54 protein-coding genes, 1 tRNA gene, 2 pseudogenes and 1 riboswitch (1 of these 58 cut by a window edge) are annotated in these 55,147 nt (G+C 63.2%); of the genes and pseudogenes, 28 read left to right on the top strand and 29 right to left on the bottom strand.

All coding sequences use genetic code 11. The features are described from left to right. Positions 1 to 55: 55 nt before the first annotated feature. Positions 56 to 666: pseudogene (locus ACKLNI_RS16750) on the bottom strand (tyrosine-type recombinase/integrase). 271 nt (positions 667 to 937) lie between these two features. On the opposite strand from ACKLNI_RS16750, the gene ACKLNI_RS16745 reads away from it, so the two are divergent. The 9 genes and pseudogenes from ACKLNI_RS16745 to ACKLNI_RS16705 all read left to right on the top strand — a co-directional run bounded on the left by ACKLNI_RS16745 (position 938) and on the right by ACKLNI_RS16705 (position 7,513). Beyond that, positions 938 to 1,936 (top strand): AraC family transcriptional regulator, encoded by a 999-nt coding sequence (locus tag ACKLNI_RS16745; protein ID WP_413720234.1) that lies wholly within the window; start codon positions 938 to 940, stop codon positions 1,934 to 1,936. A gap of 117 nt (positions 1,937 to 2,053) precedes the next feature. Beyond that, positions 2,054 to 2,341 carry a DUF1330 domain-containing protein gene (locus ACKLNI_RS16740; protein WP_306044749.1) on the top strand — a complete coding sequence of 96 codons (288 nt, stop codon included), beginning with the start codon at positions 2,054 to 2,056 and terminating at the stop codon, positions 2,339 to 2,341. 187 nt (positions 2,342 to 2,528) lie between these two features. Next, positions 2,529 to 3,356 carry an NmrA family NAD(P)-binding protein gene (locus ACKLNI_RS16735; protein WP_413720233.1) on the top strand — a complete coding sequence of 276 codons (828 nt, stop codon included), beginning with the start codon at positions 2,529 to 2,531 and terminating at the stop codon, positions 3,354 to 3,356. Between the two features lie 65 nt (positions 3,357 to 3,421). Then, on the top strand, positions 3,422 to 3,931 hold the full coding sequence (locus ACKLNI_RS16730) for an anthrone oxygenase family protein (protein ID WP_413720232.1): 510 nt from the start codon (positions 3,422 to 3,424) through the stop codon (positions 3,929 to 3,931). A gap of 92 nt (positions 3,932 to 4,023) precedes the next feature. Then, positions 4,024 to 4,713 carry a hypothetical protein gene (locus tag ACKLNI_RS16725; RefSeq protein ID WP_413720231.1) on the top strand — a complete coding sequence of 230 codons (690 nt, stop codon included), beginning with the start codon at positions 4,024 to 4,026 and terminating at the stop codon, positions 4,711 to 4,713. 348 nt (positions 4,714 to 5,061) lie between these two features. Further along, on the top strand, positions 5,062 to 5,352 hold the full coding sequence (locus tag ACKLNI_RS16720; protein ID WP_413720230.1) for a DUF3489 domain-containing protein: 291 nt from the start codon (positions 5,062 to 5,064) through the stop codon (positions 5,350 to 5,352). A 210-nt stretch (positions 5,353 to 5,562) separates the two neighbouring features. Then, positions 5,563 to 5,823, top strand: a pseudogene (locus ACKLNI_RS16715) (DUF2924 domain-containing protein); the annotation flags it as partial. Beyond that, a complete protein-coding gene (locus tag ACKLNI_RS16710; protein WP_413720229.1) occupies positions 5,820 to 6,620 on the top strand; it encodes a recombinase family protein in 801 nt (266 codons plus the stop codon). The pseudogene ACKLNI_RS16715 and the gene ACKLNI_RS16710, both read left to right, overlap by 4 nt. Continuing rightward, positions 6,572 to 7,513, top strand: coding sequence for a hypothetical protein (locus ACKLNI_RS16705; protein ID WP_413720228.1), 942 nt, complete (start codon positions 6,572 to 6,574; stop codon positions 7,511 to 7,513). The genes ACKLNI_RS16710 and ACKLNI_RS16705 overlap by 49 nt, the downstream gene beginning before the upstream one ends. 187 nt (positions 7,514 to 7,700) lie before the next feature. On the opposite strand, the gene ACKLNI_RS16700 is transcribed toward ACKLNI_RS16705, so the two are convergent. After that, positions 7,701 to 7,784: transfer RNA gene (locus ACKLNI_RS16700), tRNA-Tyr, on the bottom strand. Positions 7,785 to 7,912: 128 nt separating this feature from the next. On the opposite strand from ACKLNI_RS16700, the gene rlmB reads away from it, so the two are divergent. From rlmB to ACKLNI_RS16680, 4 genes are all read left to right on the top strand, one after another. Next, positions 7,913 to 8,695, top strand: a complete 783-nt coding sequence (gene rlmB / locus ACKLNI_RS16695; RefSeq protein ID WP_413720227.1) for a 23S rRNA (guanosine(2251)-2'-O)-methyltransferase RlmB — start codon at positions 7,913 to 7,915, stop codon at positions 8,693 to 8,695. A 6-nt stretch (positions 8,696 to 8,701) separates the two neighbouring features. Continuing rightward, on the top strand, positions 8,702 to 9,010 hold the full coding sequence (locus tag ACKLNI_RS16690) for a hypothetical protein (RefSeq protein WP_413720226.1): 309 nt from the start codon (positions 8,702 to 8,704) through the stop codon (positions 9,008 to 9,010). 123 nt (positions 9,011 to 9,133) lie between these two features. Beyond that, a complete protein-coding gene (locus ACKLNI_RS16685) occupies positions 9,134 to 9,592 on the top strand; it encodes a YHS domain-containing (seleno)protein (RefSeq protein WP_413720225.1) in 459 nt (152 codons plus the stop codon). 356 nt (positions 9,593 to 9,948) lie between these two features. Further along, positions 9,949 to 11,007 (top strand): YeeE/YedE family protein, encoded by a 1,059-nt coding sequence (locus ACKLNI_RS16680; protein WP_413720224.1) that lies wholly within the window; start codon positions 9,949 to 9,951, stop codon positions 11,005 to 11,007. Here ACKLNI_RS16680 and ACKLNI_RS16675 read toward each other — a convergent pair whose 3' ends face one another. After that, positions 11,008 to 11,586, bottom strand: coding sequence for a thioredoxin family protein (locus tag ACKLNI_RS16675; protein WP_413720223.1), 579 nt, complete (start codon positions 11,584 to 11,586; stop codon positions 11,008 to 11,010). Positions 11,587 to 11,707: 121 nt separating this feature from the next. Between ACKLNI_RS16675 and ACKLNI_RS16670 the strand changes: the two genes are divergently transcribed. Beyond that, a complete protein-coding gene (locus tag ACKLNI_RS16670; RefSeq protein WP_413720222.1) occupies positions 11,708 to 12,895 on the top strand; it encodes a Gfo/Idh/MocA family protein in 1,188 nt (395 codons plus the stop codon). A 21-nt stretch (positions 12,896 to 12,916) separates the two neighbouring features. Next, positions 12,917 to 13,609 carry a 2-C-methyl-D-erythritol 4-phosphate cytidylyltransferase gene (gene ispD / locus ACKLNI_RS16665; RefSeq protein ID WP_413720221.1) on the top strand — a complete coding sequence of 231 codons (693 nt, stop codon included), beginning with the start codon at positions 12,917 to 12,919 and terminating at the stop codon, positions 13,607 to 13,609. Positions 13,610 to 13,811: 202 nt separating this feature from the next. On the opposite strand, the gene ACKLNI_RS16660 is transcribed toward ispD, so the two are convergent. The 17 genes from ACKLNI_RS16660 to ACKLNI_RS16580 all read right to left on the bottom strand — a co-directional run bounded on the left by ACKLNI_RS16660 (position 13,812) and on the right by ACKLNI_RS16580 (position 31,870). Continuing rightward, a complete protein-coding gene (locus ACKLNI_RS16660; protein WP_413720220.1) occupies positions 13,812 to 15,326 on the bottom strand; it encodes a phospholipase D-like domain-containing protein in 1,515 nt (504 codons plus the stop codon). Between the two features lie 35 nt (positions 15,327 to 15,361). After that, positions 15,362 to 16,258, bottom strand: a complete 897-nt coding sequence (locus ACKLNI_RS16655) for an NAD(P)-dependent oxidoreductase (protein ID WP_413720219.1) — start codon at positions 16,256 to 16,258, stop codon at positions 15,362 to 15,364. Positions 16,259 to 16,331: 73 nt separating this feature from the next. Next, positions 16,332 to 17,498 carry a pyridoxal phosphate-dependent aminotransferase gene (locus tag ACKLNI_RS16650; protein ID WP_413720218.1) on the bottom strand — a complete coding sequence of 389 codons (1,167 nt, stop codon included), beginning with the start codon at positions 17,496 to 17,498 and terminating at the stop codon, positions 16,332 to 16,334. 63 nt (positions 17,499 to 17,561) lie between these two features. After that, positions 17,562 to 18,158, bottom strand: coding sequence for a hypothetical protein (locus ACKLNI_RS16645; protein WP_413720217.1), 597 nt, complete (start codon positions 18,156 to 18,158; stop codon positions 17,562 to 17,564). A gap of 140 nt (positions 18,159 to 18,298) precedes the next feature. After that, positions 18,299 to 19,045 (bottom strand): SDR family NAD(P)-dependent oxidoreductase, encoded by a 747-nt coding sequence (locus tag ACKLNI_RS16640; RefSeq protein ID WP_413720216.1) that lies wholly within the window; start codon positions 19,043 to 19,045, stop codon positions 18,299 to 18,301. Then, positions 19,042 to 19,959 carry a sugar kinase gene (locus ACKLNI_RS16635; protein ID WP_413720215.1) on the bottom strand — a complete coding sequence of 306 codons (918 nt, stop codon included), beginning with the start codon at positions 19,957 to 19,959 and terminating at the stop codon, positions 19,042 to 19,044. The genes ACKLNI_RS16640 and ACKLNI_RS16635 overlap by 4 nt, the downstream gene beginning before the upstream one ends. Beyond that, complete coding sequence (locus ACKLNI_RS16630; protein WP_413720214.1) at positions 19,949 to 20,854, bottom strand: DMT family transporter; 906 nt, start codon at positions 20,852 to 20,854, stop codon at positions 19,949 to 19,951. Before ACKLNI_RS16630 ends, ACKLNI_RS16635 begins: the two co-directional genes overlap by 11 nt. Position 20,855: 1 nt before the next feature. Then, positions 20,856 to 21,743, bottom strand: coding sequence for an NAD(P)-dependent oxidoreductase (locus ACKLNI_RS16625; RefSeq protein WP_413720213.1), 888 nt, complete (start codon positions 21,741 to 21,743; stop codon positions 20,856 to 20,858). After that, a complete protein-coding gene (locus ACKLNI_RS16620; protein ID WP_413720212.1) occupies positions 21,740 to 22,840 on the bottom strand; it encodes an NAD(P)/FAD-dependent oxidoreductase in 1,101 nt (366 codons plus the stop codon). The genes ACKLNI_RS16625 and ACKLNI_RS16620 overlap by 4 nt, the downstream gene beginning before the upstream one ends. Then, the gene (locus ACKLNI_RS16615; RefSeq protein ID WP_413720211.1) at positions 22,837 to 23,724 is read right to left on the bottom strand and encodes a phytanoyl-CoA dioxygenase family protein; all 888 of its coding nucleotides are present in this window, start codon (positions 23,722 to 23,724) and stop codon (positions 22,837 to 22,839) included. Before ACKLNI_RS16615 ends, ACKLNI_RS16620 begins: the two co-directional genes overlap by 4 nt. A gap of 3 nt (positions 23,725 to 23,727) precedes the next feature. Further along, complete coding sequence (locus tag ACKLNI_RS16610; protein ID WP_413720210.1) at positions 23,728 to 24,570, bottom strand: shikimate dehydrogenase family protein; 843 nt, start codon at positions 24,568 to 24,570, stop codon at positions 23,728 to 23,730. After that, positions 24,567 to 25,568, bottom strand: coding sequence for a Gfo/Idh/MocA family protein (locus ACKLNI_RS16605; protein WP_413720209.1), 1,002 nt, complete (start codon positions 25,566 to 25,568; stop codon positions 24,567 to 24,569). Before ACKLNI_RS16605 ends, ACKLNI_RS16610 begins: the two co-directional genes overlap by 4 nt. 112 nt (positions 25,569 to 25,680) lie before the next feature. Further along, on the bottom strand, positions 25,681 to 27,201 hold the full coding sequence (locus tag ACKLNI_RS16600; protein ID WP_413720208.1) for a UxaA family hydrolase: 1,521 nt from the start codon (positions 27,199 to 27,201) through the stop codon (positions 25,681 to 25,683). A 123-nt stretch (positions 27,202 to 27,324) separates the two neighbouring features. Then, positions 27,325 to 28,248, bottom strand: a complete 924-nt coding sequence (locus ACKLNI_RS16595) for a phytanoyl-CoA dioxygenase family protein (protein ID WP_413720207.1) — start codon at positions 28,246 to 28,248, stop codon at positions 27,325 to 27,327. Between the two features lie 9 nt (positions 28,249 to 28,257). After that, entirely contained in the window at positions 28,258 to 29,886 is a 1,629-nt protein-coding gene (locus ACKLNI_RS16590; protein WP_413720206.1) for a TRAP transporter large permease, read from the bottom strand. Beyond that, entirely contained in the window at positions 29,886 to 30,767 is an 882-nt protein-coding gene (locus tag ACKLNI_RS16585; RefSeq protein ID WP_413720205.1) for a TRAP transporter small permease subunit, read from the bottom strand. The genes ACKLNI_RS16590 and ACKLNI_RS16585 overlap by 1 nt, the downstream gene beginning before the upstream one ends. A gap of 86 nt (positions 30,768 to 30,853) precedes the next feature. After that, on the bottom strand, positions 30,854 to 31,870 hold the full coding sequence (locus ACKLNI_RS16580) for a TRAP transporter substrate-binding protein (protein WP_413720204.1): 1,017 nt from the start codon (positions 31,868 to 31,870) through the stop codon (positions 30,854 to 30,856). 181 nt (positions 31,871 to 32,051) lie between these two features. Here ACKLNI_RS16580 and ACKLNI_RS16575 point away from each other — a divergent pair, with 181 nt between their 5' ends. Next, positions 32,052 to 32,699, top strand: coding sequence for a GntR family transcriptional regulator (locus tag ACKLNI_RS16575; protein ID WP_413720203.1), 648 nt, complete (start codon positions 32,052 to 32,054; stop codon positions 32,697 to 32,699). Between the two features lie 8 nt (positions 32,700 to 32,707). Here the strand turns inward: ACKLNI_RS16575 and denD are convergent, their stop codons facing one another. Next, complete coding sequence (gene denD, locus ACKLNI_RS16570; RefSeq protein ID WP_413720202.1) at positions 32,708 to 33,679, bottom strand: D-erythronate dehydrogenase; 972 nt, start codon at positions 33,677 to 33,679, stop codon at positions 32,708 to 32,710. Positions 33,680 to 33,822: 143 nt separating this feature from the next. Here denD and ACKLNI_RS16565 point away from each other — a divergent pair, with 143 nt between their 5' ends. The 4 genes from ACKLNI_RS16565 to ACKLNI_RS16550 are packed head-to-tail and all read left to right on the top strand — an operon-like array spanning position 33,823 to position 37,797. After that, a complete protein-coding gene (locus tag ACKLNI_RS16565) occupies positions 33,823 to 34,566 on the top strand; it encodes an SDR family oxidoreductase (protein ID WP_413720201.1) in 744 nt (247 codons plus the stop codon). Positions 34,567 to 34,612: 46 nt separating this feature from the next. Then, a complete protein-coding gene (locus ACKLNI_RS16560; RefSeq protein WP_413720200.1) occupies positions 34,613 to 35,461 on the top strand; it encodes a fumarylacetoacetate hydrolase family protein in 849 nt (282 codons plus the stop codon). After that, a complete protein-coding gene (locus ACKLNI_RS16555; RefSeq protein ID WP_413720199.1) occupies positions 35,454 to 36,419 on the top strand; it encodes a 2-hydroxyacid dehydrogenase in 966 nt (321 codons plus the stop codon). The genes ACKLNI_RS16560 and ACKLNI_RS16555 overlap by 8 nt, the downstream gene beginning before the upstream one ends. A 10-nt stretch (positions 36,420 to 36,429) precedes the next feature. Then, positions 36,430 to 37,797 (top strand): phosphohexomutase domain-containing protein, encoded by a 1,368-nt coding sequence (locus tag ACKLNI_RS16550; RefSeq protein ID WP_413720198.1) that lies wholly within the window; start codon positions 36,430 to 36,432, stop codon positions 37,795 to 37,797. An 81-nt stretch (positions 37,798 to 37,878) separates the two neighbouring features. On the opposite strand, the gene ACKLNI_RS16545 is transcribed toward ACKLNI_RS16550, so the two are convergent. The 5 genes from ACKLNI_RS16545 to ACKLNI_RS16525 form a co-directional block, all read right to left on the bottom strand. After that, complete coding sequence (locus ACKLNI_RS16545; RefSeq protein WP_413720197.1) at positions 37,879 to 38,787, bottom strand: hypothetical protein; 909 nt, start codon at positions 38,785 to 38,787, stop codon at positions 37,879 to 37,881. Between the two features lie 7 nt (positions 38,788 to 38,794). Beyond that, positions 38,795 to 40,102: a TRAP transporter large permease gene (locus tag ACKLNI_RS16540; RefSeq protein WP_413720196.1), complete on the bottom strand. Its 1,308-nt coding sequence runs from the start codon at positions 40,100 to 40,102 to the stop codon at positions 38,795 to 38,797. A gap of 6 nt (positions 40,103 to 40,108) precedes the next feature. Continuing rightward, the gene (locus tag ACKLNI_RS16535; protein ID WP_413720195.1) at positions 40,109 to 40,639 is read right to left on the bottom strand and encodes a TRAP transporter small permease; all 531 of its coding nucleotides are present in this window, start codon (positions 40,637 to 40,639) and stop codon (positions 40,109 to 40,111) included. Between the two features lie 64 nt (positions 40,640 to 40,703). Then, a complete protein-coding gene (locus tag ACKLNI_RS16530; RefSeq protein ID WP_413720194.1) occupies positions 40,704 to 41,678 on the bottom strand; it encodes a TRAP transporter substrate-binding protein in 975 nt (324 codons plus the stop codon). 34 nt (positions 41,679 to 41,712) lie between these two features. Then, entirely contained in the window at positions 41,713 to 42,984 is a 1,272-nt protein-coding gene (locus ACKLNI_RS16525; protein ID WP_413720193.1) for an NAD(P)/FAD-dependent oxidoreductase, read from the bottom strand. Between the two features lie 103 nt (positions 42,985 to 43,087). On the opposite strand from ACKLNI_RS16525, the gene ACKLNI_RS16520 reads away from it, so the two are divergent. Next, positions 43,088 to 43,603, top strand: coding sequence for a winged helix DNA-binding protein (locus ACKLNI_RS16520; RefSeq protein WP_413720192.1), 516 nt, complete (start codon positions 43,088 to 43,090; stop codon positions 43,601 to 43,603). A gap of 8 nt (positions 43,604 to 43,611) precedes the next feature. On the opposite strand, the gene ACKLNI_RS16515 is transcribed toward ACKLNI_RS16520, so the two are convergent. Beyond that, positions 43,612 to 44,727 (bottom strand): enolase C-terminal domain-like protein, encoded by a 1,116-nt coding sequence (locus tag ACKLNI_RS16515; protein WP_413720191.1) that lies wholly within the window; start codon positions 44,725 to 44,727, stop codon positions 43,612 to 43,614. Positions 44,728 to 44,834: 107 nt separating this feature from the next. On the opposite strand from ACKLNI_RS16515, the gene ACKLNI_RS16510 reads away from it, so the two are divergent. From ACKLNI_RS16510 to ACKLNI_RS16490, 5 genes are all read left to right on the top strand, one after another. Continuing rightward, the gene (locus ACKLNI_RS16510; RefSeq protein ID WP_413720190.1) at positions 44,835 to 45,737 is read left to right on the top strand and encodes a LysR family transcriptional regulator; all 903 of its coding nucleotides are present in this window, start codon (positions 44,835 to 44,837) and stop codon (positions 45,735 to 45,737) included. A gap of 34 nt (positions 45,738 to 45,771) precedes the next feature. Beyond that, on the top strand, positions 45,772 to 46,494 hold the full coding sequence (locus tag ACKLNI_RS16505) for an aspartate/glutamate racemase family protein (protein ID WP_413720189.1): 723 nt from the start codon (positions 45,772 to 45,774) through the stop codon (positions 46,492 to 46,494). 82 nt (positions 46,495 to 46,576) lie between these two features. Further along, a complete protein-coding gene (locus tag ACKLNI_RS16500; protein WP_413720188.1) occupies positions 46,577 to 47,785 on the top strand; it encodes a hypothetical protein in 1,209 nt (402 codons plus the stop codon). A 29-nt stretch (positions 47,786 to 47,814) separates the two neighbouring features. Further along, a riboswitch (cobalamin riboswitch) is annotated at positions 47,815 to 48,017 on the top strand. Positions 48,018 to 48,149: 132 nt separating this feature from the next. After that, complete coding sequence (locus tag ACKLNI_RS16495; RefSeq protein ID WP_413720187.1) at positions 48,150 to 49,934, top strand: TonB-dependent receptor plug domain-containing protein; 1,785 nt, start codon at positions 48,150 to 48,152, stop codon at positions 49,932 to 49,934. Further along, positions 49,921 to 50,733, top strand: a complete 813-nt coding sequence (locus ACKLNI_RS16490; RefSeq protein ID WP_413720186.1) for an ABC transporter substrate-binding protein — start codon at positions 49,921 to 49,923, stop codon at positions 50,731 to 50,733. The genes ACKLNI_RS16495 and ACKLNI_RS16490 overlap by 14 nt, the downstream gene beginning before the upstream one ends. 98 nt (positions 50,734 to 50,831) lie before the next feature. Here the strand turns inward: ACKLNI_RS16490 and ACKLNI_RS16485 are convergent, their stop codons facing one another. Then, complete coding sequence (locus ACKLNI_RS16485) at positions 50,832 to 52,229, bottom strand: aspartate aminotransferase family protein (RefSeq protein ID WP_413720366.1); 1,398 nt, start codon at positions 52,227 to 52,229, stop codon at positions 50,832 to 50,834. A 72-nt stretch (positions 52,230 to 52,301) separates the two neighbouring features. Then, complete coding sequence (locus tag ACKLNI_RS16480; protein ID WP_413720185.1) at positions 52,302 to 52,952, bottom strand: GntR family transcriptional regulator; 651 nt, start codon at positions 52,950 to 52,952, stop codon at positions 52,302 to 52,304. A gap of 125 nt (positions 52,953 to 53,077) precedes the next feature. Here ACKLNI_RS16480 and ACKLNI_RS16475 point away from each other — a divergent pair, with 125 nt between their 5' ends. Both ACKLNI_RS16475 and ACKLNI_RS16470 read left to right on the top strand, forming a co-directional pair. Then, a complete protein-coding gene (locus ACKLNI_RS16475) occupies positions 53,078 to 54,163 on the top strand; it encodes a polyamine ABC transporter substrate-binding protein (protein ID WP_413720184.1) in 1,086 nt (361 codons plus the stop codon). 66 nt (positions 54,164 to 54,229) lie between these two features. Further along, positions 54,230 to 55,147: the 5' portion of an ABC transporter ATP-binding protein gene (locus ACKLNI_RS16470; RefSeq protein ID WP_413720183.1), read on the top strand. The gene runs 216 nt beyond the window's last position; the window shows 918 of its 1,134 coding nt (coding positions 1-918); the start codon lies at positions 54,230 to 54,232; its stop codon lies off the right edge, out of view.

Here is a 55,147-nt window from a genome sequence, read left to right as displayed (position 1 = left end):
TCTGACATCCATTTTAAGATGGAAAGGCGGACGGCTTCTGCCGTCCGCCAAACTCTCAAATGTCGATCTTCTTGGCGATGCTAAGCGCATCGTCGAGTTCTACTCCAAGGTACCTGACGGCGCTGTCTACCTTAGTGTGTCCGAGCAGAAGTTGGACTGCTCGAAGATTGCCAGTCTTTTGGTAGATCAGCGCTGCCTTCCGTCCCCGCTCGGTTCTAGACCGATGACCGACTCCCAGTTTCGAACGAGACGCGCGTATTGCCGTGTCGAAAGGTGGGACGAGTCGTGGAACCTGCTTGGAAAAAGGAACGGGCAACCGCGCATGGCTGGCGCTGCGACCCACTCAAGCAACGATCGCCGTGTATTCTCGGAGACCTCGAATTGAACTGGTCGGTCTGTCTTTCGCTGGATGACCGACACGCGGTCTCGGACGGCTCCGGCAACGACGAGATCGGCCACTTTTAATCGAACAAGATCGCACCCGCGAAGTTTGCTGTCGATCGCGAGGTTGAACAACACGAGGTTGCGCTGGTTCCCAGCGAGTTCGAGCCGCGCACGAATTGCCCAGACCTGTCTTGGCTTTAAAGGGCGTTTCTGACCAATCAGTCGGCCCTTGTTCCACGGCGGCCGAGACGTCCTGACTATGGGAAGTTGGATACTCGACATGGTGAAGTCTCCATCCAGCCATCCCACACCAGGCATCGGCACCATGCCGACCTGCGTACTTTACTGTTTTTACACTTTCAGGAACCGAGCGCATGCACCGTACGCCGCACTTTGAGACCTTCAACGACCGCTTTCGATAAGATCGGACATCCGACGAAATGGGGCCAACGACGGAAATGCGGACGAAGCGGCCGTCCTTCATGGCAAAGCGAATGACCGTTTTGATAACGCGAGGCTTGGATGGTGTTTTCGACTGAACTAGCTTTGCCTTATGGGTCAGGTCACGTCTCTCTTTGCTCGAAAGGTTGTTGGGGTTGCGGGCAACGCCATTGATGCAAGCGCCGTGCTGGCATCCGTTGGCGTTGATGCGAACGGTGCATGGGACCCAAAGCACATGCTCGATGAAGATGATTACTACAGCATGATTGAGTTGATGGCCGAGCAGATGGACATAACGTCTTTGCCATTGATCGTTGGTGAGGCGATGCGGCCGGATGAATACGGCGCCCTCGGTCTGGCCTGGAAATCCGCGCCCAATCTGCTTGGGTCCTACTCTCGCGTCGCACGATACTGGCGCCTCTGGACCAGTTTTACGCAATACGTAATCGAAGAGACCAATGACGGCATGTTGTTTGTTGAACATCGAGACGGCATTCGTCGGCTCGGGATGCGCATCTCGATTGAGGCCGACCTAGCAAGTGGCGTTTCACTCAGTCGGCAGGTGTCGCCGAGACCGTTTGCTCCAATCGAGGTCTATTTTAAGCATTCTGCGCCCAAGACCATCAAACATCACGAAGCCTATTTCGGCTGTCCCGTTCATTTCGGCGCGGACAAGGATGCGATGCTCCTCTCGCGTCATTCTCTTCTTGAACCCAACGTTCTGGGGGATGAAGGGATCACAAGGTTTCTTGTCTCGCATCTTGATCAGGAACTTGCACAGATCGACGACACGCCGGCTTTGCAGGCGCAAACGAAAGGCGAGATTGCCTGCGCTCTCAGTGACGGTCTTCCAAAGATGGCCGATATCGCGCGAAGAATGGGCCTGAGCGCAAGGTCCTTTCACCGACGCCTTGCCGAACATGGTCTCAGCTTTCAGACCCTGACCGAAGAAACCCGGCGCGAGATCGCCACAGCCATGCTGGAAGAAGAACGCTATTCGCTGTCTGATATCGCGTTCCTCACCGGGTATTCCGAGCAAAGTGCCTTCAACCGCGCCTTCAAGCGATGGATGGGGGTGACACCGGCGGCCTATCGGAAATCTCTTCGGTAAGGACCCCGCGACACGCCGCATTGGCAGCGGATGTCAAAACCCTGGCCACTGCGGTCAATACCGGCGCCTCTGGCTTTTCTAAACCTTGGGCATCAACTTGAACCAAGGAGACAGAACATGACCGCACTTATCGTTGCACGTTTCGACGTTAAGAATGCCGACAAAATGGACGCATATGCCACCGCGGCGGGCCCAACCGTGCTTGCCCATGGGGGTGAGTTTGTCGCCATTGGCGACAAGGTCAGCGCGCTGGTTGGGGACGAAGAAAAGCACTCCATCGCCATTGTAAGCTTCCCTGACGCCGCTACGGCCAAGACATGGTTTGCCTCGCCTGAGTACACCGCCTGCAAGCCTCTTCGTGAAGAAGCCGCAGATATGCAATTCACACTCTACGAAACAGAGTAACCGCACCAGTTGACTGTGGCGGAGAAAGGCGGCGTTGGGCATTCCAGCGCCGCTCTTCGCTTTGCGGCAGGGCCCGATGCAAAACTGTTTTGGCAGCGGATGTCAAAACCTTGGCAAGCACGGTCAATACCGGCAACCCCTGGTCTTTCTAAACCTTGGCTATCAACTTGAACCAAGGAGAACGAAAATGACTGACCAACCCATCCTCGTTATTGGCGCCACCGGCAAAACAGGCTCGCGCGTCGCCGTCAAACTCGAATCAAAAGGCTTCGCGGTGCGGCGTGGTGCGCGGCGTGCCGAGACCCCTTTTGATTGGGAAGACCCGGCAACCTGGGCACCTGCTTTGAGCGGCGTCTCCAAGGCCTACGTGACCTACTTTCCTGATCTCGCCTTCCCGGGCGCGGTCGAGAAGTTGGAGGCTTTCACTAAGGTCGCAGGCGAAACCGGACTTCATCACATAGTCCTCCTCTCCGGCCGCGGAGAGCATTTCGCCAGCATGGGCGAGGACGTCGTGCACAACTCTGGTCTGCCGTTCACAATCGTACGTGCAGCGTGGTTTGCGCAGAATTTCAGCGAGGGTTACCTGCGCGATCCGATCCTGGGTGGCGTGCTGCCGATGCCCGGCGGGGACATGCCCGAGCCGATCATCGATATTGACGACATCGCCGACGTGGTGGTCGCTGCCCTGACCGAAGACGGTCATATCGGCGAACGATATGAAGTCACCGGTCCGCGTCTGATGACATTTGCCGAGATGGCTAATGTCCTGTCCACGACGCTGGGTCGCCACATCCAGTATATCCCTATCACCTTTGAGGACTTTCACGCCAATGTCGCGGCCTCCGGCGGTGACTTCGTAGCGGAGGTCTTCACACAAATTGCACGCGAAACGCTGGATGGCCGCAACGCCTACACGGCGGATGGTGTCGAGCGGGCCTTGGGGCGCAAACCGCGCGACTTTGCGGAGTTCGCCCAGACCGCGATGGCCGCCGGCGCCTGGCCCGCAGCCGCCTGAACCGCACAACGCGCGGCAGGAGGCATCGTTTTCCTGCCGCATCATCCCAATCAGGAGTCCCGACAATGTCGACTGCTTTCTTCTTTCTCTTCCAATTTGCAATCCTCGCCTATGCCCTCGTCGGTGGCGTGTTCCTTGCCTTTTCCGACTTCATCATGCGGTCTCTAACGCTGACAGGAGGCCATGGCGGTATAGAAGCCATGCAGGTCATCAACCGCGAGGTCTTTCGCTGGGTGTTCATGGCGCTCTTTCTGGGCATGGCGGCGGTTTCGCTGATCGTAGCCGGTTATGGCGCATTTGGCCTCTCCGGTCCCGCGGGAACTCTGATCATGATCGCCGGGCTGGTCTATCTCATCGGATGTTTCGGCGTCACCGTCTTCTTTAACGTGCCCATGAACGAAGCCCTTGCGGGCATGGAGATGTCATCGGGCAACACACGCGACTTCTGGCTTCAGACCTATGTCCCACGTTGGACGTTCTGGAACTCCGTACGGACGGTCGCCTGCGTAGTGTCTGCCGCGCTGCTTCTCTTCGGGCTGCTCTTGATGACTCAGACTCAAACACAGTCGTTCTAATGCGCGCTCCTAACCCGGCGGTGCGTGTCGTTCACGCACCGCCCTCAGCACCGGGCGACATTTCGCGCGATCATTAGAGGGACACTAAGACCATGACGATCCTGGAAAAGGTGAACATCCTCATTCTGCTGATCACGATCTCCTATATCATGGCGCTTAGCAATCTGCTCGCGAACATCGATGACATCCAACCGCAAGTCGGATGGCTCATCACGTTCTTCACAAGCGTCGGATTGTTCAGGCTCCTAATCTTGCTGGTCTACTGGCTGATCCGTCGCTCCGACGCCCTACTCGCGCTCTACCACCGCAACAGGTTCGTGAAAGGCCTGTGGACCTACGGCTACGAAGTAAATGGCAAAAGACACTTTGGCATCTGGCGCATCTCTCAGGACGTCGCATCGCTGTCCATCACGGGATACGGCGTTGATGCTAACGGCAACATGGACTCTTTCTTTCGCAGCATCAGCCAGCCTTTTGAGCATCAAGGGGTGGACGAGATCATGTTCGCCCGAACAGACATCGAAAGCGGAGACGAACACTATTCCAAGACAACGCTCTACATCGATCCGATGAGCCGCCGCTCATGGTTGTCCGGGCCCACCGATATCAGAGCTCAGTCCGTTCTCTATGGTTATGATGAAGATGGCGTGCGGCACGCGGAGCTTGTTCTGCAACGCGCGGAGAATAGCTTGAGCGAACGCGAAATAATAGAGAGGCTTAGAACCGAAGCTCAGAGTCAAAGGATTGTCACTGAAAGATCGGCAGGCGTTGAAGAGCGCTGATGCCAGAGGGGTGTGCAAGCCGCCCCGTGCATCGCGTACGCCAATCGCACATTCCGAAGAGCGGTCGTTCGCCGCGAGGTGACGAATGAGAGAGTTGGGCTCCCATGGGTCATCTGAGTGAAGTGGTCGGATGTCTGGCTTTCTGTGCTTAGCCGTCGTTCGAGGGTTAGCACGACTCCACGCTATTGTGCGTTTTACAGGCATTCCCCTAACGGACTTCGCACGGCGTTCGAGCGTCAGTGTGGCTGTCGCGACGCAGGCGTGTCGCAGGTGTCCGCCCGGGTTTCCGGGCTCTCGGCGGTATAGGCGCGTGTATGGTCCGGCGCCGTTACCTCGAGGAGAGCCGATATGAGCGACACGACGCAGATTGAACGACCACGCCAGCAGTCCGGGCGGAGAAGCTGCAAGGGCGGCGGGAAGCAGGCACAGGCAGCGTCCAGCAAGGCCATAGCCACCAAGAAAGCAAAGCTTGAGGCGCTACTGGCCCGCGCACGAGGCGCGACGCTGGCGCAGCTGCAAAAGGAGCTCGGCTGCCAGCCTTACACGGTGAGGGCAGCGATCTCAGGTCTTCGCAAAGCGGGTGGCACGATAGACCTTGAGGTTACGAACGGGCGGAAAGCCTACCGGCTGGCGGTCTGATCCGGTGCCGTCGGACAGGAGGCAAGGCCTGGCCCTCGTCCCGCCATCGAGACGCTGGCCCAATCGCCCGCGGCGGAGTTGCGTGCGATCTGGCGGGAGCGGCGGGGTGCGCCGCCCCCACCGACACTGTCGGCAAGGCTGATGCGGCTTGCGCTGGCATGGGATCGGTAAGTCGAGGAGCAGGGTGGTGAGACCCCAGCGCTTCGTCGGCAATGGCAGGCGATCATGAAGCGGCGCGCAGAGGGTGCGAACGCCGAGGCGGCGGTCAGCGGGCTCGCGCCAGTGGCCGTACCCGACGGCACGCGTCTTCTGAATTCGTGGGCCGGGGAGACCCACGAAGTGATCCTTGAGGCCGATGGTGTCGTGTGGAATGGCGAGACCTATTCCTCGCTCTCTGCTGTGGCCCGCGCGATGAAGGGGACGCCGCGCAACGGCCCGAAGTTCTTCGGGCTTCGGGAGACGGCGTCATGATCCGCGAGCGATGTGCGATCTATACCCGGAAGTCCACGGAGGAGGGGCTGGAACAGAGCTTCAACTCGCTCGATGCGCAGCGTGATGCCTGTGCGGCTTACATCCTCAGCCAACGTCATGAGGGATGGACCGAGCTTTCGGATCGTTACGACGATGGGGGCTTCTCTGGTGGGGCCATGGAGCGGCCGGGCCTGCAGCGGTTGCTTGCGGATGTACGCGCCGGCCTCATCGACGTCATCGTCGTCTACAAAGTCGATCGCTTAACGAGAGCGCTTTCCGACTTTGCGACGATGGTGGAGATCTTCGATGGGGCACGGGTCAGCTTCGTCTCGGTCACCCAGGCCTTCAATACGACCTCGTCGAAGGGCCGGCTGACGCTGAACGTGCTGTTGTCGTTTGCGCAGTTCGAACGAGAGGTCACGGCCGAGCGCATTCGAGACAAAGTAGCAGCCTCCAAGAAGAAAGAGATGTGGATGGGCGGGGCTGTGCCCTTCGGCTACGACGCGGAAGACAAGACACTCTTGGTGAACCACGAAGAGGCCGACGCGGTCCGCACGATCTTCCGCGAGTACCTTGCGCTTGGGTCTGTACCCATTTTGCGACGCAGGTTGTCTGAGCTCGGGGTCGTCAGCAAGCGCCGCACAGATCGCCCCATGGCCGTGTCTCGGGAGGGCGGCCGTTCTCCACCGGTGCTCTCTACCACCTGCTTCGCAGTGCGACCTATGTCGGCAAGATCCGTCACAGGGGCGTGCTGCATGACGGGCAGCACGAAGCAATCATCGACGAGATCACATTGATACAGGTTCAGGCGCAGTTGGACGGGAACGGAGGTGGCTCGATCGCGGGGCGTCGTAAGCCCGCCCGCCGCATGTTGGATCGAGTGCTCTTCGACCAGCATGGTCGGTCGATGAAGAGCAGCTACGCGATGCGCACGTTGCGCTCAGATACTGTCCGGCACTCAAAGCGATATTGGTACTATGTCTCGAAGAAGGATGGTCCAGAGGATGATCGTGCAGTGGATCGGTTGCCGGCTGCTGCTCTTGAGGCAATCGTATCGGATGCAGTCGCTATCCGTCTCGGCGACCGCGAATGGCCGGCCTTGGGGCTGAACAGTTTTGGTGCAAATCCAGAACCAATCGCTGCTGCACTCGATCGCGCAGGGGAGATTGCGAGGCACGCTGCTGTAGGACCTTTGGATAAAGAGGATCGGGTGAACCCGGCAAGCTTCCTTCATCGCATAGACTTCGAAGGTGCAGTTTTACGCATTCAGATGAACCTAGAGCCGCTCCTCGACAAACCGGAAATACCCGAGGTCCTGATGCCTCCCTTCGAGCTGCCCATTGCTCTGCGACGGTCCGGGCGCAACCGTCCGATCGTCTTGCGCGCTGACACCGGCGCGCCGCAGCGCGACCCGGATTTGATCGCGCTCGTCGCCGATGCACGGCGCTGGATGGACGACCTGATCGAAGGCAAGGTCGCGACCGTTGCAGAGATCACCAAACGGGCGCAGCTGCGGCCGGGCCATGTCAGCCGTGTCCTGCCGCTCGCCTGGCTTGCCCCAGACATCTCAGGCGCGATTCTTGAAGGGCACCAACCAGCCGACCTGACAGCCAAAAAGCTGCGCGCGCTTTCCGATCTTCCCCTTGATTGGGCGGAACAGCGCCGCGTTCTCGGCTTTCCTGCCGCCTGAATCGCCGCACTTCCCTCAAGAGATATCACGCGGCACTCGCCCGCAGAGACTTCTGGCGAAATGGCCCCGATACGGCCGCTTGCAGAGACCAGATTGTGGCTTTGCCGCCTTGCAATGCCCTGCAACCTGCGGAAAACACGACATTATCTCCGAGGCGCAAATATCCATCTGTTCGGGGAAAGGTGAGTGGTGGGCGACCCTGGAATCGAACCAGGCGTGCGTCTCCGCGAGGGAGTTACAGTCCCCTGCCACACCTTGCGGCCTGTCGCCCACTTCGTGCGGGTCGAAACCTGCACGGGGGGTCAGATAACTATGGGCAGGAGGGCGGTCAAGCGGAAATCGGTGCGAAAATGATCGCTCCTGCTTGGCAAGACTGGCTTTCACGGATAGGCGGTGTCCATGGCTAAAAAACCGAAATGGATAGTCGAAAAGGAGCAGGCGAGGCGTCAGGCGGCGTCAGAGACTGTTTGGCTTTTTGGCATTCACGCAGTCCGTGATGCCTTGTTGAATCCGCGGCGAGAGAAACTGCGTCTGATACTGACAAAGAACGCGGCTGACCGGTTGGGCGATGCCTTGATCGCATGTGATCTGGAGCCCGAGATTGCGGATCCTCGCAAGTTCCCTGCGCCGATTGATCCCGGTTCGGTACACCAGGGTGCCGCTCTCGAGGTGAAGGCGCTGGATTGGGGTGCCCTTGAAGACCTTGTCGTCGGAGGTGAAGACCGCCCTGTTGTTGTCTGTCTTGATCGTGTTACCGATCCCCACAATGTCGGCGCCGTGCTGCGTTCAGCCGAAGTATTCGGTGCTCGCGCGGTCATCGCTCCGGCACGGCATTCCGCACCCGAGACCGGCGCGTTGGCCAAGACGGCATCTGGTGCGCTGGAGCGTCAGGCATATTTGAGGGTAGGAAACCTTGCAAACGCAATGGAACGTTTGCGCCATATGGGCTTCGTTCTGATCGGTCTGGATGGCGAGGCGGAAATCTCGCTGGATGCTGCGCTCACCGCTGCCGAGGACAGGCCGGTGGCTCTGGTTCTGGGGGCAGAGGGGCCGGGATTGCGCGAAAAGACCAAGGAAACTTGCGATTTTCTTGCAAGGATCCCCTATGCCGGATCATTTGGCTCCTTGAACGTCTCGAACGCAGCGGCGGTGTCCCTATATGCTGTGCGACAGTTACGTTAGAGACCAATGCCGCATTCTTCGAAAATAGTCACATGCTGCTACTGTGGATCGCGCGCCGCGCTCGTTTTGCGGGGCAAAGAGCGGCATGAACTTGCCTGCTCGAATTGCGGCGCGCCTCTGCACGAACTCAAAATGCTCCGAAGCGATGCGCATGGTGATCGGGAACTGGTCCGGCCTTCGCCGGTTCGCGTGCCGGAACAGAAGCTGAAAAAGTACCGGAAAAAGCGTGGGATGAGTTTGTCTCAGCGCTTCATGGCTGAGTTGAAGGATGCTGCGGAAGACATCCTCGACGACGTTTTTGACATCTTCGACTGACTTTACTGTAACATATCTCACGAAGACCATCCTCCCGATCAAATCGACGCCAAGAGGCTTTCGGACCGCGAGCCTGGGCGTCATCTTGCGTTCACAGAAGATGGTTGTCCAAGGACTGATCCAATGCAGACACGTCGTGAATTCCTTAAAGTTGCCGTTGCATTTCCGGCAGTCGTGGTTGTCGCTCAGCCGGTGGCGGCGGCCACGCCGCCGGTGTTCGCCGATGACGGCATTGCAATCAACGGATACGACCCCGTCGCCTATTTCACCGAGGGAAAGCCGGTGCGCGGGGACAAGGCCATAACGTCGGATTGGAATGGTGCCGTTCTGCGCTTTGCCAGCGTGGAGAACAAGGCGCGCTTCGATGCCGATCCGGAAGTCCATGCACCCAAGTACGGTGGGTATTGCGCCTATGCCGTGAGCCAGGGCTATACGGCTTCAACTGATCCTGACGCCTGGACCATCCACAACGGACGTCTGTACCTGAACTATTCCAAACGCGTCCGCCGGACATGGTTGGAAAATGTCGACGGATATATCGCCAGGGCCGACGAGAATTGGCCAGGCGTTCTGAGTGCATGACGCATTTAATGATCTGTTCACATTTTTGCGACAACCTCTAACCAAAACGCGTTTCCGACCCCATTTTACCTATTGGACCGGGTACGGAACACCCGATCCGATCACTGTCCCTCGTTCCGTGACTGACGCCCGTTTTTCGAAGCGGGCGTCTTTTTTTGGCAAGTTGGATTTTCTCCAATTTAGGGGTGTTTGCTCGGAGTTTGGAACATACAGAGTTTTTTCTTCTCTTTCTTTCGTTGAATGAGTGACTTTGTTCCGGTTTGCATGCGGCACAGGAAACGCTTTCCTTTCGGCTCCACTTGGCAGTCGCGTTCGATTTCTGTACGGCGCTGCGGTCTGGAAAAGGGGAGCAAGACATGCTGTTCGAGATCTTCGAAACCGAGATTTCACCGATTTTCGCTTCGGTGCTTTTCGGAGCACTTCTGGGCCTCCTTTTCGGTGCGGCAGCTCAGGTGTCGCGTTTTTGTCTGCGTCGTGGACTTGTCGGCGGGCGGGTTGAACGCTCTGCGGCGCTCGGCGTTTGGCTCACGGCTCTCTTGGCTGCAATCGTCGGAACGCAAGCCATCGCAGGTCTTGGAATTGTCGATTTCTCAGACCACCGCTTTGCCACGTCGGACGTGCCGGTACTGGCAATTCTCCTTGGCGGACTTCTGTTTGGCGTCGGCATGGTCCTGACTCGAGGCTGCGTTTCGCGCCTGACCGTACTGAGCGCGACAGGCAACCTACGTGCGGTTTTTGTTATCGCGACCTTCGCAATCGTGGCGCACGCTACCCTGAAAGGCGTTCTGTCGCCTGTGCGCGTGGCGATTGGCGCGGTAACTGTCGAAACGGGCGACGCTGCCCTCCTGAGCGGCTTGCCGGGCGGAATTTGGGTCTGGGGTGGCCTGTTGGTTGCCCTGATCGCGACCGTTGTGCTGCGTTCTGGTGCTCGGCCTCGCGACATGATGCTTGCCGCGCTTATTGGCGCTCTTGTGCCGCTGGGCTGGGTCGGAACTGGCTTCCTGCTCTACGACGAGTTCGACCCCATCGCGCTCGAGTCCCTGTCATTCACGGCGCCCTGGTCGGAAACCCTGTTCTGGACCATAGCTTCGACGTCGATCCCCGCCGGGTTCGGTACCGGCCTGGTGGCCGGCGTGATTGCCGGCAGCTTTCTGGCCGCGGCGGCTCGGGGGGATTTGAAGCTGGTCAGCTTTTCTGCGCCGGACGAGACACTTCGCTACCTGGCCGGCGGCGCGCTGATGGGCTTTGGCGGCGTGCTGGCCGGTGGCTGCACGGTTGGTGCAGGCTTGTCTGGCGTCGGAATGCTGAGTGTCGCCGCACTGCTGGCTCTCGGCGCAATCATGGTTGGCGGCCGCGTCACTGACCGCCTGCTCGATCGCCGTCCCACCAGTCCCGTTGGCGTGCCTGCGGAGTGATCAGCGGGTATCGCCGTCATTGCGCTCCTGGATCATCCGGGCGTGATATCGCTGAAAATCTTCTTCCGACTGATCGAGATAGCGCTCTTCCTTGACCCAAGTCAGCAGATCGAGGGTCGTTCCGGGGGAGAATGCCCCCGGCATCACGGCGACCGCTTGCTGAGTGGCTGATTTCGACGTGTCGAGTTCGGTCGGCATCAGGATCATCGTCGGCGTGAAAAGGACGCCCCATTTCCGCGTGGCTCCCTTCTCCGTCAGCTCCTCGCCGTCCGTATCGATGATTTCTATGTCTCCGTGCAGATTGATCTGGATTGGGAAATAGTCGTTTTCAAGCAGCGCTTTGACGCGCTCGTCGGGAAACGTCTTTTCGTGCATTTCCTTGCAATAGGAGCACCCGCGCTGCTCGACGATAATCAACACGCGTTTGCCCTCGGCTTCGGCCTCGGCAAAGTCCTCCTGCAAGTCTTTGAACGTGTCGCGGAACCACTCCGGTTTGTGCAGTCCGTCATCTCCCATTTCAACGGCGGCAGCGGGTAGTGCGAGAAGAAGTGCTGTTGCGAGTGCGAGCAAGCGATGCATGAGAATCCTCCCTTATGAATGCACGAATTCTAATACGTTTCTCGCACGCCGCCAATTCCCTCTTGCGCTGGACCCTGTCGTTCGCGCTGCTAGGGTGCTGACAGGAGGAAGGTGGTGCATCATGGCGGTGAAAAAAAGCGGATATCCCGCAGCGTCCCGGCGACTAAGGCTTGGCATGGTCGGGGGTGGCCGGGAAGGCCTTGTGGGACAGTGGCACTGGATCGGGGCTCGAATTTCCAACCGTTGGGAACTTGTAGCGGCTGCGCCGTCGTCGGACCCGGACGCGGCATTGGCCTCGGGGCGTGCATGGCTTCTGGATGAAGGCCGTATCTATGCGGACTGGCGCGATATGGCGCGTGCCGAGGCCGAGCGTGCGGATGGCATCGATGCCGTGGCGATCTGCACGCCTAACTGGACACATTTCGAGATCGCGATTGCCTTTCTTGAAGCAGGGATCGACGTGATCTGTGACAAGCCCATGACAAACGATCTGGGCGAGGCGGCCAAGCTGCTGGAAATGCAGAAAGAAACGGGTCTCGTTCTTGCCGTGACATACCCCTATGTCTTCCATCCGATGGTGCGGCAGGCACGGGCGATGCTGGCGGCTGGTGCCATTGGTGAATTGCGGCAGGTGATGGTGGAGTACGTGCAGGAACAGGCGGCTTTGCCAGCCGATCCGAAAGCGCGCAAGACTGCCTGGAAGGCCGATCCCAGGAAGACCGGGCGGGCAGCGATAGCGGGCGATATCGGCACGCATGCGCTGCATCTTCTGGAGTTCGTGGCTGGCGAGAAGGTGGCGCGGTTGCGGGCGGATCTGCATGTCTGCGGCGCTCCCAAGGCGACCGAGGATACGGCCTTTCTGAACCTTGCCATGGAGGGTGGCGCGCCGGGTGTCATGTGGGTGACGCAGGCGGCGGCCGGGAACTATTGTGGTTTGCGCATAAGGCTTTACGGCGAAACAGGGGGCCTCGAATGGGATCAGGAGAACCCCGAAAAGCTGCGCTACACGCGGGTTGGCCAGCCCGAGCAGACCATCGTCCGAGGCCATGGTGCTGGCATGCTGCCGGAGGCCGAGCGCATGGTGCTTTTGCCGCGGGGGCATGGCGAGGCGCTGTCGGATGCGTGGGGTAATCTCTATACGGAAATCGCTGTGGCGGTGGAGGCGCGTCGCGGGGGGCGGACGGTGGCCGAAAATGATCTCGTGATGCCCGATGTGCGCGATGGCGCGCGGGGGGTGGCTTTTGTTCATGCGGCTGCCGACAGCCACGAAGGCGGGGGTGTCTGGGTGGAACTGCGAGATCAGTATTAGGGGTGTAAGACGTTGTCTTCCATGAACAACTCCAGTTCCGCCGGGGTCGCCGTCATTCTCGTGGCGGCGGGTCGCGGGCGGCGACTTGGGGGGGAAATCCCGAAACAGTACATCCCTCTGGACGGGGTGTGCTCCCTGCGCAGGTGTGCGGAGATTTTCCTTTCCATGGAAGGGGTTGGATATATCCTGCCGGTGATTCATCCGGACGATGCCGAACTGTGCGCGGATGCCCTTGGCGGGTTGGCGGACGAAAGGTTAATGGCGCCGGTTCTTGGTGGAGAGACTCGGGCTGCGTCTGTTAGGAACGGTCTGGAAGCACTTGAAACTCATGCACCTTTCAAGGTTCTGATTCATGATGCGGCCCGTCCCTTCGTTTCGGAGCGGATCATTGCCGAGGTGATCGCCACACTGGACGAGGTGGACGGGGCTTTCGCGGCGCTGCCGGTGGTCGATGCACTTTGGTCGGTCGAGGATGGCGCGGCCGTCAGGCCTGTCCCGCGCGACGGACTTTGGCGTGCGCAAACGCCACAAGGCTTTGATTTCAAGAAGATTCTGGGAGCGCATCGCGGGCATGACGGTTCGGGCGCGGATGACGTGGCAGTAGCGCATGAGGCGGGGTTGGGGGTTAGAGTCGTCCCCGGCTCGGAGCGAAATTTCAAGATCACCACGCAGGCGGACCTGGAACGCGCGTTGCGCGAACTGGCACTCGGATAAGCTTAACGCGGAGTGCGTGCGCGGATCCGTTGCGCAACGCGGGACCAAGGATTAACGCGGTTTTCCATTTGATTTCGCTGGATTTTGCCCGGTCGGCAAACCGTCTGCAAAGCGTATGGCAAGCGTATGGCACAGCGTCGGCCCAAAGGGCCGATTGCGCCGGGATTTGCTGCGTTCGGTAACGAAGGTTAACGGCTGGCCGCTACATCTCGTTCTCGATCGGAAGGTGGGCGAAGAACCATTCCTCGATGCGCTGGAACGCGCTTTGGGCGGGTTCCGCATCGAGCCGGACGCCATCACCCTGCCAGAAGATCCTGCCGTCCTCCCCGAGCGAGAGGCGCCACGCATTCCCGAGGCTGAAATCCGGCTCGGTGAGCGCCAGCAGTTCTTGCGCGAGAGGCTGGCTATCGACGACCATGACCATCTCGGTGTTGATCCGCAGCGACCGGGGGTCGAGGTTGGCGCTGCCGACGACGGACCGGCGCCCGTCGATGATCATGTACTTGGCATGAAGCCCGAGATGCTTTTGGGCGACGGGCGCAAGGATGTAGCGCGGCCGGCTCTGGGCGAGAGTCTGAACCTCGTGGACCTCGGCGCCAAGCCCGAGAAGTTCGGCGATATGACCCCGATAGGATGCGTAGGCGGTGATGTGGTTGTTCGAATTTATCGAGTTGGTCAGAAGCCTGACCCGAACGCCGCGCGCGACGGCGTCTCTGAGGGCGTCGGTCAGGGCAGGTGTCGGAATGAGATAGGCCGAAACGATGACGACTTCGCGCTTTGCCGCGGCGACGATCCGCGCCAGTTCGTCCGCCACCTGAACCGGGCGGTCGCTTGTGGCCTGGGGCGTTTCGCGGGGCGGGGCGTCGACGATCAGGCGGGCGCGGCCGGTGTACGCGCTTCGGGCCATGTCGAGCCATTTGCCCTGCCGGACATCGGCCGACTCCGTGGGGTAGATGCTGGCGAGCGCGCTCGCAGCGTCTCCGATCCTTTCCTTTTCGACGTGGGACTGACGGATCCGCACGATGGCATCGACGGGGAACGACCAGCGGTCGTTCCAGTATTCGTCGAAGGAGCGGCTGATGTCCTCGACGACCGGCCCGCCGACAAGAAGTTCCATGTCGCGGAAGTTGGCCTTGTCATCGTAGCCGAAATATTCGTCGGCCAGGTTCCGTCCCCCCATGATGGCGACCTGGTTGTCGATGACCATCGACTTGTTGTGCATCCGGTGATCCAGCCGGTCGAATTCGCCGAGGTTCAGGATGAGGCGGGACGCAGCCCCGGTCGAGCGGCGCTTGTAGGGGTTGTAGACTCGGTATTGGACGTTGGGATGGCGGTGCAGTTCGAGGAGGTGCTGATCCTTGCCGAGGAGGAAGCTGTCGTCGATCAGGATGCGGACGTCCACGCCACGATCCGCCGCTGCCAGAAGGCGATCCTGGACGATGCTGCCGACCTTGTCGAAGGACCAGATGAAGCTTTGCAGGTCGATGGACTGGGTCGCGGAGTCGATGGCTCTGAGGCGCCAGTCAAGCGCTGTCGTGCCCTCGTTGAGCGGAAGCTGCCAGTTTCCGCTGCGCTGCTTCTCGATGTCGAGCCAGACGCCGGCCTTCACTGGCGGCGGTGTGGTCTCTCCCGGTCCCTGAAAGGGCGAGAGCGTGCCGCATCCGGCGAGAAACAGGAAGCTGGCCAGAGTGGCGATTGCGGTGATCTTGCGGGTCATCTTCCTGTCGGTCCTTCGGCCGTTCCGTCGATGCGTCAGTCGGGATCAAGCCCGTTCTGGCGCGCGATGAAATCGGCCAGCATCGGGACATAGCGCTCGCCTTCCCCGGCGGCTTCCATCGCGGCATAGGAGTTCTTGACCGCCGACTGCACGGGGTTCACCGCGCCGACCGCCGTGCAGAGGTTGGTGAGGTAGCGCATATCCTTGTGGCCGTTCGAGATGGCGAACTTGTGGGCGTTCTCGTCGTGGTCCAGCGTCCACTTCATGAATGTCTCGTAGAAGCCATTCGAGAGGCGGCCGGGACGGATGACGCTGTCGAACTGCTGGGGCGTGAGGCCCGAGAGGCGGGCGATGGCGAGCGCCTCGGAGTAGAGCGCGCCGTAGCCCATGGCGAGGAAGTTGTTCAGAAGCTTCATCTTGTGGCCGAGGCCCACCTCGCCGAGGTGGACGACGACGCCGGCCCAGCAGTCGAGCACCGGTTTGATCTTCTCGAAGACCTCGGGCGAAGCGCCGACCATGGTGTCGAGCGTGCCTTCCCAGGCCTCTTTCGGCGTGCGGGCGAGCGGGGCGTCGGCGAGGTGGCCGCCGGCGGCCTCGATCTCGGCCTTGAGCGTCAGGGTCGAGACCGGGTCGGAGGTGGAGCAGTCGATGACGATCGCGCCGGGGCGGAGGCCTGCGAGAATTCCGTTCTCGCCACGGATGTTCGCTTCGACCTGGGGAGAGCCCGTGACGCAGAGGTGGATGATGTCGGACTGCTCGGCGATCTCTTTCGGGCTTTTCGCCTCGGTCGCGCCGCGTTTGATCAGGTCGTCGACGGCGTCGCGTTTGCGGTGCGCCATGGTGACGAGCGGGTAGCCGTTCTCGACGATGTTCTTGGCCATCCCGTGTCCCATGAAGCCGACGCCGATGAAGCCGATGGTTGGTTTGGTCATGTGTTGTCTCCTTTTCGTGGGGAGGACCGGGGCGCTGCCCCGGACCCCGAAGTATCTGGGCCAAGAGGAAGGGTCACGCGCTTTCGAGGAAGGTTTTCATGCGCGCGAGCGCTTCGCGGATGTTGTCCTGTGAATTGGCGTAGCTGAGGCGGATGTAGCCTTCGCCGAGGATGCCGAAATCGGGGCCGCCGATGGTGGCGACGCCGGGGCCTTCGAGGAGGTCGGAGGCCAGTTGCTTGGCCTTGCGGCCCGTGGCGGTGATGTTGGGGAAGGCGTAGAAGGCGCCCTTGGGCACGATGCAGGAGACGCCCTCGATGTCGTTGAGGAGGTCGACGACCAGCTTCCGGCGGGCGTCGAACTCGGCGACCATCGTGGCGACCTCGTCCTGCGGGCCGGTCAGCGCCTCGAGGGCGGCGTATTGCGAGGGAGCGTTGACGCAGGACCAGCAGTTGACGGCGAGCTTGCGGGCCTTGTCGTAGAGACCGTTCGGCCAGACCGAGTAGCCGAGGCGCCAGCCGGTCATGGCGTAGGTCTTGGACCAGCCGTTCAGCAGGATCAGGCGGTCGCGGATTTCGGGGTAGGCGAGCAGCGTGACATGCTCTTCGCCGTCGTAGAGCATCTGGTCGTAGATCTCGTCGGACATGATGGCGACATGCTCGGGGAGCCCGGCCACCAACTTGTCCACCTCCGCCTTCGGCGTGACGCCGCCGCAGGGGTTGGCGGGGGAGTTGACGATCACGAGGCGGGTCTTCGGCGTGATGAGCGCGAGCGTTTCCTCGGCGGAGAAGGCGAAGCCGTTTTCCTCGCGGATCGGGATCGGGACGGGTTTCGCGCCGGTGAATTCGATCATCGAGCGGTAGATCGGGAAGCCCGGGTCGGGGTAGAGGATTTCCGCGCCCGGTTCTCCGAACATGAGGATCGCGGCGAACATGGTGACCTTGCCGCCGGGGACGATCAGGACGTTGTCGGGGTTCACCTCCTGGGCAAAGCGACGGTGGAGGTCGGCGGCGACGGCTTCGCGGAGTGCCGGAATTCCGGTCGCGGGCGTGTAGCCGTGGTGCCCGTCGCGGATCGCCTTGATCGCGGCCTCGGTGATGTTCTGGGGCGTCGGGAAGTCGGGCTGGCCGATGCCGAGATTGATGACATCCTTGCCCCTGGCGGCAAGGGCGCCGGCGCGGGCGAGCACGGCGAAGGCGTTTTCCTCGCCGATGCGGTCGAAGCCGGGAATGGTGGTGAGCATGGGCGGGCCTCGTTCTTGTTGGTTTCTTTCGGGATATGCGGATTTCAGGGCAAGATGAAGGGGTCAGGGTGCAATCGTGGGACCGGTCCAGCCACATGCGGGACAGGCCGGAGCCGAGGCTTTGCCGCCGCAGGCCGGGCAGATGGTCGTGACACCGTCGTGGGCCTCGAGCCGTGCCGCCAAGTCAAGATTGCCGCGCGCGGCGGCCATGCCCGAAGCATGCCGGGCGTTCGGCTCCTCGCGATAGGAGATCTCGCACAGGCGGGCGATCTCGGGCAGGAGCGCGCGGAAGACAGTCCCCGCCCTTTGCCCGGTCGGCGTCGCGGCCCAGGGGTCGCCCGGCGCGAGCGAGACGCCGCCCGAGGTTCGTGGCAACTGGCCATACAAGGCCACGCCGCCCAGGAACAGGGAGATCGTTCTCCTGTGGTCCGGCGGCACGACATCGGCAAGCGCCACGACATGGGGCAGGGCGAGAAAGGTGGCGCTGTAAACCGTGCCCTGATGCAGAAGCGACGAGAAAAACAGGTAGTCGGCGGTCGCGTCGCTCCAGATGTCGGTCAGTTCCTGAAGAAGGTCGCGGGTGTCGTCCTTCCCGTAGGCATCCCTGGCCGTCTCCCAGGCCGGGTCGTCGTAGGGGAAGGGGATCGGGGCGTCGGTCATGCGCTCGGCCCGAGTTCTCTCAGGTGGGGGCGCGCCGGGGGCTCCGCCCCCGGACCCCCGCCGTATTTGGGCCAGGAAGAAGGTCCGGGGTCTCTCGGGAGGATGCGGAACACCAGGCGGGTCTTTGCGTGGACCATGGCTCAGTACGTCGCGCGCCCGCCGGAGATGTCGAAGACGGACCCGGTGGTGAAGGAGCATTCCTTCGACGAGAGCCAGGCGACCATGTTGGCGATCTCCTCGACCTCGACGAAGCGGCCTTTCGGAATCTTGGAGAGCATGAAGTCGATGAATTCCTGGGTGAGCTGTTCGAGGATCGGGGTCTTGGCGGCGGCCGGCGTGACGCAGTTCACAGCGATGTCCCAGGTCGCCAGTTCTTTGCCGATGGCCTTGGTGAAACCGATGACGCCGGCCTTGGAGGCGGCGTAGTGGCTGGCCTTGGGATTGCCTTCCTTGCCTGCGACCGAGGCGATGTTGACGATGCGGCCGTAGCCCTGTTCCTTCATCGTGGGGACCACGGCCTTGTTCGTGTGGAAGGTCCCGGTCAGGTTGATCGCCATGACCTGGTTCCAGGTGGCGGTGTCGTAGTCCTCGATGGCGGCGACGGGCCCTGCGATGCCCGCGGAATTCACGAGGATCTCGATGCTGCCGAAGGCGTCCAGCGTCGCTTCGCGAGCAGCCTCGACAGAGGCCCAGTCGGTCACGTCCACGCGGATGGCGCGGGCATGGCCCGGAATGGTTTTGGCGGTGGCGCCCGCCTTGACCTCATCGAGGTCCCAGATCGCGATGCGGGCGCCATCGGCGGCCAGCCGGTGCGCAACCGCGGCGCCGATCCCCTGTGCGCCTCCGGTGATGACGGCGACTTGGCCATCGAGATCGTATCTGTTCATTGTCTTGCTCCCATCACGTCGCGGGGCACGATCGCGCCCCGGTGTTGCACGACGAGGGCCGCGAGGTCGTGGCCCGCCTTCAGCGCGTCGACCGGGCTTTTCCCGGCCAGCCGTGCGGCCAGGTAGCCGCCGTTGAAACTGTCACCTGCCGCAGTCGAGTCGATCACTTTCGGGGCCGGCGCGCAAGCCGGTGCGGCCGCGCCATCCAGCGCCACCGGGCCTTGCGCGCCCCGCTTGAGCGCGCCGTCGGTGACACCCCAGGCATTGAGGCGGGCGAGGACCGCGGTCTCGTCCCGGTCGCCGTAGAGCGCCATTTCGTCGTCGACGCTGGGAAGCGCGATGTCGGCCATGCGCCATGCGCGTTCGATTTCGGCCTGCGCGGTCTCCCTGTCGGGCCAGAGGGCAGGTCGGTAGTTGGAATCGAAGGCGATTTTCGTGCCGGAGGCGCGCAGGGCGGCGAGGCCGTCGAACAGCCGGTTCCGGTCGTCCCGGCTCAGGATCGCCAGTGTGATGGCGGAGAGATAGAGCATGCCGGTTCCGGCGAGCGCGGCCAGATCGAGGGCGGGCGGCTCGAAGAGCGTGCGCACCGCAGCGCGGTCGCGCCAGTAGAGGAAGGAGCGCTCGCCGGTCTCGTCGGTCGAGATGGCGTAGAGGCCGGGCATCCTGTCGGGACTGCGGAGCACGAGGTCGGTGGCCAGTTTCTCGGTTTCCATCAGGGCCACGATCCGGTCGGAGAGCTTGTCCTTTCCGAGCTTGGTCGCGTAGGCGACGGTCAGACCGGGGGCGCGGCGCTTGAGATAGACACAGGTATTGAACGTGTCTCCGGCGAACCCGACGCCGGCGGTGTCGGGCGTGGCGTCGTTCAGGGACAGTTCCACCATGACTTCGCCGAGGCAGATGACGTCATGTGGCATGGGGTGGTCTCCGCTTGCCTTCACGCCACCAGATGAGGAGGCCGGAGGCGACAATAATGGCGGCGCCGATCAGCGTTGCGGCGTCCGGGACGTGGCCGAAAAGGAGGTAGCCACCGAGGGTCATGTAAAGGATGAAAACGTAGCCGAAGGGCGAGAGCACGCCGGCTTCTGCGTGAAGATGGGCGCGCGAGAACATCTCGTGTCCGGTCCAGGCCCAGAGGCCGACGCTGGCGAGGCCTACCCATTGCAGGGGGGTGTCCGGGGTCTGCCATGTCCAGAGGACGAAGGGCAGAAGGACGATGGTGCCGAGCGCGCCCATGTAGAGCTGCATCGTCTGCGGTGCGATCCTTCCTGCCATCTGGCGGGTGAGGATCGAGAAGAGTGCGAGACCGCAGGCGTTGGCGAGGATCAGGAGCGTGGCCCAGTGGAAATCCTCGCCGAAGGGCCGGATGACGACGAGGACGCCGGTGAAGCCGAGGAGCACGGCGACGAGGCGCCATGGGCCGACCTTTTCTCCCAGGAGCGGGATCGCGAGGAGCGTCACCAGGATCGGGGCGGTGTTCATGATGGTCGAGGTGACAGAGAGCGGCAGGTAGTTGAGCGCGATGAAGTTCAGGACCGTCGCCATTACCAGGAGACTGCCCCGGAGGGTGACGAGCAGCAGATCGCGCCGGTCCAGTCCGACGAAAAACTGGCCATGCCGCAGCCCGTTGCCGAGCGAGAGGCCGAAGGCGACGGCGTAGCGGAAGAAGGCGAGCTGCATCGCCGGGATCCCGGCCATGACGAGCCACTTCACGGTGGTGTCGGTCAGCGCGAAAAACGCCCACGCACTCAGCATCAGGATGATGCCGAGGCTGGTGCGGTCGTCGCGCGGATGTGCTGTCAGCGTCGCCACGTCAGCCTTTGAACCAGCGGGCGAAATTGTCCACCATCTGCGGCACGAGGTCGTCTCCGCGGCCGTCCTCGACGGCGCGGCCAAGTGCACTTTTCGAACATTTGGCCATAATCGAGTCCGCGCCGTAATCGCTGGCCATCCTGTCGTAATAGCTAATGTCTTTCAGACCGTTACGTGTTGTGAAGGCAAGCTTCATCGGATCGCCATCGAGGGCGTAGGCCTTGACGAAATCCATCATTCCCGAATGGTTCGGGCCTGCTGCGAGTACATCGTAAAGGGACTGGCGGGGGACACCGGCCACGTCGCACATGGCGAAGGCCTCGGACATGGCGTTGGCCGTCGTCATGCCGAAGAAGTTGTTGATCAGCTTGATCGTGTGGCCGGATCCGAGAGGGCCGAGGTGGAAGATGTTTTCGCCGAGGTCCGCGAGCACCGGATGGACCTTGTCATAGGTCGCCTTGTCGCCCGAGGCCATGATGTTCAGAAGACCGTCCCTGGCATGGCTGGGCGTGCGACCGAGGGGGGCATCGAGCATGACGGCGCCAGCGGCGGCGACTTCCGCGCCAAGGGCGATGGTCGAGCCGGGCAGGGACGTACCGAAATCGATCACGACCTTTCCGGGCGCGAGGCCTGCGATCACGCCGTCCGGTCCGCGCATGCGGGATTCGACGTGGTCCGAGGTTCCCATGCAGAGCATCACGATATCAGATGCCTGAGCCACCTCGCGGCCATTCGCGGCCTCGGAGGCGCCGCGGGCGAGGGCTGCGTCGATACCGCTGCGATTGATATTGGCCAGCGCCGTGATGGCGTAGCCCTTGTCCTGAAGCCGGCCGACGATGGCCGAACCCATCAGGCCGAGGCCGATGAATCCTATTGCGGGTTTGGTCATGGTTGAACCTCCGTGTCTTCGAGGGCGATGGCGGCGGCCATCCGGCCCAGTTCGTCGCTGCATTTCGCGCCGGAGCCGTTTCCGGCAGCGGCGATGATGAGGCGGGAAGCGAGGCGGCGGATCTCGGGGATCCGATCCGTGCTCCAGGTGGTGACACAGGGCTTGTGAAAACGGCTCTCGAACCGGAGGCCGGGGATCACCTCGCAGATGCGGGTTGTCAGGTAGTCGCCGATCTCGGCGCTGCCGCCGGTTCTGAACCAGTCGTTGATCGCGTCCTTGCCGTGAAGCTCCACGTCCTCGGGATCGCCTCCGAGTTTCAGCCAGAGCTTGCCGTCGGCGTAGCGGATCGGCGGCAGGATGTAGATGTCGTCGGGGCTCTCCATGACGATGGTCGGCATGTTTGCGAGACGATGCGCCTCGTCGGGGCCGATCTCGTGGAACGTGACGGTGCGTGCGTAGACTTCCAACTTCTTCTCGCGGCCGAGGAGGCTGTCGGTCCACCCGCCCGCGGCCACGATCACCTGGTCGGCATCGATCGTCTGCGTCGCGGTGATGACGCGGCCTTCGTCAACGCGGATCACCTCTTCCGGAACGATTCTCGCTCCGAAGCGGCGGGCCGCCTCGGTCTGGGCGGCGACAAGGCGGCGCGGACTGATATGGCCTGCCTCGCGGGGCTCGTAGATGCCGGTGAAACCCTCGGGTATCGCGAGGAATGGAAAAAGGCGCGCGATGCCCACCCGGTCCAGTTCCTCGAAGCTGATGTCGATGCCCTCGCGTGCGGCGGCGACGGCGGACATGTAGTCCGGGCCGCCTGCCAGAAGCGCACCAGCCTCTGTAAAGAACTCGATGCCGGATTCGGCTGCGATCTCGGCATAGCGTCCGATCGCGGCGGCCGAGACTCGGACAAAGTATGGACGGCGGTCGTTCTTCCGGGTGATCCGGCCTTCGTCATAGTGGCTGGCGAAGCTGCCGGGGTGGTCGGCGTAATCGCCGGGAACCTCGTCGGGCCCGATCAGGGTGACGTCTGCCCCGGTCTTTGCGAGGTGGCGCGCCGCCGCGCTGCCGATCAGGCCCTTTCCAACGACTGCGATCTTCATTTCACCGTTCCAAAGGCGCGGGAAGCGAGGCCTTTCTGAACCTCGTAGATCGAGCCTGCCTTGTCGGGCTGGGGCTGCGGGATGCGGACGGGAATGTCCTTGAGGCGCGGATTGAGGGTGGGTTTGCCGCACAGAAGGCGGCTGTCATAGTCCTCGATCCCGTCCCATTTCGTCATGGATCCCATGATCGGGAAGGCATCGGCGGCCATCATTTCGAGAAAGAGGATGCGTCGGGCGCGGTCGGAGGTGTTAAGCGCCGAGCCGTGGACGATACGGCCGTGGTGGATCGAGATGGACCCGGCGGGGCCGGTGAGTTCGACGGCGTCCTTCATGTCGAGGCCCACGTCCGAGGGGACGAACCCGCCGGCGAAGACGCCGTTGGCGTGGTGGTCGTAGACCGGCCCCTTGTGGCTGCCGGGAAAAACCATCAGCGGCCCGTTTTCATGGGCCATGTCGTCGATGATGACGCCGATGGCCAAGAGGTCGTCGTTGGTGTGGGGGTAGAAGGCATAATCCTGGTGCCATTCGACCGCCGCGCCGTAACCGGCTGATTTCATGTTGAGTTTCGTGGTGTGGAGCCGGATGTCGGGGCCGACGAGATCGCGCGCGGGGGCGAGGATAAGGTCGGAATGGAGGAGTTCGTTCACCGTCTCCGAGATCGTGTGGGGCAGCTTGATGCGCCGGATGCGCGGATCGTCGGGCCGGTGGCTGTCTTCGAGGTCGAGGCGGTCGTTCGAGGCGGTCATGTCGCGGGCCTCGTCCTCGAAGCGGACGATCTCGGCGCGGATGCGCTCGATCCATGTTTCGGGCAGGTGGCGTTCCAGAACGACGTAGCCGTTGTCGTTGTAGAAGGTGATCTGGTCGGGAGAGAGCACTTCGGGCATGGCTCAGCTGTCCTTGGGACGGAGTGTGTCGAGTTGGGGGAGGATGGTGGCGCGGTCGGGCGTGAGGCCGGTGTAGACGCGGAAGGTCTCGATCGCCATGAAGCGGAAGAGGTCGAACCCGGTGAGGATCTTCAACCCCTTCGCGGCAGCGTCGGTCAGGAAGGCGGTGTCGGTCGGCGTGTAGACGGCGTCGAAGGCCCACCATTGCGGGCCGACAAGCGTAGGGTCGAAGGCGGTGCCGGGATGCCCGCCCATGCCGAGAGCCGTGGCATTGACGAGCCCGGTGGCCGAAGCGATGGCCTCGGGCGCTTCCTCGATGGGGATTGCGGTGACGGGCCGACCGCACATGCGGGCCAGTTCCTTCGCGGCGTCGAAATTCAGGTCCCAGACCGTTACCTTGCGCGCCCCGAGGCGGATCAGCGCGGGAACGATCGCGCGGGCAACGCCGCCTGCGCCTGCGACAGCCACTTCGCCCGGGCCGCGGTTCCTGAAGACCGCCTGCCAGGCTGCGATAAAGCCGAGGTAGTCCGTGTTCCAGCCGGAGAGTTCCGGTTTGAAGAGAAGGAGGTTGGAGGCGCCGAGATGGTCGACGGCCCTGTCCATCCGGCGGCCCGCGTAGCCCGCGGCCTCGGTCTTGTGCGGGTGGGTGACGCTGACGCCGGTCCAGCCGTCCTGACGCAGCATGTCGACGGTGCCGGAGAAGTCGAAGGCATCGTCATGCTCGGTGTCGATGGGCGTGAAGTCGAGCGTCAGCCCGTTGGCCTTGCACATGATATCGAGTGCGAAGGGCAGGCGGGTTCGGCTGATATTCCCGCCGATCAGCCCGCATTTGAGAACGGTGCTCATGCCGGCACGCCCTCGGGCCAGGTGGCGCGTTCGATGTCGAGCGTCGCGGCGATCGTGGCGCGGCCGGAGCGAGCATCGTTGAGGGGGCCTTCGGCGCCGGCGATGACGCGCGCGAAATGCTCGAGTTGCAGGATGAGAGGCGTGCCGTCGCCAGAGGGGTGTTCCTGGGGCACGGGGGCCTCGGACCAGTCGTAGGCACCGGTCCAGACGCGCAGGCTGGGGAACTCGACCGCGCCCCTGGTGCCGGAGATGCGGAGCGAATCCTGACCTGTATGAGCGATGTTTGGGTTTTCCCCCGTGCCATGCTCGAAGCCCCAGGGCGAAGGCGTGGTATCCGCGAAGGTCACCGACGCGGTGAGGCCGGAGGCAAATCCGAGAACGGCGGCACCGGATTCGACGCGAGCCTCCTGCCGGACCGGATTGCCGCCCAGGCCCGCGACGCGGGTGATCTCGCCGAAGAGGAAGCGCAGGAGGTCGACCTCGTGGCTGACGTTCATGTGGACAGGCGCGCCGTCGCGGCCCTTGCGCCAGCCCACGTCGAAATAACCGTCAGGCTTGCGGACGTTCCAGATCGAGGTCGCCACGACGGGCTGGCCGATGGTGCCCGCGTCCAGGATCGCCTTCAGCGCGGTGACCTTCGGGTGAAACCGGCGGTGATGACCGGTCAGGATGTGAACGCCCGCCGCTTCGGCGGCGGCGATCATACGATCGACAGAGGCGAGATCGGGAGCGAGCGGCTTCTCGATCAGCGCGTGCCAGCCGCGCCGAGCCGCCTCGGCGAAGGTCGCTTCGTGGTCCTGCGTCGGCGTTGCGATGACGATCCCGTCCGCGTCTTCACCGCAGTCGGCGAGACTGTCGAATCGGGGGGCCTGCGTCAGTTCGGACGTCGCCGGGTTCGGGTCGATCAGTGCGGCGACGTGAAGGTCGGGATGGGCGTCGATATGGGCGAGGTGGCGGCGGCCGATCGCCCCGGCCCCGGCGACGACGAGGCGGGTCATCGGTGCATTCTCCTATTATTATCGGTCGGGAAATATCCCGAGGGGCCGGCCGCAGGCCGGCGGGGGCAGCGCCCTCCTCCCTCCGCGGCGACGCAGTCGGCGCAATCCGGTCTCACATCACCGCTCCGATCTGCCAGGGGACGAATTCATAGTCGCCGAGGCCCTGGGCTTCGGATTTCGACATTTCGCCCGAGGCGACGCGCAGGAACAGCTCGTAGATCTCGCGGCCCTTGGATTCGACCGTGGCTTCGCCGGTCAGGATGTCGCCGGCATTGACGTCCATGTCCTCGATCATGCGGCCATACATCTCGGAGTTCGTGGCAACCTTGATCGTCGGCGCGGGCTTGGAGCCGAAGGCCGAGCCGCGCCCGGTGGTAAAACAGACGAGGTTGCAGCCGCCCGCGATCTGGCCTGTCACGCTGGCCGGGTCGTAGCCGGGGCTGTCCATGAACGTGAAGCCCTTCGCGCGGACGGGTTCGGCATATTTGTAGACGCCGGTGAGCGGCGAGGTGCCGCCCTTGGCAGCCGCGCCGAGAGATTTCTCGAGGATCGTCGTCAACCCGCCCTTCTTGTTGCCGGGAGAGGGGTTGTTGTCCATCGAGCCCTTGTTGCGGGCGGTGTAATCCTCCCACCAGCGGATCAGGCCGATCAGGCGCTCGCCCACCAGGGGCGACACCGCGCGGCGGGTCAGGAGGTGTTCGGCGCCGTAGATTTCCGGGGTCTCGGCGAGGACGCCGGTGCCGCCCTGCGCGGCCAGCAGGTCGCAGGCGTAGCCGAGGGCCGGGTTCGCGGTGATGCCCGACCAGGCGTCGGAGCCGCCGCACTGGAGCGCCACCATCAGTTCGGACGCCGGGCAGGGGGTGCGAACGGCCTGGTTCGCGATGGGCAGCATCGCCTTCACCTTCTCGATGCCCATCTCGATGGTCTTGCGCAGCCCCGCCACGCCCTGGATGTTCATGGTGTGGAAGAGCGGGCCCTGCTTCAGGCCGTAGGCTTCGAGCAGCCAGTCGATCTGGTTCATCTCGCATCCCAGTCCCACCATCAGCACGCCCGCGTGGTTCGGGTGGCGCGCGTAGCCCCACATCACGCGCTGGAGCGCCTCGAAACCGTCGCCCGACCCGGCCATGCCGCAGCCGGTGCCGTGGACGAAGGCCACGACGCCGTCGACGTTCGGATAGGCTGCCAGTTCTTCGGGGCCGAAATGATCGGCGATGCGACGCGCGGCAGTGGCCGAGCAGTTCACCGAGGTGACGACGGCGATGTAGTTCCGCGTGCCGACAGAGCCGTTCTCGCGGCGGTAGCCCATGAAGGTGTCCCGCTTGTCCTCGGGCACCATCTCGACATGCCTGAGATCGGTTCCGAACTCGTAGTCCATGTCGGTGTTGCGGAACTCGGTGTTCTGGGTGTGGACGTGGTCGCCGGCCGCGATGTCCTCGGAGGCGTAGCCGATGAGCTGAGCGTATTTGCGGATGGCGGCGCCCTTGGGGATCGGCGCGGTTGCGATCTTGTGGCCCGAGGGGATGAGCGTGGTGGTCGCCACGGTCTCCACCGCCGTTCCGGCCTCGAGGGCGCGGGTTGCGGTGACGACGTTGTCGGAGGGATCGAGGCGGACGAAGAGCGGTGCGTTTGTCATGAGGTGACCTGTGGGTTGAGGGGAGTGTCGCCGCGCCTTTGGCGCGTCGACCCGCCGGGAGGGCTCTGCCCTCCCGGTCCCTCCCGAAGTATTTTCGCCAAGAGGAAGATCATCGGGTTCGTTTCAGGCGCAGACCGGGGCGTCGGCGCTCCAGCGGTGAATATCGATATGGGGCGACCGGCTGAGTCGCGCGCGGGCATCTTCCCACAGTTTCTTCCAGGCCTGCCAGTCGCGAAGTTCGCTGTCGGGGTTCGTCCGCGAGCGGGCGACGAAGTCGGGAAAATGGGCGCGGCCCGTGGGCTGTCCTGTCCGGTTGAACCGCAGGTCGAAGCTCCAGCGGATGCCGTCGGAGAGATTGGGAAGCGAGGCGTGCGGGGTCATCGGGTGGAAGATCACCGCTCCGCCGGATTTCACGGGAAGCGGGCGGGCCTGCGACTTGTCGATGAAGCCCTCCGCGATGGCGGTCTGCCGCTGCGGGCAGTGGGGCAGGAGCCCGGTCTTGCCGGGGATCACCTGGAGGCAGCCGTTCTCGACCGTGGCGTCGGTCACGGCGAGCCAGACCGTCACCATGTCGGTGCGGTCGGCCTCTTCGAGCGCCACGGCGCGGTCCTGATGCCAGTCGGTGCCGCCCACATGGGCGCGGATCTCGCCGGCGCGGAGCCGGCGCTCGGGCGGCTTGATGCGAACGTGCTGGATCGGGTTAGAGGTGATCTCGGGGCCAATCAGGTCTTCGACGAGGTCGAGAAGCCGGGGTGCGGTGACCATGTCGAAAACCGCGGGGCCGAAGTGGAAGGGCGTGTCGGCGGTGATCCTGTCGCCGGGCAGCGAGATGTCCATCGGCTGGAACCACTCGTGGCCGGCCTCGTAGGCCGTGACGATATCGGTCGCGAAATCACCGGACGACACCGCGCCCCAGCTTTCCATGAGCCCGGCCAGGAGTGCTTCGTACTCGCCCCGGACCCTGTCGAGCGTGGCCTGGTCAAGGACGTTCTCGACAACCAGGTAACCCTGCGTCTCGAAGCTGTCGATCTGGTCCGGGGTCAGCATGTCATGGTCCTAGTCCAGGAGCACCTCGACGATGGGCGGCCAGATCAGCATGACCGAAAGTGCCAGGAGCTGGATGCAGATGAAGGGCAGGAAGCCGCGGAAGATGTCGGTCAGCGAGATGTGCGGCGGTGCCACGGATTTCAGGTAGAAAGCAGCCGGGCCGAAGGGCGGCGACAGGAAGCTGACCTGCATGTTCATGCAGAACAGCACGCCGAACCAGACCGCGAGATACTTGGGCTGAAGCTCTCCGATGAAGCCGATTTCCTCGATCGGCAGTCGCTGCACGATGGGCAGGAAGACCGGGATAATCAACAGCACGATGCCGACCCAGTCCATGAAGGCGCCCATGAAGAGCAGGATGAGCATCATGGTCAGCAGGATCAGCATGGTGGGGAGTTCGGCGCCGATGATGAGGTTCGCCACATAGGTCGGGCCGCCGGCGATCGTGTAGGCGCCGGCCAGCGCCGCGGCGCCGATGGTGACCCAGATGATGGTGCCGGTTGATTTCAGCGTGCGCATCAGGCTGTCCCAGACCAGGTCGAAGGACGCCTCGCCCCGGAAGATCGCGATGACCAGCACCGCCACCGCGCCCATTCCGGCGGCTTCGGTGATGCCGGTGATGCCGCCGTAGATCGAGCCCATGACGACGCCGATCACCACGATCGGCGGCACGAGGCCTTTGCCCATGCCCCAGCCGGTTGCCGTACGGTCGCGGCCGAAGGCGAAGAAGGCGAGCGCGAGCGAGATCGCCACCAGCCCGCCGAACCACCAGACATAGTCCGGCGTGCCCCAGAAGATCGGATCGACGCCTTCCAGAACGGCGTTCTGGCCGGTCAGAGTGAAGAACAGGGCGCGCAGGAAGAGGATGGTCGAGAAGCCGGCAAGAAGGACGTTGAGGAAAGCCAGGAAGAGCCCCAGTTTCTCGCGGCCTGCCGGTTCGCCAGGAATGGGTTCTGGCAGGGGCGCGTCTTCGGGTCGCAACTGGGTGCGGATGATGATGTAGATGATGATGAACGAGGCCAGCATGAAGCCCGGAACGAAGGCTGCGGTGAACAGCGCCTTGATGGAGGTCTCGGTGATCAGGCCGTAGATGATCAGGACGATCGAAGGCGGGATCATCGTGCCGAGCGAGCCCGATGCGCAGATCGTGCCGATGGCGAGGTTCTGGTTATAGCCCAGCCGCAGCATCTGCGGGAGCGCGATGAGACCCAGGAGCACGACCTCGCCGCCGATGATGCCGGACATGGCGGCCATGATCACGGCCATGATCGAGGTGACGATGGCGATGCCGCCGCGGGTGCGGTTCAGCCATACGTTCAGCGAGGAATACATGTCCTTGGCGATACCCGAGCGTTCGAGCAGCGCCGCCATGAAGATGAACAAGGGTATTGATATGAGCACGTAGTCAGTGAGAAGGCCGTATATCTTCTGCGCGAGGATGTTCAGCGGCCCGGAGCCCGGCCTGCTGGTCAACATGCCCTCGCCGAAGGTCCAGGGCGCGGTCAGGAGCGACGGCTCGAATTTCATCACCAGGACGAGCACCGCGAGGATCGCGGATGCGAGGCCCAGCGGCATGCCGATGGCGAGAAGCGCCAGGAGGCCGACCATGAGGACGAGGGAGATCGTTCCGATATCCATCAGCGTGTATCCCTTCCCTGGATCGACCCGGGGGTCACATCGAGTTCGCCGGTGCCCTCGGCACCGACGGCCGCGCGGAGGCGGGCGAGTTCGTCTTCGTCGATATCGTCGGCGGCGGTGTGGACCACCGGTTCGCTGTTCCAGTCGGAGATCAGGTTGATCACCGCCTGGATTGCCACGAGCGAGATGACGATCAGCACCATCAGTTTGAGCGTTGCGGGGATCGGCGGATCGAAGGCCGTTCCGAAAGTCTCCCAGCGCATGAATTTCTGGAACGCTTCGCCATAGCCGCCATAGATCAGGAAGAAGGCGAAAAGTACGATCAGGAAGGTCGAGATGCAGTCGAAGGTGCGCTGAAGCCAGCGTGGACAGACGTCGTAAAGCAGGAAGATCCGGATGTGGCTGCGTTGCTGCATGGCGTAGAGACCCGCGAGCAGAAAGACGAATCCGGCGAGCCAGAGCGACAGTTCGTTCGCCCAGAGCGTGGGGCGTTCGAAGACGTAGCGCAGGATGACCTCGTAGATCATCACCGAGGTGAGCAGGACGATCAGCATCATGGTGACCCGTCCCATGAAGACGGAAACGCGATCGAGCCGTGTCCAGTCTTCGAATTCCATGGGTGCGCGGCGCACAGTGGCTACGCCGACGACGAAGAGGATTGGGGACAGGATCAGCGCGACATAGTCGATGATGTCCCCGAAGGCGAAGAGCGGCGACATGCCGGGTGTGACGTCGGTGCGTCCGAACTGCGCGGCGAGCTGTCCGTTTTCCGGACCGAAATCAAGGATATAGGCCGGACCATGCCAGACCACCCAGCCGAAGACAATGCTGAAGGCCAGCGGCACGAGCCATTCGATGGGCGTTGCCTGCTTGTGTTCCATGACGCTCCTCTGCTCCCCCCACCGGACCCGCCAGTCCGGCGCAAAAAGGGCGGGCCGAACGTCGTCGGCCCGCCCAATGAGCGTGATTATTCGGTGATCACACCGATGGTCTTCAGGAATTCGATGTGGCTGGCCACAAGCGCTTCGGCTTCCGGCGTGGTTGCGAATTCCGGCCAGGTCGCCTGAGCGGCGGCCTTGAACTTGGCGCGATCTTCCGCCGACCAGTCATAGATCGATACGCCCTGGGCGCGCAGCTCGTTCGCGGCCTGCGCGTTGGCGACGTCACCCGAGATGGCCTGGCGCAGGGCCAGCTTTTCCATGGCGACTTCCATGATCCGGCGGTGATGCTCGGGCATGCCGTCCCACACGGCCTTGTTGCAGGCCAGGTGGTCCGACGGCATCGAGTGGAAGCCGGGGTAGGTGGCGTGCTTGGCGATGTCGTAGAGACCCATCGACTTGTTGTTGGCGAGGATCGAGGCGTCGGCGCCGTCGATGATGCCGGTTTCAAGCGCGGTGAAGATCTCGGTGAAGTCCATCACGATGGGCGACGCGCCCAGCTTTTCGAAGATCTTGGTTTCCATGCCCGGGGGCGAGCGGAATTTCCAGTCCTTGAAGTCGTCCGCGTTGCGGATCGGCTTGGTCGAGGACATGGCTTCCTGGCCGACGACCCACCAGCCGACGAGCTGCATGCCATACTGGTTGTAGAGCGCCTGGGCATCTTCGAGACCACCACCGATCAGGAGCCACGAGAGCTGCTGATAAGGCGTATCGTAGCCGCCCATGATGTCGCCGACGAACTGGAAGGCCGGGTTCTTGCCGGTTTGATAGGCGCCGCCGGTGAAGTCGCAGTCGAGAATGCCGGTCGCTGCCGCGTCGAAGGTTTCGACGGACTTCACGACGGACGAGGAGTAGAACATCTCGACCGAGATTTCGCCGTTCGACATCGTCTGGATGTCGTCGATGAAGGCGGCCGCGTTCTTGCCCGAGAGCGACTCGGGTGCGTAGTGCGTCTGGATCCGCAGGTTGGTTGTCTGAGCCAGAGCGGTGGTACCCATCATGGCGATGGCACCGGCGGCGAGTGCCGCGGTTTTAAGGAACTTCATGAATATCCTCCCATAGGTTGTTATCGGGCCCTCTTTCTTGAGGGCGTTCTTCCATGTGGTGCCGTCACGGTAGCAATGGATTCCGAGACTGCCAATCACAAATTGAAAAAAGAAAAAATTTCGAAATTTCTAGATTTCATCAAAATTCGCTGCTAGCGTTTTTTGAATCGGAGGGAGGATTATGCGCGTTGAGACGCCCGATATTTATGCGGATTTGCAGCAGAAGCTGATGAATGCCGCGTTCCGTCCGGGTGAGAAGCTGAAGCCCGCGGACTTGCAGGGCACCTATGGATGTTCGGCCAATACGATTCGCGAGATCCTGTTGCGGCTGACCAATGTCGGACTTGTCACCTTCGAGGTTCAGCGCGGGTTTCGCGTGGCGCGCGCAACGCAATCCGTATGCAACGACATCACCCGTTTCCGGATTCTGCTGGAGCAGGAGGGGGCGGCCGCTTCGATGCGGCTGGGCGGACTGACGTGGGAGTCGGACCTTGCCGCCGCGCATCACAAGTTGGTTCATATCGAGCATGAAATCGCGCGAGAGGGTGAGATCAACGACTACATGGCACTCTGGTCGGAGGCCGAGCGCAATTTCCACGAAACGCTCATCGCGGCCTGCGGCTCTCCGATCCTGCGCGACACCTATGCGCGGGTCTATCTGCAGTTTCGCCAGCAGATGGTGAGCCTGGAGCGGCAATTCGGGAAAAGCTATTTTCACACGATCATCATCGAGCACCAGGCGATACTGGATGCCGCGCTGTCCCGCGACGAGGCCGCCTGCCGCAAGGCGATTTACGACCACCTGAAGCGGAACATCCGGGAGAACTGACGGTGGAATCAGCGCTTCAGATCGTCGGCGATATAGGTCTCAATGATCTGGCGGAAGCTGTCTTCGGCATGGAAACCGAGCGCCAGCGCCCGCTCTGGTGCGAAGTCGCGGGGCCAGTTTTTCACGATCGCGCGGATTGCCTCGTCCGGTTCTTCGCGGATGAGCGCGACGGCGTCGTTGCCGGCCACCTCGCGCAGCGCCTCGATCTGCTCTTCGACCGTGCAGGAGACGCCGGGCATGTTCAGAGCGGGCCGCGCATTGAGCAGCGTCGTGTCCAGAGTGGCGGCGTGGCGCAGAAAGCCGACCGCCGAGCGCGGGGAGGCGTGCCAGTGGCGGACATCACGGCTGACGGGGAGGATCGCCTCGACCCCGTTCAGGGGTTCCCGGATGATGCCCGAGAAGAAGCCCGAGGCCGCCTTGTTCGGCTTGCCGGGACGGACACAGATCGTGGGCAGGCGGATCGACATGCCGTCGAAAAACCCCTTGCGGATATAGTCGCTGAGCATCAGTTCGCAGACGGCCTTCTGGGCTCCGTAGGAGGTTTGCGGGGCCTGGAAGAACGTGTCGTCGATCTTCTCGGGGAAGGGAGCGCCGAAGACGGCGATGGACGACGTGAATACGATTCGGGGCTTGTAGGCATGCGCGGAAGAGACGACCTCGGCGCGCAGCGCTTCGAGCAGGTCGCGGAAGGCCATCATGTTGACGTTCCAGCCGAGATCGAAGTCGGTTTCTGCTTCACCCGAGACGATGGCGGCAAGATGGAAGATCAGGTCGGGTCGCCCGGCCGCAAGCCGGCGGATCGCGCCCTTGTCCGTAATGTTTCCTGGGAGTTTCTGGGCTGCCGGAGCGCCGCCCTCGGCGGGAAAGGCCATGTCGAAGAGGGTAACCTCGTCTCCTGCATGAAACGGGTCGGCGGCCAGCGAGTGGGCCAGTTTCTGCCCGACCATGCCGCCGCCGCCGATGATCAGAATCTTTGCCATTGCGTGTCCTCCCTGGCCACTGCGCACCTGCGCCGCTGTAGGAGAGACCCTAGAATTTCGCGAAGGCTTCCACTAGGGGCTAAACGAAGGGAGTCGGACAGCCGAAGGGGCGGTCCGGGACAATCAGAACTGGAATTCGGATCATGAGCGGACGGCTGACAGGAAAACGCGCGCTGCTGACGGCGACGGGTCAGGGCATCGGACGGGCTACGGCGCTGGCCATGCTGCGGGAGGGCGCGGAGGTTTTTGCGACCGATATCAACGAAGAGGCACTGGCGTCGCTTGCCGAGGAAGCCGGCGGTGGCCTGACGACCTACCTGCTGAACGTTCGCGATGACGAAAGCGTGCGCGAAGGCGTCGCGCGCGCCAATCCCGATATCCTCTTCAACTGCGCGGGGTTCGTCCACGACGGCACGATCCTGCAGGCAACCGACGCCGACTGGGACTTTGCCTTCGACCTGAACGTCCGGGCGCAGTTCCGGACGATCCGGGCTGCGCTTCCGGGTATGCTTGAGCGCGGGGCAGGGTCCATCGTCAACATCGCCTCCGTTGCATCCTCCATCGTGGGTGTGCCGAACCGGTTCATCTACGGCACGTCGAAGGCTGCGGTGATCGGCCTGACGAAATCTGTGGCGCGCGACTTCGTGAAGAACGGGATTCGCTGCAACGCGATCTGTCCTGGCACGGTCTACAGCCCGTCGCTGCAGGATCGGTTGCGGGCCACCGGCGATTACGAGACCGCCCTGGAAGCGTTCAAGGCGCGCCAGCCCATGGGCCGGATCGGCACCCCCGAGGAGATCGCGGCGCTGGCCGTGCATCTGGCATCGGACGAAAGCGCCTATACGACCGGACAAGCCTTTGCCGTGGACGGCGGATGGACAGCATGAATTCCGCACGGCAGTGCGTTGAAAACAAGAAAGAAAGAGGACTGACATGAAACTGGTTCGTTATGGAAATCCGGGTAAGGAAAAGCCGGGGATGATCGATGCCGATGGCGTTTTGCGCGACCTCTCGGCGCATGTGGACGACATCGCCGGTGCAGCGCTGGGCGACGAGGCGATGGCGCGCCTTCGCTCCCTGGACCCGGCCTCGCTGCCGGCTGTCGGCGGCAATCCGCGGCTTGGTCCCTGCGTTGGGCAGATCGGCAAGTTCCTGTGCATCGGTCTGAACTACACCGACCACGCGGAAGAGACCGGTAACCCGATCCCCGCTCATCCGATCCTGTTCTTCAAGGCGAATTCGGCCGTCGTCGGTCCGAATGACGACGTGGTCATCCCGCGCGGCTCGAAGCATTCGGACTGGGAGGTGGAACTGGGCGTGGTCATCGGCAAGCCCTGCAAATACGTCAGCGTTGAAGAGGCGCTGGACTATGTCGCGGGTTATTGCGTGATCAACGATGTCAGTGAGCGTCATTTCCAGATGAACCTGACCGGGCAATGGACCAAGGGGAAATCCTGCGACACTTTCGGGCCGACCGGACCCTGGCTTGTCACCCGTGACGAGATCCCGGACCCGCAGAACCTTGGCATGTGGCTGGATGTGAACGGCAAGCGGATGCAGACCGGGAACACGCGGACCATGATTTTCACGGTGGCCGAGATCATCAGCCACATGAGCCAGCTGATGACGCTGCACCCTGGCGACGTGATTTCGACCGGCACGCCTCCGGGTGTCGGCATGGGCAAGAAGCCCGAGCCTGTCTACCTCAAGAAGGGCGACGTGATGGAATTGTCCATCGATGGGCTGGGCACGCAGCGGCAAACGGTGGGCGAGGATGCCTGACAAGCCCAAGCTCCTGCAGATCGGCAACGTGACCGCGCGCATGACGGCCCGGTTCGAGGCTGGCTTCGATGTCTCGAAACTGTTCGATCAGGAAGACCGGGCGGGGTTCCTCGCCGCGGAGGGCGCGTCCTTCGTGGCCATCGCCACGGATGGCCATTGGGGAGTGCCCGACGATGTCGCCGCGGCGCTGCCCAACCTCAAGGTCGTGGCAAGCTATGGCGTGGGATATGACGCAATCGACGCCGATGGCATGGCCGCCCGCGGTGTGCTTGTAAGCCATACCCCTGACGTTCTGAACGACGAGGTGGCGGATACCGCGATCATGCTCTGGCTGGCGGTGAGCCGCCGGCTCGTCCAGGCCGAAGCCTGGGCGCGCTCGGGAGACTGGGAGGCGAAGGGCGCCTTTCCGCTGACGCACACGGTGCGCGGCCGGAAGGTGGGCATCGTCGGGTTGGGAAGGATCGGTCAGACGATCGCCGAACTCGCCAGCGCCTTCGATGCGACCATCGCCTATCATACGCGGTCCGAAAAGGATGTGCCTTACGCCTATTACCCGGACCTCGTGAAGATGGCCGAGGCTTCGGAGGTGCTGATCGTCATCACGCCGGGTGGTCCGGGAACGCGCCACCTGATCAACGCCGATGTGATGAAGGCGCTGGGGCCGGAGGGCATCCTCATCAACGTGTCCCGTGGTTCGGTCGTCGACGAGGCCGCGCTGGTTGCCGCGCTGGAGGCGGGCGAGCTGGGTGGCGCCGGGCTGGACGTGTTCGAGGCGGAACCGAAGATCCCCGATGCGCTTAAGGCGATGGACAACGTGGTTCTGCTTCCGCACGTGGGCAGCGCGACGGTCGAGACCCGGATGGCCATGGGCGACCTCGTCTGCCGGAACCTCGAAATGTGGCTGGACAAGGGCCGGGTCGTCACCCCGGTGCCGGAGTGCAAGTTCCTGAACGATTGATGGAGTGAGTATGCCCGAGTTTGGAACGAGTGGGCTGCGGGGGCTGGCCGTCGAACTGACGGATGAGCTTTGCGCCACCTATGCGGCGGCTTTCGTCGCGAAGCATGGGAAAGGCGGCCGGCTTCTGATCGGCCAGGATCGCCGCGAGAGCAGCCCGAGGATCACGCGGGCGGTCGCTGCCGGTGCCGTCTCCGAGGGGGCCGAGGTCGTGGATTGCGGTGTTCTGCCGACGCCGGCTCTTGCGCTGGCCGCGGCAAAAGAGGGCGCGGTCGCGATCATGGTGACCGGGAGCCATATCCCGGCCGACCGCAACGGGCTGAAGTTCTACACACGGGCCGGCGAGTTCACCAAGGCCGACGAGGCCCCGTTGCGCGACGCGGTGGCTGCGCGCGTGGCACCCGGCGTCGCCAGCGTCGAGGTGGAAGAGAACCGGACCGCACGGTCGGACTATGTGGCGCGGTATCTGGACGGGTTTCCGGCAGGCGCCCTGAAGGGGCGGCGCATAGGTGTCTGGCTGCATTCTTCGGCCGCAAGCACGGTGCTGCCGGAGATTCTCGAGGGCCTTGGAGCGGCGGTCGTGGGGCTGGGACAGTCCGATGCGTTCATCTCGGTGGACACCGAGGCCGTTGACGCGGAAACGCGCGGCATTTTGGCGGCATGGGTGCGCGAGCATGCGCTTGACGCGCTGGTTTCAACGGATGGCGATGCGGACCGCCCGCTTCTGGTTGACGATCGCGGCGAGGTGATCCCGGGGGACATTCTCGGCCCGATCACGGCCCGATGGGCCGGCGCGGACGAGGTCGTGACGACCGTATCGGCCAATACGATGGTCGATCTCATGGGCGGTTTCCGGTCCGTCACGCGGACCAGGATCGGGTCGCCCTATATCATCGCTGAGATGGAGGCGCGGCAGGGCGCCCGGGTGGCCGGGTACGAGCCAAACGGCGGGTTCCTGCTTGGATGGGACATGGAGAGGGGCTTCCGCCCGCTCATGACCCGGGACTCGACGCTGCCTTTGCTGGCTGTGCTGGTCAGCGCCGCCGGGCGGGGCGTGGCGGTCTCGGCGCTGCTGGACGACCTGCCGCAGCGCCGGACGGCGACGGACCGCCTGAAGGACATCCCGCGGGAAAAATCGCTGGCCCTTGTCGAGGCGATCCTGGGCGGGGACCATTCGGTGCTGCCCGACGGGCTGGGCCGGCTTTCTCACGTCGATCAGACCGACGGCGCCCGGATGGCGTTTTCCTCGGGCCGGATCGTGACGGTGAGGCCATCCGGCAATGCGCCGGAACTCCGCTGCTATGTCGAGGCGGAGAGCCAGGCTGCGGCGGATGCGCTTCTGGCCGACGCCTTGTCGCGGTTGCGCGCGGCCCTTCTCTGAACATCGGCGCACGGAGCGCCGACCCGCCGGGGAGGCTCTGCCTCCCCGGACCCCTCGGCCATATTTGAGCCAGGAAGAAGATCAGGGTGCCTCGGGGCGGCCGTAGAGCCGCGCCATGATCATGGGCGTCAGGTACATCGGGATCTGGTAGCAGCCGATGAAGATCAGGATCGGGTCGGTGACCTCGGCCGGAAGGGCAACGAGGAAGAGTGCGATGTTGCGGTTTCCGGACTGGATCGCATAGCCGGCCACGCCCGTGATGCGCCAGGCCAGGATCTGAAGCGTAAAGTTCACGGCGACAGCGAAGGCGAGCCAAAGGGCGACGGCCTGCGGCTCTGTGCGGAGCGCTGGTCCGAGGGCTGACATGAGCCCGATCACCACGACGCCGAGGACGATGGCGCTTGCCCCGTCGGCGGCGCGGAGGCGCTCGGGGCTCTCTTCGGGGCGGATCAGGCGGTTCACCGCGAAGCCGATGGCGACGGCGGCGGCGATCACGGCCAGCAGGCGAAGCGCGGCGGTCAGCACCGCGGCGGCATCGCCAAGCTGGGGCAGCGCCCAGAGGATTGGCAGCACGGTCAGGGGAAAGAGCGCAGTGCCGACGATCAGGACGCGCATTGGCGGAGCGGGGTCGTGACCCATGAGGGCCGTGAAGTTGGGGCTGCCGGTGACCGGAGGGGCGGACATGAGGAGCACGAGGACAAGGGCCATAGTGTGGCCTGTCAGGCCAAGGACGAGGGTAGCGGCGAGTGCGAGAAGCGGGAGGGCGAGCTGATAGGCCGCGATGACGGTCAGTGTCGTCCGGGCCTCGCGGAGGCTGCCGAGGGCGCGCGCGGGGCCGATCCGTACCGCGGACAGGAAAAGGAGCAGCGCCACGAGCTGCGGCAGCCAGGGTTTGAGCGTCTGGGCCAGACCTTCCAGCGTGAGCCCCGCCAGAAGGCCCGCCACGAGGCAGAGCCTTGCGTGGCGGGCGGCAAGGTGAAGGATCGGCAAGGGCGTCCTAGTTTCGTTGCCGGATGTTGTCCGGAAGCCAGGTGGCCAGTTCCGGGAAGGCGATCAGCACGAAGACCATCAGGACCATGATCAGGAACATCGGGATCGCGGCGCGGGCGATGAAGTTCATCTCGTGGGTCGTCATGCCCTGCAACACGAAGAGGTTGAACCCGATGGGAGGCGTGATCTGGGCCATCTCGACGACGACGACGATGAAGATGCCGAACCAGATGATGTCGATGCCCGCTTCGCGGATCATGGGTTCGACCACCGCCATGGTCAGCACCACGGAAGAGATGCCGTCGAGGAACATGCCGAGAATGATGTAGAAGACAAGGAGCGCCATCAGGAGTTCGAAGCGGCTGAGTTCCAGCGAGGCGATAAGGTCTGCCAGGCCACGGGGCAGGCCGGTGAAGCCCATGGAGAGCGAGAGGAACGCCGCGCCGCCCAGAATGAGGGCGATCATCGCGGATGTGCGCACAGCGCCCATCAGGCTTTCGGTGAACGTGCTCCAGTTCAGCGAGCCCTGTGTCGCTGCCAGCACCATCGAACCGATGACGCCGAAAGCGGCGGCTTCGGTGGCCGTGGCGTAGCCGAGGTACATCGAGCCGATGACCACGAGGATCAGGCAGATCACCGGGATCAGGAAGCGCGAGTTCCTGATCTTTTCGCCGAAGGTCATCGCTGGTTCGGGCGTCGGGTTGAAGTCCTTCGAGACGAAGGACATGACCGCGACATAAGCCATGAACATGCCTGCGAGTACGAGGCCGGGGAAGATGCCGGCCATGAACAGCTTGGTGATCGACTCGTTGATCGTGACCCCGTAGACGATCAGCGTCAGCGAGGGAGGGATCATCAGGCCCAGCGTCGCGGCGCCGGCCAGCGTGCCGATGACCATGTTTTCAGGGTAGTTCCGCTTGCGAAGCTCGGGAATCGACATCTTGCCCACCGTGGTGAGCGTGGCGGCAGAGGAGCCGGAGACAGCGGCGAAAACGGTGCAGCCAACGATGTTGGTGTGGACGAGCCCGCCCGGCAGGCGTGCGAGCCAGGGGCTCAGGCCACGGAACATGTCTTCGGACAGTCGCGTTCGGTAGAGGATTTCGCCCATCCAGATGAAGAGCGGCAGGGCGGTCAGCGTCCAGGAAGACGAGGCGCCCCAAACGCGGGTGATCATCGCATCTCCGGGTGGCCGTGAGGTGAAGAGTTCCATGCCGACGAAGGCCACGCCCATGAGCGCGAGGCCGACCCAGACGCCGGAGCCGAGGAGGAAGAAGAGGACGAAGAGGAAGATGGCGATCGGAGCAAGCTGTTCCATGTGTCGTTACTCCGCGTGGCTCTGATCGACCAGATCGGACTTGATCCGGTGATTGCCGTGAAAGATGAGCTGGACCAGGTGGTCCCAGAAAGCGATGGCCAGGAGGATTGCACCGATCGACATCGAGATCTGCGGGATCCAGATCGGAGTCTTGTCGAGACCCTGGCTGATCTCGTTCCATCGCCAGGAGACATAGGTGCCCTTGACCGCGTACCAGGCGAACCAGGTGGCGATAAGGGTGCCGACGGCGAAGCAGAAGGTCTCGCCCCAGCGGCGGTAGCGGCCAAGCGCGCTGAGGACCAGTGACACGCGGATATGCGCGCCGTGGTTCAGGGCATAGGCAAAGGCGAAGAACGATGCGGCCGCCATGCAATAGCCGGCGTAGTCGGTCGCGCCTGGAAAGACCTGTCCCGTCCAGCGGGCCAGCATCTGCAGGACGATGATTGTAAGTATCGCAATCAGGAAGATCGATGCGATGACGCCGCCTGCCAGGTAGAGTGTATCGAGAATGCGTCTCAGCGCGCGCGCTGTCGCCATGGTCCCCGTCCCCTGTTCTTTGTGAAGCTGCGGGCCGGGGATATCCCCGGCCCGGCCGGTTGGTTTAGTTGCCGGCCTTGTAGGCGTCGACGATGGCTTTGCCCTCGTCACCGGCTTCGGCGAGCCATTCCTCGGTGAGTGTCGCGCCGATCGCCTTGAGTTCCTCCATCAGCGTGTCGCTGGCCGGGGCAACGGTCATGCCGCCTTCCTTGAGCCCGTCGAGCGTGAACTGGGTGTAGTCCTTGGAGCGCTGCAGGCCTTCGGCCTTGGCGGCGGCGGCGCAGTCGTTCATGGCGGCCTTGGTGGCGTCGTCGAGACCGTTCCAGGCGTCCTTGTTCACGAAGACGATGTTCCGCGGCAGCCAGGCATCGACGATGTAGAAGTACTTCAGGTGCTCCCAGACCTTGCGGTCATAGCCGGTGGCGCCGGAAGACACCATCGAGTCTGCAACTCCGGTGGCGAAGGCCTGGCTGATTTCGGCGGCTTCGATCTGAACCGGCAGCATGCCGGTCAATTCGGCCAGACGCGCAGTGGCGGTGGAGTAGGAGCGGAACTTGACGCCCTTCATGTCGGCGACAGAGTTCACCTCGTCACGGAAATAGAGGCCCTGCGGCGGCCATGGCACGGAGTAGAGATAGTGCAGGTTCTCTTCGTCCAGCGCCGCAGCGACCTTGGCGCCGGCGATTTCCCAGAGCTTTTCATGCTCGTCGAAGGACGACACGAGGAACGGGATCGAGTCGACGCCGTAGAGCGGGTTCTCGTTCTGGTGGGCGGAAATCAGGCGTTCGCCGATATTGGCCTGGCCTGTCTGGACGGCGCGCTTGATCTCGTTGCCGGGGAACAGCGATCCCGAGGGGTGGGTGACGATCTCGAGGTTGCCGCCGGTGGCGTCGGTGACGCACTTGCCGAAGTTGGCGCCGACTTCCGAATGGAAGTTGGTCGCGGCATAGGCCATCGGCATATCCCAGGTTTCCGCCGATGCCGCGCCTGCGGCAAGGGCAATGGCGCTTGTGGCCAGCAAGGTCTTCATGTGTTTCATCATCTTCTCCCGGTTGGTTTGGTTGGTTTTGGTGTCATGCACGCCGGAAGCGTGCAGGCGAATAGGGCGCGAGGTCAATATTTGGCTGACGCCCAGAGATGAGTTGTGACAGCAACCGCCCGGTTTTCGGGCCGCCTGTCAGACCTACGTGGTCATGGCCGAAGCCGAACCACGCGCCTTTCAGCGAGGGAGCCTCGCCGATCAGCGGAATCGAATCCGCGATGGATGGGCGGTGGCCCATCCACTCGACCGTGTGTTTCCACGAAATTCCGGGGATGGCATCGCGGATGTTCTTTTCGAGAAGCCGGAACGGAGCGCGGGAGGGCGCGGCATCCAGGCCTCCGAACTCGACGATGCCCGCCAGTCGCAGGCGACCGTCCATCGGAGTCGCCACAAATTTTCCGCTTGCGATCATCACGGCGGCGCGCGGCATGACCGAAGGCTCCCAAAGCTCGAGGTGATAGCCGCGCTCGGATTCCAGCGGGACGTCCACGCCCAGCTTTTCTGCCAACGGGCGGGACCAGACGCCGGTCGCGAGAACGACCTCGTCGCAAGCGAGGGTTTCGCCGCCGACGCGCACACCCGAAACGGCTCCGTTTTCACGGGCGATATCCGTGACTTCTCCGATCCGGAGTTTCGCGCCGAGCGCTTCGGCATGGGCGGCGAGGTCTTTCACGTAGCGGCCCGGATCGGTGATCCGGCCATGGTTTCCGAAACGCGCGCCGAAGCCGAGATCGGGGCCGAAGGAGGGTTCGTATTCCTGCCAGGCCTTGCCTTCGAGTTCGTCCCATTCAAAGCCATGCTCGCGCCGGACAGACCAGCCGAACGCGTCGCCGTTGTAGTGATCGCGGTCGCGGTAGACGAAGACATAATCGCTGGGGACCAGCCATTTCTCGGCGCCGGTTCCCGCGGAAAGCGCCTGATGGTCGGCCAGCGAGTCGCCGATGATCGGGGCAAGAGCGGAGGCGCGGTGGCGGACCGCGTCGGAAGTGGCATGGCTCAGGTAGCGGATCAGCCAGGGGGCCAGCTTGGGCACGTAGGACCATTTCAGGAAGAGGGGCTGGTTCGGGTCGAACAGCATCCGAGGGGCTTTTTTCAAAAGGCCCGGAACCGTGACAGGAATGATCGAACAAGAGGCCAGCACTCCGCCGTTGCCATGGCTGGTGCCTTCCGCGGGGCCTTTCTTGTCGATCAGTGTGACTCGATGGCCGTCGCGCAGGAGCCATATCGCCGTCGAAACTCCGACGATGCCGGCGCCGATCACGGCGACATGGCGGGATTTGGGATTGGTCGATTCAGAGCTCACCCCGACGCCCCTTTCGCAGATTCGCTGAGTTGACTGTCTCACACTTTTGCAGTTCGTCAACAAATTGTTGACAAAATGCATTTGAGGCCGCCACGCTGACCAAATGGCAGCGAACACACTTGGCCCCGTCGTTTCTTCGGCTCACCTGGCCGATGGCAGCTTTCCGGAGATCTCGGAGCTGGAGTTCGGGCTTATCCTTGCGGGAAACGCGTTTCACCGTTGGGTGGTCCATGCGATGACCGCGGCGGGACAGCCCGAGTTGTCCTCGCTGGAAGTTCTGGTTCTGCACACGGTGCGCCATCGCGACCGGCCGAAAACGTTGGCTGGCATCTGCCTGGTGCTGAATGTCGAGGACACCCACACGGTCAACTACGCGGTCAAGAAACTGGTGCGCGCCGGGCTGGTGAGGACCGGGCGACAGGGCAAGGAAAAGACGGTCGAGGCGACCGAAGCGGGGCGCGAGGCCTGCGCTCGGTACCGCGAAATCCGCGAGCGGCTGCTTCTTGACGCGGTTCTGGACCGGGGGCTGGACCCTGCGGTGGTCAGCCAGGTGGCGTCGATCCTGCGCATGATGTCCGGCCAGTACGACCAGGCGGCACGCGCGGCGACGGTTCTCTAGCGCGGCGGTCATCGCGCGTACCTCTCGATCCTGTCCATATCGGGAACGCCACCGAGGCCGGGGGTGTCGGGGACGACGACATGGCCTTGTTCCACGCGGAAGGGCGAGGACAGGATGTCTTCGGCGAGAAAATAGCTGGCCTGGTAGAACTCGCAGCCGAGCGTGATCTCGGGAGTGGCCGCGATCATGTGGGTCCCGGCCAGATGGGCGAGGCCCGCTTCGAACATGTCGCCGCCATAGGCGAGAAGACCCGCTTCGGCGGCCATGCGGGCGACCTCCTGCGCACGGGTCAGCCCACCCGATTTCATGATCTTGATCGACACGCCGTCGCAGATGCCCTCGCGGATCGCGCGGGCCATGTCCTCGGGCCCGAATACGCTTTCGTCGGCGAGAAGAGGGATGTCGGTGAGGCCGCGGAGATGCGCCATCAGGTCGAAGAGATGCGCGCGCACGGGTTGTTCGATAAAGTCGGGACGATAGGCCGCGACGCCCAGCACCCGATCCTCGGCCTCGTCCGGCGTGAGGCCCTGGTTGAAGTCGACGCGGACGCGCAGACTGGGGTGATCCCGTCGAATGCGGTCCAGCCGCATCGTGTCGAAACCCGCTTCGCGGAAGCCGGTTTTCAGTTTGATGATGCCGACGCCGTCTTCAACGATGCGTTCCAGTAGTCTGAGATCGTTGTCGAAATCAGGATCGGCAATCGAGACCGAAAGGGGGATCGGGGCCGGGTCGGCGCCGCCGAGCAGTTTCCAGACGGGCTGTCCGGTCAGGCGGCCTTCGAGATCCAGAAGCGCGGTTTCCAGCGCGGCCTTGGCCTCGGTGCAATGGGCGACGGCGTAGAGCGCGTCGGCCATGATCGTTTTGCGGTCGGCGACGGTGCGCCCCGTGACGAGAGGGCGAAGGTACCGGTCGAGCGCCGCGAAGCTCGCCTCGGGAGAGCCTGTGAAGACCGACCAGGGCGACGCCTCTCCCCATCCGGTGGTTCCGTCCGCGGTTGTCAGGCGCAGCACGACGATTTCGCAGGCACCAGCGACGCTGCCGATTCCATGGTCGCGGCGCGACGTGACCGGCAGCGACAAGTGCCAGACGTCGAAGCCCATGATTGGCTGGTCAAGATCGCCCAAGCGACGCATTCCCCCGAGGTTCCCGGAACCGACATTGCCGCAAGGAAAGCATCATTTCTAATACAAATATTTTACAATCACATAAGATTAAGTGATGTAATGCATTCATGGCTCCCAGATTCAGGCAATATCAGGCGTTTCACGCGATCATTGAGAAAGGCACCGTGACGGGTGCCGCGGAATCGCTTGGCATTTCGCAACCCGGGATCAGCAACCTGATCGCGCAGTTGGAGCGCCAGACAAAGCTGAAACTCTTCGAGCGCCAGCGGGGGAGGCTTGTGCCGACGCCCGAGGCCTCGGTTCTGTTTCATGAGGTCGATACGGTCGTGCGCGGGTTGGACCACGTCACACAGGCCGTCGTGGATTTGCAGAACCAGAAGGCCGGGCAGTTGCAGGTGGCGACCAGCCACGCGATGGCATTCGGGTTCATGCCCGTCGTTATCGCCGAGTTTTTGCGGGACAGGCCGAACCTGACGATCGCCTTCCAGTCGCAATATTCATCCAAGATCCAGGAATGGGTCAGCGCAGGGCTGTTCGAGATCGGCATTTGCGAGCAGCCCTTGCGGAATGACGATCTGGACCGCCGCGAGATGTCCTTCTCGGTCCAGTGCGCGGTCCCTGAGGCCTCGCCGCTGATCAAGCACGAGGTTCTGACGCCGTCGTTACTGTCGGATGAGCCCTTCATCGTGATGGGTGTCGATCACATGGTGACAGCGCGCACGCGCGAGGCGTTTCAGGCCGAAGGTGCGCGTCTGCGGATCAGAGGCCATACGGACCTTTTCCGGAATGCCCTGAACCTTGTAAAGCAGGGGTTGGGCGTCACGCTGGTGGACCCGTTCACCCTGTCATCTGATGATGGCACGGGATACGTGGTGCGGCCCTTCGCGCCGGTGATCCTGCTGGATATGTTTATCGTGACGGCGCGAGCGCGGCCATTGTCGGCCGTTGGTCGAGAGTTCCTGGCGGACCTGGAGGCGAGGCTGGGACGCATGGCGTGGCGCCCCGATTGAGTGTATGGGCCGGACAGCTTTGGAGGGCAGGGCGATGAAGGTGACGGGCGGCAAGACGATCTATGGGGCCTCGGTGGGCATCCTGATGCTGGAGGCGCGTTTCCCGCGTGTCCTGGGCGACATGGGGAACGCGGGAACCTGGGATTTCCCGGTGATGTACCGCGTCGTGCGAGACGCGTCGCCCGATCGGGTGGTCCGGAAGCGGGCAGAGGGCTTGTTGGGGTCCTTCATCGATGCGGCGCGGTCGCTGGAAGCCGACGGGGCGGACGGAATTACTACCAACTGCGGCTTCCTGGCCCTGTTCCAGCAAGAGATCGCCGAGGCGGTGGGCGTGCCGGTTCTGACTTCGTCGCTGATGCAGGTGCGCGCCGTGAATGCGCTGTTGCCGAAGGGCAAGCGGGCCGGTGTCCTGACGATCTCTGGCTCCACTCTGACACCGGCGCATCTGGAAAAGGCAGGGGTGCCCGACGGCACACCGATCGGCACGACCGAGGGCGGAGTGCACTTCACGCGGGCGATTCTTGACGATGCCTATGAGCTGGACCTGGCGCTGGCGGAGCAGGACAACGTCGATGCGGCTCTTGCGATGCAGGCCGCACATCCGGAAATGGGCGCTCTGGTGCTGGAGTGCACCAACATGACGCCCTATGCCAGCGCGATCCGAACGGCGACTGGTTTGCCCGTCTTTTCAATGGTTTCCTTTGTGAGCTGGTTCCAGTCCGGTCTGTCTCCGAGGCATTGGGCGACGGCATTTTGAACGCCGTTCAGGATTTTTGTTGATTTACTGAAAGTGTCGCGCTACCCAGAAATGAACAGTGTTCATAAAGTGAGTCGCCGTCATGCCTCATGTTGTCGATACCAAACAGCTTATCGCCGAGAATATTCTGACCGAAGCGCAGGGGGCCGAGATCGCCCGGCGCTCGCGCGAGACGATGGTTTCGCTGGTCGTCAACGTCGTGCTGTGCGTTGGCATCGTGGCGGCGACCCTGGGACTGGTGTTCTGGCTTGCCGATGCGCTGGCCGTTGCCGTTGCGGGCGCGGTTTTCGTCGCGGCAGGCGTGGCGGTTCTGGCCCGGGGAGGCGAGCTTTACCGGATGCTGGGCAATGCTGCGGCGCTGGTCGGTGCGGGCATGCTTGTGGCAGGCGGCGGGATCGAGCTGGTCGACAAGTTCCAGGACATCGCCGGCTGGCTGATGCTGGGGCTGGGCGCGGGGCTGGCTGCAGGGGCCTACGGGGTCTTTGCCCGGACGGCTTCGCTGAAGTTCGCGGCGGGCGCGGTCCTGTTGATGGGCGTGGCGCTGCACCTCTGGGGACTCGGACTGGCCGCAGAGGGTGTTTCGGGCCTGCCGCGCGCGCTTCTTCTGGGCTATGCCGCTGCACTGGTGGCGGGGGCGGGCGTGCTGGTGGACGTACGTTTCATCACGGCGCTGGCCATCGTGCCGTTCGCGCAGATGCTGGACACGGGAACCGGGTACTTCCACGCCGCCTATTTCTTCTATTCGCCGGAGGCGACGCTGACGGTCCTTCAGATGTCGGCGCTTGTGGGCGCGGGAGCCTGGGCGATGACGCGCACCCCGGACCGTTTCGGGCGGCACGCCGGAATCCTCGCGATCATGGCGATGGTCGTCGGCAACCTCGCCTTTCTCGTCGGCTCGCTCTGGGGCGACTATGTTGGCGCTGAGTTGGTTGGCGGTCGGCCTGTCTGGGTCAATGGCATGGAGTGGACCGACTATCACGCCGCCATCGACGCCTGGGAGGCGCGGTTCCTCCACATTTCCGAGCATGTCTTCTCGGTGGTCTGGGCCGTGCTGCTGGCAGGGGGCGCTTTCTGGGCGGCGCATGCCAACCGGCGCGGGCTTTTCAACGCGGCAATCACTTTCGGGGCGATTCACGCTTATACCCAGCTTTTCGAAACGATGTCGGACGAACCTCTCGCCTGGGCGCTGGGCGGGCTGGCGGCAATCCCGCTGGCCTGGGGCATGTGGCGGCTGAATGTCTGGCTGGCCCTGCGTGGTGACGGAAACAGACCGCAAATCGCCGCCGCTTAACCTTGACTCGCATGGCGTGCGGGCGTAGCCGGGACGAGCTTTGGTTTCGTTCCGGTTTCGCGCCGGGACGGTGAAAAGGGAACGCGGTAAGGGATCTCCCAATTCCGCGGCTGCCCCCGCAACTGTAGGCGGAGAGCGAAGGCTGCACATGCCACTGAGCCCGGAGGGTTCGGGAAGGCCAGCCCAGCGATGACCCGCAAGCCAGGAGACCTGCCAAGGCTGTCACCCGGTTCTCTCTCGGGGTGAGGGGCGAACGGCGGATTCCGCAGTGGTGATTTAACCGTCTGCGGGAAGGCTTTCTTTCCAATGACTTGAGTGGGGTGGTGACGGATTTCCGTCACTTTGGACTATTGGAAAGTGGATTATGAAAATCAAATCCAGATTACTTTTGACGGTGGCGCTGGTGCTGCCGCAGACCGTGTTCGCGCAGGGCGTGATCGAGCTTGACGAAGCGCTTGTCACCTCGGGGCTGATCCCGGTCGCCGTGAACGAGACCGGTGCATCTGTCGAGATTCTCGACGCCAGCGATATCGCTGATGGCGCCGCGACACTGGACGACACGCTGGAGCGCCTGCCGGGCGTCAGCGTGACGCGGACCGGTACGCCGGGCGCGAACGCCGATATCCGCATCCGCGGTTTGCCGCAGCGTTATACCGGTGTTACGATCGACGGGATCGACGTGATCGATCCCTCGGCGCCGCAGTCCGCGCTGAACTTCGGAACGATGACCCGTGCGCTGGCCGACCGGATCGAGGTCGCCAAGGGCACGCAGACGGCTGTCTATGGATCGGACGCGATTGCCGGCACCGTCAACATCACCAGCTGGCGACCGACCGAAGAGGGGTTGAGCTGGGGCGGGCAGGCCGAGGCGGGCAGTTTCGGCTGGGCGTCGTCCGTGCTGCACCTCGGCTATCTCGACGACCGGGGCGAGGCGGCCCTGACGCTGGGCGCCGTGCGCTCGGACGGGTATTCGGCCCGACCCGGCAATGCCGAGGCCGACGGGTTCCGCCAGACCTCGCTTTCGTTCCTTGTGTCGCGCGACGTGACCGACGCGGTCACGCTGGGTGTGAACGGTTTCTGGGCTGACAGCGAGGTGGAGGACGACGACACCGATCTCGATCCGACGGGCCTCTACTTCGAGACCAAGACCGGACTTCGGGCCTTTGCGGAGATCCGGGGCGACCGGATCGACCACGAGTTTTCGGTGTCGCGCTATGTCATCGACCGCGAGGATCCGACCGGGTTCTCACGGCTCTTCGAAGGCACGAGAACCGAAGTGGACTATCTTGGCACGACGGATTTGTCGGCGAACGCCAAGCTGGCCTTCGGTGCTGATTGGGTGGAGGAAGGCTCCAGCATCGACGGTTCCTCTGCCGAGGCCGATAACTGGGCGGTGTTCGGCGAGTTGCAATACGCCGTCTCGGACCGCGCCGACCTGTCGTTCTCGCTGCGCCACGACGTGCATTCCGATTTCGACGACGCCACGACCGGGCGGCTGGCGCTGGCCTATCGGCTGAGCGATGCGACGACGCTGAAGGGCGTGGTCGGCACCGGGTTCCGCGCGCCCTCGCTTTACGAGCGGTTCGGGCCTTTCGGAAATTCCGCGCTGGAAGCGGAGGAAAGCCGGTCGGCGGAACTGGGTATCGCGCATGATGGCGGGTCCTGGTCGGTCGAAGCCACCGCGTTCCGCTCCGAGATCGACAACCTGATCGGTTTCGGCGTCGCGACCTATATCCAGACGCCCGGCGAGACCGTGGCGCAGGGTGTGGAATTGTCGGGCGAGGTCGATCTGGGCCGTGTCTCCCTGTTCGGTGCCTATACCTACACCGATTCAGAAGGTCCGGGCGGCAGGTCCCTGCGCGTTCCGCGTCACGACCTTGTTCTGGGTGCGGAGACCGACATCACGGACCGCCTGTCCGGCATGCTGTCTGTCCGCCACGTGGCCGACCGGCTGGACATCGACGCGGGGTTCGCGACAGTGGCCGCGCCGGACTACACAGTGGCCGATGTGCAGCTCACCTATGAGGTGCGGGATGGCATGCAGGCCTATCTGAGGGTCGAGAACCTGTTCGACGAGGACTACGAAGAGGTGTTGACCTACACTTCGCCCGGTCGCTCGGTCTTCGTCGGGCTGAATGCGTCGTTCTAGGCTGATACCCTTCTGCGCTGCGCTGGCTTTCGCCGGCGTGGCGCTTGCCGATTCACCGCGGCGCGTCGTCACCATGAACCACTGCGCCGACCAGTACGCCCTTCTGCTGGCAGCGCCTGGCCAAGTGGTGTCCGTCTCTCACATCGCGCTCGATCCGTTCCTGTCCGCCATGGCGGACGAGGCGGCCGACGTGCCGAAGAACCGCGGCGGCGCGGAGGAGATCTACCGGCTGGAGCCGGACCTCGTGTTGGCCAGCACATGGTCCGATCCTCTGGCGGTGGGGATGCTTGAACGCCTCGGCATCCGCGTGGAGCGCGTCGACGGGGTGGAGCGGCTGGCGGATATCCCGGGACGGCTACGCGAAGTGGGCGCGCTTCTGGGGCGGGAGGCGGTCGCCGAGGAGATGGCGCGCGGTGTCGAGGCGCGGCTGGCCGCTCTGCCGGAGCCCGGCGGCGCGCGGCCGGAGGCGGCGTTCTTCCATGCGGGCGGATATTCGTTGGGCGAGGGGACGCTCGCCCATGACATCCTGACACGCGCGGGGTTCGACAATCTGGCCGACAGGGTCGGGCGAACGGACGGCGGCTATATCCCGGTCGAGGTCCTGATTCTGAACCGTCCCGATCTTCTGATCACCTCCGGTGCCTATCCCGGGTCCAGCCAGGCGGAGGCGCTGATGGATCATCCCGCCATCGCCGATATCCCGCGTGTCGAGAGCGATGCGGTCTGGGCCTGCGGGCTGCCGGCAACCCTGGATGCCGTCGAGGCGCTGATCCGCCTGCGCGAGGGGCATCGGAACTGAGGAATTGCGCCGCGCCTTCCGCGCGTCGCGACGCGGGGGACGCTGTCCCCCGCACCCCCTGGGATATTTCAGGGCCGATGGAAGCGGGACGCGGGCGCTCAGGAAGCGGCCTGCATCATTCCTTCGGCCTTGAGCTTGTCATGGGTCATGTCGAGCGTCTTCCATGCGCGTTCGATCAGGATGTCGATCTCGCCCGTGGTCATCACCAGCGGCGGCGAGATGATCATGCGGTCGTAGACATGGCGCATGATCAGGTTGTTCCCGAAGGAGAACTCGCGGCAGATGTAGCCCACGGTGCCCGGATCGGCCGCGAAGCGGGCGCGGCTTTCCTTGTGGGGCGTCAGGGCGATCGAGCCCATCATGCCGACGATCTTCGCCTCGCCGACCAGCGGATGCGCCGTGAGCCCTTCCCATTTTTCCTTGAGGTAGGGGCCGGCCACGTCGCGGACATGCTCGACGATCTTTTCGTCCTGGAGGATGCGGATATTCTCCAGCGCCACGGAGGCAGCGACCGGGTGACCGGAATAGGTGTAGCCGTGGTTGAACTCGTCCGATCCGATAACCGAGGCGATCTCGTCCGAGACGACCGAGGCGCCGATCGGCTGGTAGCCGGAGGAGAGGCCCTTGGCGATGGTGATGATGTCGGGTTTCGCGCCGACGGTTTCATGGCCGAACCAGTTGCCCGTCCGGCCGAAGCCGCAGATCACCTCGTCGCAGATCAGGAGGATCTCGTATTGGTCGCAGATACGCTGGATCTCGGGCCAGTAGCTGTCGGGGGGGACGATCACGCCGCCCGCGCCCTGGATCGGTTCCGCGATAAAGGCGGCGACACGGTCCTCGCCCAGCTCGAGGATTTTCTCCTCCAACTCGCGGGCACGGGCGAGGCCGAAATCATGCGGGGTCATCTCGCCGCCCTCAAGCCACCAGTTCGGCTGGTTGATGTGGTGGATGTCCGGGATTGGCAGTGAGCCCTGCTGGTGCATCGGTACCATGCCGCCCAGCGAGGCGCCGGCGACCGTGGAGCCGTGATAGGCGTTCTTGCGGCTGATCACGACATTCTTGGAGGGCTTGCCTTTGAGCGACCAGTAATGGCGCACCATGCGAAGGTTGGTGTCGTTGGCATCCGAGCCGCCGGAAGCGAAAAAAACATGGTTCAGATCGCCCGGCACCACCTCGGCCAGCTTGGCGGCTAGCTGGATGACCGGAACGTGGGTGGTCTGGAAGAAGGTGTTGTAGAAGGGCAGCTCCTGCATCTGGCGCGCGGCGACCTCGGCCAGCTCTTTCCGTCCGTAGCCGACATTCACGCACCAGAGGCCGGCCATGCCGTCGAGGATTCGCTCGCCTTCGCTGTCGGTCAGCCAGACGCCTTCGGCCCGCGTGATGACGCGCGCGCCCTTCTTTGCCAGGCCGTCCGCTTGCGTGAACGGGTGCATGTGATGGGCCGCGTCGATCGCCTGCAGTTCGGCGGTGGGGGAGTTGGTGGAGATCACGGTCATCTGGGGCATCCTGGGTCAAGAGCGGTTGTCGCCAAATATGATCAAAAGTGGGGTGCGGTCAATCGCAGTCCGTCAGTCTAAGAGTGTGAGGCGGACCTGACCAAGGCCCTGACGGATGTCGTCGGCAATGGCCTGTGCCGCACGCGCAGCGTCGCCCTCGTGGAGCGCGGCGAGGGTCTCGGAATGCTTGTCCGGCAGATTCGCTGTGCCGTAGCGCCCGCAGACGATTCGCAGGCTTGGGCCGACCTGGAGCCAGAGAGAAGAGACGATTTTCGAGAGAATCTGGGCTTCGGCCTGATCATAGAGACGGAAATGGAACCTGTAATTGAACTCCAGGTAGCGTTCGATGTCGCCACTGGCGATCGCGGCATCCACTTCGCGATCGAAGGCGTGGAGTTCCGACAGGCAACCGTCGGTCATGCGCCGGGCGGCGAGTTCGGTCAGGCGCGGTTCGATGGCGAGCCTTACATAGCTGATTTCGTCCAGATTCTCGCGAGTTATTGGAGGCACTCGAACACGCCGGTTGCCGCCGGCTTCCAGCGCCCCCTCGGCGGTCAGTCGGCGGATCGCCTCGCGCACCGGCGTCATGCCCGCGCCGATCAAATCTGCGAGCCCCTGAATAGTTACCGCTTGTCCCGGGACGAGAGTTCCGAAAAGGATCAGGTTGCGAATCCTGTGATAGATCGCCTGGTGTTCAGGGAGTTTAATGACCTTTGTGCTCAACAATCATGCTCCTTGGTTTGGGCCAGAGCCAATAATGCGGCAGCGTCGCGTCGCATAACAGGAATCGCTTGTATCTCGCCCGTCATTTGATCAAATATCGGGCCATGTTCCAATGGGAGAATAAAATGACTTCAAAAATTCTGCCACTCACGGTGGCCGCAAGCCTGATGGCAAGCACGGCCATGGCCGAAGAAGTACGTGTCTACAACTGGTCTGACTATATCGACGAAGAGCTTCTTACCAAGTTCGAAGAAGAAACCGGGATCGATCTGATCTACGACGTCTTCGACTCGAACGAGGTTCTGGAGACCAAGCTGCTTGCGGGCGGTTCGGGCTATGACGTCGTGGTGCCCTCAGGTACGTTCCTGCAGCGGCAGATTCAGGCAGGCGCGTTTCAGAAGCTGGACATGTCCAAGCTGCCGAACGCAGGAAACATGTGGGATGTTGTCGAGCAGCGGACCGCGCAATACGACCCGGGTAACGAATACTCGATCAACTACATGTGGGGCACGACCGGGATCGGCGCCAACGTCGGCAAGGTGCAGGAAGCTCTGGGACCGGACGCGCCGCTCGACTCGCTTGAACTGGTGCTGAACCCGGCGAACATGGAGAAGCTTGCCGCGTGCGGCGTGCATTTCCTTGATGCGCCCGCAGAGATGATCCCGATGGCGCTGAAGTACCTGGGCGAGGATCCGAACAGCCACGATCCTGACGTCATTGCCAAGGCCGAGGACGTGTTCATGGCGATCCGTCCCTACATCCAGAAATTCCACTCGTCCGAGTACATCAACGCGCTGGCCAATGGCGACATCTGCGTGGCCGTGGGCTGGTCGGGTGACATCCTTCAGGCGCGCGACCGCGCGGCGGAGGCCGACAACGGCAACGAGATCGTCTATCACGCAGCCAAGGAAGGCGCGCAGATGTGGTTCGACCAGATGGCGATCCCTGTCGACGCTCCGAACCCGGATGCAGCGCATACGTTCCTGAACTTCATCATGGACGCCGAGAACATGGCTGCGGCCTCGAACTACGTCTATTACGCGAATGGCAACAAGGCCTCGCAGGAGTTCCTTGTCGAGGACGTGATCGGCGATCCGGCGATCTATCCGGATGAGGCGACGCTGGACAACCTGTTCACCACGACGCCGTGGGAGCCGAAGGTTCAGCGGGTGGTGACCCGACTCTGGACAAAGATCAAGTCCGGCACCTGATAGCTTGACGACAAGAGCGCCCGGGGACATCCTCGGGCGTTCCTTTATCTGCAGAGGGAAGAGCAGATGGCGTCTGGGGCAAGCGCGACCACATTCGCGCCTTGGGATGATCCGAACGAAGCACCGCTGATCCGGATCGAAAACGTCACCAAGCGGTTCGGTGATTTCACCGCGGTCGACGATATTTCTTTGGACATTTACCGGCGCGAGTTCTTCGCGCTTCTTGGTCCATCGGGCTGTGGCAAGACCACGCTGATGAGGATGCTGGCGGGGTTCGAGATTCCGACCGAGGGCAGGATCACCATCGACGGACAGGACATGGCGGGTGTTCCGCCGAACAAGCGGGCCGTGAACATGATGTTCCAGTCCTATGCGCTGTTTCCGCACCTGAGCGTCTGGGACAACATTGCCTTCGGCCTCAGGCGCGATGGCCTGCCGAAGGACAAGGTCGAGGCCCGGGTCGAGGAAATGCTGAAGCTGGTCCAGCTTCAGAAGTTCTCAAAGCGCAAGCCGCACCAGATTTCGGGTGGTCAGCGTCAGCGCGTTGCTCTGGCCCGTTCGCTGGCGAAGGCGCCGAAGCTTTTGCTTCTGGACGAACCGCTGGGCGCACTGGACCGCAAGCTGCGCGAAGAGACGCAGTTCGAACTGATGGACATCCAGGAAAAGACCGGGACGACCTTCGTGATCGTGACACACGACCAGGAAGAGGCGATGACGGTCGCGAGCCGCGTCGCGGTGATGGACCAGGGTCGCCTGATCCAGGTGGCGACCCCTCCGGTGATCTACGAATCTCCGAACTCGGTCTATGTCGCTGATTTCCTCGGCGATGCGAGTTTCTTCGATGGGACGGTCCGCAGGTCGGACGGCTGCTATGAACTGACCTGGGCCGAGGGTCAGCCACCCATCCGGGCGAAGTCCGCACATGGTTTCACGGACGGGCAGACGGCCCATTACGCGATCCGCCCCGAGAAGGTGGAGATTCAC

This window comes from Silicimonas lutimaris, from assembly GCF_047314965.1.
GTDB lineage: Bacteria > Pseudomonadota > Alphaproteobacteria > Rhodobacterales > Rhodobacteraceae > JAVJUV01.
This window is presented reverse-complemented; position numbering and strand designations above follow the sequence as displayed.

Bases quoted from the DNA above. Each gene is read 5' to 3' on its own strand.
- ACKLNI_RS16645 (WP_413720217.1), bottom strand. From the start codon at position 18,158: ATGACCGACGCCCCGATCCCCTTCCCCTACGACGACCCGGCCTGGGAG.
- ACKLNI_RS16605 (WP_413720209.1), bottom strand. From the start codon at position 25,568: ATGACCCGCCTCGTCGTCGCCGGGGCCGGGGCGATCGGCCGCCGCCAC.
- ACKLNI_RS16600 (WP_413720208.1), bottom strand. From the start codon at position 27,201: ATGACAAACGCACCGCTCTTCGTCCGCCTCGATCCCTCCGACAACGTC.
- ACKLNI_RS16560 (WP_413720200.1), top strand. From the start codon at position 34,613: ATGAAACTGGTTCGTTATGGAAATCCGGGTAAGGAAAAGCCGGGGATG.
- ACKLNI_RS16540 (WP_413720196.1), bottom strand. From the start codon at position 40,102: ATGGAACAGCTTGCTCCGATCGCCATCTTCCTCTTCGTCCTCTTCTTC.
- ACKLNI_RS16565 (WP_413720201.1), top strand. From the start codon at position 33,823: ATGAGCGGACGGCTGACAGGAAAACGCGCGCTGCTGACGGCGACGGGT.
- ACKLNI_RS16610 (WP_413720210.1), bottom strand. From the start codon at position 24,570: ATGAGCACCGTTCTCAAATGCGGGCTGATCGGCGGGAATATCAGCCGA.
- ACKLNI_RS16730 (WP_413720232.1), top strand. From the start codon at position 3,422: ATGTCGACTGCTTTCTTCTTTCTCTTCCAATTTGCAATCCTCGCCTAT.
- ACKLNI_RS16720 (WP_413720230.1), top strand. From the start codon at position 5,062: ATGAGCGACACGACGCAGATTGAACGACCACGCCAGCAGTCCGGGCGG.
- ACKLNI_RS16555 (WP_413720199.1), top strand. From the start codon at position 35,454: ATGCCTGACAAGCCCAAGCTCCTGCAGATCGGCAACGTGACCGCGCGC.
- ACKLNI_RS16535 (WP_413720195.1), bottom strand. From the start codon at position 40,639: ATGGCGACAGCGCGCGCGCTGAGACGCATTCTCGATACACTCTACCTG.
- ACKLNI_RS16620 (WP_413720212.1), bottom strand. From the start codon at position 22,840: ATGAAGATCGCAGTCGTTGGAAAGGGCCTGATCGGCAGCGCGGCGGCG.
- ACKLNI_RS16575 (WP_413720203.1), top strand. From the start codon at position 32,052: ATGCGCGTTGAGACGCCCGATATTTATGCGGATTTGCAGCAGAAGCTG.
- ACKLNI_RS16690 (WP_413720226.1), top strand. From the start codon at position 8,702: ATGCCGCATTCTTCGAAAATAGTCACATGCTGCTACTGTGGATCGCGC.
- ACKLNI_RS16485 (WP_413720366.1), bottom strand. From the start codon at position 52,229: ATGACCGTGATCTCCACCAACTCCCCCACCGCCGAACTGCAGGCGATC.
- ACKLNI_RS16635 (WP_413720215.1), bottom strand. From the start codon at position 19,959: ATGCCACATGACGTCATCTGCCTCGGCGAAGTCATGGTGGAACTGTCC.
- ACKLNI_RS16550 (WP_413720198.1), top strand. From the start codon at position 36,430: ATGCCCGAGTTTGGAACGAGTGGGCTGCGGGGGCTGGCCGTCGAACTG.
- ACKLNI_RS16670 (WP_413720222.1), top strand. From the start codon at position 11,708: ATGGCGGTGAAAAAAAGCGGATATCCCGCAGCGTCCCGGCGACTAAGG.
- ACKLNI_RS16510 (WP_413720190.1), top strand. From the start codon at position 44,835: ATGGCTCCCAGATTCAGGCAATATCAGGCGTTTCACGCGATCATTGAG.
- ACKLNI_RS16640 (WP_413720216.1), bottom strand. From the start codon at position 19,045: ATGAACAGATACGATCTCGATGGCCAAGTCGCCGTCATCACCGGAGGC.
- ACKLNI_RS16495 (WP_413720187.1), top strand. From the start codon at position 48,150: ATGAAAATCAAATCCAGATTACTTTTGACGGTGGCGCTGGTGCTGCCG.
- ACKLNI_RS16710 (WP_413720229.1), top strand. From the start codon at position 5,820: ATGATCCGCGAGCGATGTGCGATCTATACCCGGAAGTCCACGGAGGAG.
- ACKLNI_RS16725 (WP_413720231.1), top strand. From the start codon at position 4,024: ATGACGATCCTGGAAAAGGTGAACATCCTCATTCTGCTGATCACGATC.
- ACKLNI_RS16490 (WP_413720186.1), top strand. From the start codon at position 49,921: ATGCGTCGTTCTAGGCTGATACCCTTCTGCGCTGCGCTGGCTTTCGCC.
- denD (WP_413720202.1), bottom strand. From the start codon at position 33,679: ATGGCAAAGATTCTGATCATCGGCGGCGGCGGCATGGTCGGGCAGAAA.
- ACKLNI_RS16505 (WP_413720189.1), top strand. From the start codon at position 45,772: ATGAAGGTGACGGGCGGCAAGACGATCTATGGGGCCTCGGTGGGCATC.
- ACKLNI_RS16580 (WP_413720204.1), bottom strand. From the start codon at position 31,870: ATGAAGTTCCTTAAAACCGCGGCACTCGCCGCCGGTGCCATCGCCATG.
- ACKLNI_RS16595 (WP_413720207.1), bottom strand. From the start codon at position 28,248: ATGCTGACCCCGGACCAGATCGACAGCTTCGAGACGCAGGGTTACCTG.
- rlmB (WP_413720227.1), top strand. From the start codon at position 7,913: ATGGCTAAAAAACCGAAATGGATAGTCGAAAAGGAGCAGGCGAGGCGT.
- ACKLNI_RS16745 (WP_413720234.1), top strand. From the start codon at position 938: ATGGGTCAGGTCACGTCTCTCTTTGCTCGAAAGGTTGTTGGGGTTGCG.
- ispD (WP_413720221.1), top strand. From the start codon at position 12,917: ATGAACAACTCCAGTTCCGCCGGGGTCGCCGTCATTCTCGTGGCGGCG.
- ACKLNI_RS16660 (WP_413720220.1), bottom strand. From the start codon at position 15,326: ATGACCCGCAAGATCACCGCAATCGCCACTCTGGCCAGCTTCCTGTTT.
- ACKLNI_RS16475 (WP_413720184.1), top strand. From the start codon at position 53,078: ATGACTTCAAAAATTCTGCCACTCACGGTGGCCGCAAGCCTGATGGCA.
- ACKLNI_RS16530 (WP_413720194.1), bottom strand. From the start codon at position 41,678: ATGAAACACATGAAGACCTTGCTGGCCACAAGCGCCATTGCCCTTGCC.
- ACKLNI_RS16685 (WP_413720225.1), top strand. From the start codon at position 9,134: ATGCAGACACGTCGTGAATTCCTTAAAGTTGCCGTTGCATTTCCGGCA.
- ACKLNI_RS16500 (WP_413720188.1), top strand. From the start codon at position 46,577: ATGCCTCATGTTGTCGATACCAAACAGCTTATCGCCGAGAATATTCTG.
- ACKLNI_RS16655 (WP_413720219.1), bottom strand. From the start codon at position 16,258: ATGACCAAACCAACCATCGGCTTCATCGGCGTCGGCTTCATGGGACAC.
- ACKLNI_RS16625 (WP_413720213.1), bottom strand. From the start codon at position 21,743: ATGACCAAACCCGCAATAGGATTCATCGGCCTCGGCCTGATGGGTTCG.
- ACKLNI_RS16735 (WP_413720233.1), top strand. From the start codon at position 2,529: ATGACTGACCAACCCATCCTCGTTATTGGCGCCACCGGCAAAACAGGC.
- ACKLNI_RS16615 (WP_413720211.1), bottom strand. From the start codon at position 23,724: ATGCCCGAAGTGCTCTCTCCCGACCAGATCACCTTCTACAACGACAAC.
- ACKLNI_RS16740 (WP_306044749.1), top strand. From the start codon at position 2,054: ATGACCGCACTTATCGTTGCACGTTTCGACGTTAAGAATGCCGACAAA.
- ACKLNI_RS16585 (WP_413720205.1), bottom strand. From the start codon at position 30,767: ATGGAACACAAGCAGGCAACGCCCATCGAATGGCTCGTGCCGCTGGCC.
- ACKLNI_RS16650 (WP_413720218.1), bottom strand. From the start codon at position 17,498: ATGCTCACCACCATTCCCGGCTTCGACCGCATCGGCGAGGAAAACGCC.
- ACKLNI_RS16590 (WP_413720206.1), bottom strand. From the start codon at position 29,886: ATGGATATCGGAACGATCTCCCTCGTCCTCATGGTCGGCCTCCTGGCG.
- ACKLNI_RS16680 (WP_413720224.1), top strand. From the start codon at position 9,949: ATGCTGTTCGAGATCTTCGAAACCGAGATTTCACCGATTTTCGCTTCG.
- ACKLNI_RS16520 (WP_413720192.1), top strand. From the start codon at position 43,088: ATGGCAGCGAACACACTTGGCCCCGTCGTTTCTTCGGCTCACCTGGCC.
- ACKLNI_RS16675 (WP_413720223.1), bottom strand. From the start codon at position 11,586: ATGCATCGCTTGCTCGCACTCGCAACAGCACTTCTTCTCGCACTACCC.